This is a genomic window from Spirillospora sp. NPDC127506 (assembly GCF_040302145.1).
In the GTDB taxonomy this organism is placed as follows: domain Bacteria; phylum Actinomycetota; class Actinomycetes; order Streptosporangiales; family Streptosporangiaceae; genus Spirillospora.
In genome coordinates this window covers 57,231-108,112 of sequence record NZ_JBEORG010000030.1, presented here as the reverse complement: position 1 = coordinate 108,112, position 50,882 = coordinate 57,231, and the positions used below count along the sequence as shown (strand labels likewise).

At 72.6% G+C, this 50,882-nt stretch carries 48 protein-coding genes and 2 pseudogenes; 30 read left to right on the top strand and 20 right to left on the bottom strand.

Features of this window, described 5'->3' with window-relative positions; all coding sequences use genetic code 11:
• Window positions 1-289: 289 nt before the first annotated feature.
• Window positions 290-793 (bottom strand): MarR family winged helix-turn-helix transcriptional regulator, encoded by a 504-nt coding sequence (locus tag ABTW95_RS25765; protein WP_500227616.1) that lies wholly within the window; start codon window positions 791-793, stop codon window positions 290-292.
• Window positions 794-1,031: 238 nt separating this feature from the next.
• Here ABTW95_RS25765 and ABTW95_RS25760 point away from each other — a divergent pair, with 238 nt between their 5' ends.
• Entirely contained in the window at window positions 1,032-2,300 is a 1,269-nt protein-coding gene (locus tag ABTW95_RS25760; RefSeq protein WP_500227615.1) for an extracellular catalytic domain type 1 short-chain-length polyhydroxyalkanoate depolymerase, read from the top strand.
• A gap of 103 nt (window positions 2,301-2,403) precedes the next feature.
• Here the strand turns inward: ABTW95_RS25760 and ABTW95_RS25755 are convergent, their stop codons facing one another.
• From ABTW95_RS25755 to ABTW95_RS25745, 3 genes are all read right to left on the bottom strand, one after another.
• Complete coding sequence (locus ABTW95_RS25755) at window positions 2,404-3,669, bottom strand: extracellular catalytic domain type 1 short-chain-length polyhydroxyalkanoate depolymerase (protein WP_500227614.1); 1,266 nt, start codon at window positions 3,667-3,669, stop codon at window positions 2,404-2,406.
• Window positions 3,670-3,771: 102 nt separating this feature from the next.
• Entirely contained in the window at window positions 3,772-5,154 is a 1,383-nt protein-coding gene (locus ABTW95_RS25750) for a glycoside hydrolase family 43 protein (protein ID WP_500227613.1), read from the bottom strand.
• A 689-nt stretch (window positions 5,155-5,843) separates the two neighbouring features.
• The gene (locus tag ABTW95_RS25745; RefSeq protein ID WP_396455187.1) at window positions 5,844-7,301 is read right to left on the bottom strand and encodes an arabinofuranosidase catalytic domain-containing protein; all 1,458 of its coding nucleotides are present in this window, start codon (window positions 7,299-7,301) and stop codon (window positions 5,844-5,846) included.
• 328 nt (window positions 7,302-7,629) lie between these two features.
• Between ABTW95_RS25745 and ABTW95_RS25740 the strand changes: the two genes are divergently transcribed.
• The 4 genes from ABTW95_RS25740 to ABTW95_RS25725 all read left to right on the top strand — a co-directional run bounded on the left by ABTW95_RS25740 (window position 7,630) and on the right by ABTW95_RS25725 (window position 11,548).
• Window positions 7,630-8,736: a glycoside hydrolase family 12 protein gene (locus tag ABTW95_RS25740; protein ID WP_500227612.1), complete on the top strand. Its 1,107-nt coding sequence runs from the start codon at window positions 7,630-7,632 to the stop codon at window positions 8,734-8,736.
• Between the two features lie 156 nt (window positions 8,737-8,892).
• Window positions 8,893-9,210, top strand: a complete 318-nt coding sequence (locus ABTW95_RS25735) for a hypothetical protein (RefSeq protein ID WP_500227611.1) — start codon at window positions 8,893-8,895, stop codon at window positions 9,208-9,210.
• Between the two features lie 206 nt (window positions 9,211-9,416).
• Window positions 9,417-10,250: a tyrosine-protein phosphatase gene (locus ABTW95_RS25730; RefSeq protein WP_396453194.1), complete on the top strand. Its 834-nt coding sequence runs from the start codon at window positions 9,417-9,419 to the stop codon at window positions 10,248-10,250.
• Between the two features lie 101 nt (window positions 10,251-10,351).
• Window positions 10,352-11,548, top strand: coding sequence for an MFS transporter (locus ABTW95_RS25725; protein WP_396453196.1), 1,197 nt, complete (start codon window positions 10,352-10,354; stop codon window positions 11,546-11,548).
• A gap of 18 nt (window positions 11,549-11,566) precedes the next feature.
• Here ABTW95_RS25725 and ABTW95_RS25720 read toward each other — a convergent pair.
• Together ABTW95_RS25720 and ABTW95_RS25715 are read right to left on the bottom strand one after the other, a co-directional pair.
• Window positions 11,567-11,788 (bottom strand): annotated as a pseudogene (locus ABTW95_RS25720) (helix-turn-helix transcriptional regulator); the annotation flags it as partial.
• A gap of 657 nt (window positions 11,789-12,445) precedes the next feature.
• The gene (locus ABTW95_RS25715) at window positions 12,446-12,673 is read right to left on the bottom strand and encodes a hypothetical protein (protein WP_500227610.1); all 228 of its coding nucleotides are present in this window, start codon (window positions 12,671-12,673) and stop codon (window positions 12,446-12,448) included.
• Between the two features lie 85 nt (window positions 12,674-12,758).
• Between ABTW95_RS25715 and ABTW95_RS25710 the strand changes: the two genes are divergently transcribed.
• Genes ABTW95_RS25710 through ABTW95_RS25700 form a run of 3 tightly spaced genes read left to right on the top strand, consistent with a single transcriptional unit; the run spans window position 12,759 to window position 13,777 of the window.
• Entirely contained in the window at window positions 12,759-13,061 is a 303-nt protein-coding gene (locus ABTW95_RS25710) for an ArsR/SmtB family transcription factor (RefSeq protein ID WP_500227609.1), read from the top strand.
• A complete protein-coding gene (locus ABTW95_RS25705; protein WP_500227608.1) occupies window positions 13,051-13,575 on the top strand; it encodes a YbaK/EbsC family protein in 525 nt (174 codons plus the stop codon). The genes ABTW95_RS25710 and ABTW95_RS25705 overlap by 11 nt, the downstream gene beginning before the upstream one ends.
• Window positions 13,576-13,612: 37 nt before the next feature.
• Window positions 13,613-13,777 carry a cupin domain-containing protein gene (locus tag ABTW95_RS25700; RefSeq protein WP_500227619.1) on the top strand — a complete coding sequence of 55 codons (165 nt, stop codon included), beginning with the start codon at window positions 13,613-13,615 and terminating at the stop codon, window positions 13,775-13,777.
• Window positions 13,778-13,810: 33 nt separating this feature from the next.
• On the opposite strand, the gene ABTW95_RS25695 is transcribed toward ABTW95_RS25700, so the two are convergent.
• The gene (locus tag ABTW95_RS25695; protein WP_500227607.1) at window positions 13,811-14,650 is read right to left on the bottom strand and encodes an alpha/beta hydrolase; all 840 of its coding nucleotides are present in this window, start codon (window positions 14,648-14,650) and stop codon (window positions 13,811-13,813) included.
• A gap of 369 nt (window positions 14,651-15,019) precedes the next feature.
• Between ABTW95_RS25695 and ABTW95_RS25690 the strand changes: the two genes are divergently transcribed.
• The gene (locus tag ABTW95_RS25690; protein ID WP_500227606.1) at window positions 15,020-15,406 is read left to right on the top strand and encodes a YkvA family protein; all 387 of its coding nucleotides are present in this window, start codon (window positions 15,020-15,022) and stop codon (window positions 15,404-15,406) included.
• A 7-nt stretch (window positions 15,407-15,413) separates the two neighbouring features.
• Here ABTW95_RS25690 and ABTW95_RS25685 read toward each other — a convergent pair whose 3' ends face one another.
• Window positions 15,414-16,415 (bottom strand): GlxA family transcriptional regulator, encoded by a 1,002-nt coding sequence (locus ABTW95_RS25685; RefSeq protein ID WP_500227605.1) that lies wholly within the window; start codon window positions 16,413-16,415, stop codon window positions 15,414-15,416.
• Window positions 16,416-16,569: 154 nt separating this feature from the next.
• Here ABTW95_RS25685 and ABTW95_RS25680 point away from each other — a divergent pair, with 154 nt between their 5' ends.
• The 6 genes from ABTW95_RS25680 (at window position 16,570) to ABTW95_RS25655 (ending at window position 24,141) form a co-directional block, all read left to right on the top strand.
• Entirely contained in the window at window positions 16,570-17,217 is a 648-nt protein-coding gene (locus ABTW95_RS25680) for a dihydrofolate reductase family protein (RefSeq protein WP_396446536.1), read from the top strand.
• A gap of 22 nt (window positions 17,218-17,239) precedes the next feature.
• A complete protein-coding gene (locus ABTW95_RS25675; protein WP_500227604.1) occupies window positions 17,240-18,220 on the top strand; it encodes a helix-turn-helix domain-containing protein in 981 nt (326 codons plus the stop codon).
• A gap of 179 nt (window positions 18,221-18,399) precedes the next feature.
• On the top strand, window positions 18,400-19,839 hold the full coding sequence (locus ABTW95_RS25670; RefSeq protein WP_500227603.1) for a DJ-1/PfpI family protein: 1,440 nt from the start codon (window positions 18,400-18,402) through the stop codon (window positions 19,837-19,839).
• A gap of 5 nt (window positions 19,840-19,844) precedes the next feature.
• Window positions 19,845-21,068, top strand: coding sequence for a flavin-dependent oxidoreductase (locus tag ABTW95_RS25665; protein ID WP_500227618.1), 1,224 nt, complete (start codon window positions 19,845-19,847; stop codon window positions 21,066-21,068).
• Window positions 21,069-21,396: 328 nt separating this feature from the next.
• Entirely contained in the window at window positions 21,397-23,016 is a 1,620-nt protein-coding gene (locus ABTW95_RS25660; RefSeq protein WP_500227602.1) for a PP2C family protein-serine/threonine phosphatase, read from the top strand.
• Window positions 23,017-23,052: 36 nt separating this feature from the next.
• Window positions 23,053-24,141, top strand: a complete 1,089-nt coding sequence (locus tag ABTW95_RS25655) for a cobalamin B12-binding domain-containing protein (RefSeq protein WP_500227601.1) — start codon at window positions 23,053-23,055, stop codon at window positions 24,139-24,141.
• A gap of 84 nt (window positions 24,142-24,225) precedes the next feature.
• Here ABTW95_RS25655 and ABTW95_RS25650 read toward each other — a convergent pair whose 3' ends face one another.
• Entirely contained in the window at window positions 24,226-24,594 is a 369-nt protein-coding gene (locus ABTW95_RS25650; RefSeq protein ID WP_500227600.1) for a hypothetical protein, read from the bottom strand.
• 17 nt (window positions 24,595-24,611) lie between these two features.
• Complete coding sequence (locus tag ABTW95_RS25645; protein WP_500227599.1) at window positions 24,612-26,984, bottom strand: nitric-oxide reductase large subunit; 2,373 nt, start codon at window positions 26,982-26,984, stop codon at window positions 24,612-24,614.
• 227 nt (window positions 26,985-27,211) lie between these two features.
• On the opposite strand from ABTW95_RS25645, the gene ABTW95_RS25640 reads away from it, so the two are divergent.
• The gene (locus tag ABTW95_RS25640; RefSeq protein ID WP_500227598.1) at window positions 27,212-28,009 is read left to right on the top strand and encodes a class I SAM-dependent methyltransferase; all 798 of its coding nucleotides are present in this window, start codon (window positions 27,212-27,214) and stop codon (window positions 28,007-28,009) included.
• Between the two features lie 36 nt (window positions 28,010-28,045).
• Here ABTW95_RS25640 and ABTW95_RS25635 read toward each other — a convergent pair whose 3' ends face one another.
• The 3 genes and pseudogenes from ABTW95_RS25635 to ABTW95_RS25625 all read right to left on the bottom strand — a co-directional run bounded on the left by ABTW95_RS25635 (window position 28,046) and on the right by ABTW95_RS25625 (window position 29,063).
• Window positions 28,046-28,498, bottom strand: a complete 453-nt coding sequence (locus tag ABTW95_RS25635) for an FAD-dependent oxidoreductase (RefSeq protein WP_500227617.1) — start codon at window positions 28,496-28,498, stop codon at window positions 28,046-28,048.
• Window positions 28,498-28,623, bottom strand: a pseudogene (locus ABTW95_RS25630) (FAD-dependent oxidoreductase); the annotation flags it as partial. The pseudogene ABTW95_RS25630 and the gene ABTW95_RS25635, both read right to left, overlap by 1 nt.
• Window positions 28,624-28,769: 146 nt before the next feature.
• Complete coding sequence (locus tag ABTW95_RS25625) at window positions 28,770-29,063, bottom strand: hypothetical protein (RefSeq protein ID WP_396446527.1); 294 nt, start codon at window positions 29,061-29,063, stop codon at window positions 28,770-28,772.
• A gap of 178 nt (window positions 29,064-29,241) precedes the next feature.
• Between ABTW95_RS25625 and ABTW95_RS25620 the strand changes: the two genes are divergently transcribed.
• The 12 genes from ABTW95_RS25620 (at window position 29,242) to ABTW95_RS25565 (ending at window position 40,590) form a co-directional block, all read left to right on the top strand.
• Entirely contained in the window at window positions 29,242-29,571 is a 330-nt protein-coding gene (locus ABTW95_RS25620) for a DUF3140 domain-containing protein (RefSeq protein ID WP_396446526.1), read from the top strand.
• A gap of 82 nt (window positions 29,572-29,653) precedes the next feature.
• Window positions 29,654-30,598, top strand: a complete 945-nt coding sequence (locus tag ABTW95_RS25615; protein ID WP_396446525.1) for a MerR family transcriptional regulator — start codon at window positions 29,654-29,656, stop codon at window positions 30,596-30,598.
• A 97-nt stretch (window positions 30,599-30,695) separates the two neighbouring features.
• Complete coding sequence (locus ABTW95_RS25610) at window positions 30,696-31,193, top strand: RNA polymerase sigma factor (protein ID WP_396446524.1); 498 nt, start codon at window positions 30,696-30,698, stop codon at window positions 31,191-31,193.
• The gene (locus tag ABTW95_RS25605) at window positions 31,190-31,333 is read left to right on the top strand and encodes a hypothetical protein (protein ID WP_396446523.1); all 144 of its coding nucleotides are present in this window, start codon (window positions 31,190-31,192) and stop codon (window positions 31,331-31,333) included. Before ABTW95_RS25610 ends, ABTW95_RS25605 begins: the two co-directional genes overlap by 4 nt.
• Window positions 31,334-31,441: 108 nt before the next feature.
• A complete protein-coding gene (locus ABTW95_RS25600; protein WP_500227597.1) occupies window positions 31,442-31,882 on the top strand; it encodes a pyridoxamine 5'-phosphate oxidase family protein in 441 nt (146 codons plus the stop codon).
• A gap of 174 nt (window positions 31,883-32,056) precedes the next feature.
• Window positions 32,057-32,590, top strand: coding sequence for a PepSY domain-containing protein (locus ABTW95_RS25595; RefSeq protein ID WP_396446521.1), 534 nt, complete (start codon window positions 32,057-32,059; stop codon window positions 32,588-32,590).
• Window positions 32,591-32,631: 41 nt separating this feature from the next.
• Window positions 32,632-34,539, top strand: coding sequence for a WD40 repeat domain-containing protein (locus ABTW95_RS25590; RefSeq protein WP_396446520.1), 1,908 nt, complete (start codon window positions 32,632-32,634; stop codon window positions 34,537-34,539).
• Window positions 34,527-36,434: a WD40 repeat domain-containing protein gene (locus ABTW95_RS25585; RefSeq protein ID WP_500227596.1), complete on the top strand. Its 1,908-nt coding sequence runs from the start codon at window positions 34,527-34,529 to the stop codon at window positions 36,432-36,434. The genes ABTW95_RS25590 and ABTW95_RS25585 overlap by 13 nt, the downstream gene beginning before the upstream one ends.
• Window positions 36,431-37,411, top strand: coding sequence for a formylglycine-generating enzyme family protein (locus tag ABTW95_RS25580; protein WP_500227595.1), 981 nt, complete (start codon window positions 36,431-36,433; stop codon window positions 37,409-37,411). Before ABTW95_RS25585 ends, ABTW95_RS25580 begins: the two co-directional genes overlap by 4 nt.
• Window positions 37,408-38,202 (top strand): flavin reductase family protein, encoded by a 795-nt coding sequence (locus ABTW95_RS25575; protein WP_396446517.1) that lies wholly within the window; start codon window positions 37,408-37,410, stop codon window positions 38,200-38,202. The genes ABTW95_RS25580 and ABTW95_RS25575 overlap by 4 nt, the downstream gene beginning before the upstream one ends.
• Window positions 38,199-39,170 (top strand): carbon-nitrogen hydrolase family protein, encoded by a 972-nt coding sequence (locus ABTW95_RS25570; RefSeq protein WP_396446515.1) that lies wholly within the window; start codon window positions 38,199-38,201, stop codon window positions 39,168-39,170. Before ABTW95_RS25575 ends, ABTW95_RS25570 begins: the two co-directional genes overlap by 4 nt.
• Window positions 39,109-40,590, top strand: a complete 1,482-nt coding sequence (locus ABTW95_RS25565) for a sensor histidine kinase (protein WP_396446514.1) — start codon at window positions 39,109-39,111, stop codon at window positions 40,588-40,590. Before ABTW95_RS25570 ends, ABTW95_RS25565 begins: the two co-directional genes overlap by 62 nt.
• Before the next feature lie 12 nt (window positions 40,591-40,602).
• Here the strand turns inward: ABTW95_RS25565 and ABTW95_RS25560 are convergent, their stop codons facing one another.
• From ABTW95_RS25560 to ABTW95_RS25540, 5 genes are all read right to left on the bottom strand, one after another.
• The gene (locus ABTW95_RS25560) at window positions 40,603-41,286 is read right to left on the bottom strand and encodes a response regulator transcription factor (RefSeq protein WP_396446513.1); all 684 of its coding nucleotides are present in this window, start codon (window positions 41,284-41,286) and stop codon (window positions 40,603-40,605) included.
• 141 nt (window positions 41,287-41,427) lie between these two features.
• A complete protein-coding gene (locus ABTW95_RS25555) occupies window positions 41,428-43,482 on the bottom strand; it encodes a right-handed parallel beta-helix repeat-containing protein (RefSeq protein WP_396446512.1) in 2,055 nt (684 codons plus the stop codon).
• Window positions 43,483-43,625: 143 nt separating this feature from the next.
• A complete protein-coding gene (locus ABTW95_RS25550; protein ID WP_500227594.1) occupies window positions 43,626-45,788 on the bottom strand; it encodes a DUF6461 domain-containing protein in 2,163 nt (720 codons plus the stop codon).
• A gap of 91 nt (window positions 45,789-45,879) precedes the next feature.
• Window positions 45,880-46,122 (bottom strand): hypothetical protein, encoded by a 243-nt coding sequence (locus tag ABTW95_RS25545; protein WP_396446510.1) that lies wholly within the window; start codon window positions 46,120-46,122, stop codon window positions 45,880-45,882.
• Window positions 46,123-46,263: 141 nt separating this feature from the next.
• On the bottom strand, window positions 46,264-46,932 hold the full coding sequence (locus ABTW95_RS25540; protein WP_396446509.1) for a PaaI family thioesterase: 669 nt from the start codon (window positions 46,930-46,932) through the stop codon (window positions 46,264-46,266).
• Between the two features lie 103 nt (window positions 46,933-47,035).
• Here ABTW95_RS25540 and ABTW95_RS25535 point away from each other — a divergent pair, with 103 nt between their 5' ends.
• Complete coding sequence (locus ABTW95_RS25535; RefSeq protein WP_396446508.1) at window positions 47,036-47,716, top strand: TetR/AcrR family transcriptional regulator; 681 nt, start codon at window positions 47,036-47,038, stop codon at window positions 47,714-47,716.
• Window positions 47,717-47,886: 170 nt separating this feature from the next.
• A complete protein-coding gene (locus tag ABTW95_RS25530; protein ID WP_500227593.1) occupies window positions 47,887-48,729 on the top strand; it encodes an SAM-dependent methyltransferase in 843 nt (280 codons plus the stop codon).
• A gap of 6 nt (window positions 48,730-48,735) precedes the next feature.
• Here ABTW95_RS25530 and ABTW95_RS25525 read toward each other — a convergent pair whose 3' ends face one another.
• Together ABTW95_RS25525 and ABTW95_RS25520 are read right to left on the bottom strand one after the other, a co-directional pair.
• Complete coding sequence (locus ABTW95_RS25525) at window positions 48,736-49,986, bottom strand: hypothetical protein (protein WP_500227592.1); 1,251 nt, start codon at window positions 49,984-49,986, stop codon at window positions 48,736-48,738.
• 30 nt (window positions 49,987-50,016) lie between these two features.
• Window positions 50,017-50,868 carry an LLM class F420-dependent oxidoreductase gene (locus tag ABTW95_RS25520; RefSeq protein WP_500227591.1) on the bottom strand — a complete coding sequence of 284 codons (852 nt, stop codon included), beginning with the start codon at window positions 50,866-50,868 and terminating at the stop codon, window positions 50,017-50,019.
• Window positions 50,869-50,882 lie beyond the last annotated feature (14 nt).

Here is a 50,882-nt window from a genome sequence, read left to right as displayed (position 1 = left end):
TGAACGTCCCCGCCCGGCTGGCGCGCTCGGCCCGCCGCCTGATCCTGCACCTGCCCCGCAACTGGCCCTGGGCCGACGCCTGGCGGCAGTTGTTCGACACCCTCCACGCCCCACCCGACAGCCGCTGACCTGCCGTTATCCACCGCCCGAGCGGGCCCGACCGGAACCGAACACGTGGAAAAGCTGGACAGACCAGCCGATCACCCCTGCCCACAGGCGGCCGATAACTCGACCGTCCTCCCGAAAAGACCGAGAGATCGACCTCGATTCACCATCGGTGGATCGAGGCTTAGCCGGCGGGGTCTTGGAGGGGGTGGCGGGTGGTGTTCGTGTCGGGGCGGAGGGCGTGGGCGCAGGTCAGGAGTTGCTCGGCCAGCGACTTGCGGGCGGCGGTGTCGAGCTCGGCGAACATGACTGCTTCGATCTCGTCCAGTTCCCGGTCGCAGCGGCGCAGGACGTCCAGGCCGGTGCCGGTGACACGGGCGCGCAGTACGCGTCCGCCGTCCGGATGCGGATCGCGGCGGATCAGCCCGCGCCGCTCCAGGTCGCGGATGACCAGGTTCATCGCCTGCGGCGTGACGAAGGCGATGCGGGCCAGTTCCGCCGACGACGGCCCGTCGCGCAGGCGCAGCTCGCTGAGCGCCATGTACTCGGTCGTGGTGAGGCCGTGCCGGGCGAGCGCGTCGTCGAGATGGGCCCGGATGCGTCGCTCCAGCCTGAACACCAGGTAGCTCACGCGCGGGTGCGGTGCACCGGCCTGCCGGGCCGATGGGGGAGTGCGGCGGTCGGTCACCGGAAGACCATACCCCCCGCGCCCCAGGGCGGCCGTGAAAGTTTTCATGAATGCGGAACGCGGATCTTGATATCAAGGGCCTTGATACCTGCGGAAACTCGTTTTCCGTGATTTGATCTGCCGCCCGCCGAAGGCGGAGCGTTGACGATGATCTACGCCCCTCCTATATTTCGGCAATTGATGGCGCGTCCGACAAAAGTCGGGGCGTTATGTATCGTGCCCGAATTGAGGAGGGCGGATGAAACGACTCATGGCCATGCTGGCCGGTGCCTGCGCGGCGATGCTGTGCGCGGTCATGACGGCCGTGCTGCCGGTACAGCACGCGGCCGCGGCCGGCCTGACGCAGGTCACCGGCTTCGGCGACAACCCGGGCAATCTGCAGATGTACGTTTACGTGCCCGACACGGTGCGGGCGTCGCCGGCGATCGTGATGGCGCTGCATCCGTGCGGCGGTTCGGGGCCGGGATTCTATTCGTCCAGCGAGTTCGCGTCCCTGGCCGACCGGTACGGATTCTTGGTGATCTTCCCGTCGGCGTCGAACAAGAAGTTCAACTGCTTCGACAACTGGTCCGACGCGTCGAAGGTGCGCGGCGGACGCACCGACCCGGTCTCGCTCATGTCAATGATCACTTATGCGGAGCAGCGCTACGGCGGCGACCCGGACCGGGTGTTCGTGACCGGCAGTTCCTCGGGCGGCATGATGACCAACGCCATGGCCGCCCTGTACCCGGAGGTGTTCAAGGCGGGCGCGGCGTTCATGGGCGTCCCCTTCGCGTGCTTCCCCAACGAGGACGCCTACCAGCCGGGGGGCAACGCCTCCCCGTGCGTCGGCAAGACCGCGCAGCAGTGGGGCGACATAGTGCGCCAGGCGAACCCCGGATACCAGGGGCCCTGGCCGCGGATGCAGCTCTGGCACGGCACCGACGACAACGTCGTCGCGTACGCCGAACTGGCCGAGGAGGTCAAGCAGTGGACGAACGTGCACGGCCTCAGCACCACGCCCACCTCTACTGACACCCCGCAGTCCGGCTGGACGCGGCAGCGGTTCGCCGACTCGTCCGGCAGCGCTCCGGTCGAGGCGATCACGGTTTCCGGCGCCGGACACAGCCTGCCGATGGCCGGCATGGCGGAGTACGCCGTCGAGTTCTTCGGCCTCGCCTCCGGCGGCCCCACCGAGCCCCCGCCGTCCGACTTCACCTGCCAGGTCGCCTACACCGCCAACACCTGGAACAATGGCTTCACCGCGAACATCGGCATCACCAGCACGACCGCCGTCAACGGCTGGACCCTGACCTGGGACTGGCCAGGAGACCAGCACGTGACCGGCGCCTGGAACGCCGACGTGTCCCAGTCCGGCGCCCGGGTCACCGCCCGTAACGTCTCCTACAACGCCACGATCGCACCCGGAGCCGCCACCACCTTCGGGCTTCAGGGCACCTACAGCGGAACGAACACCGCACCGACCGAGTTCACCCTCAACGGCACCCCCTGCGCGACGAGTCAGTAGCGCGAGCGGGGCCGGCGCCTCGTGACGCGAGAAGCGGGCCCTGCCGCTCGGCAGGGCCCGGAGCCGGGCACCGCGAGACGCGGTGCCCGGCCGTGCCGTTCGTTCAGCTTGAGATGGCCACGGTGCAGGTGCTGCCGTTGAGGGTGAACTCGGTGGGCGCCTGCGCGTTGCCGGTCTGGGTGGCCTGGAACCCGATGCCGGTGGAGGCCCCCGGTGCGAGGGACCCGTTGTAGCTCATATTGGTGGCCGTGACGCGACCGCTGTTCGGGCTGAACGTCGCATTCCACCCTGAGCTGATGGTCTGTCCTGATGGCAGGGTGAACACCAGGGACCATCCGTTGATCGCAGTGTCGCCCGTGTTGGTGATGGTGATGTCCTCGGTCATTCCGCCGGACCAGGCGTTGACCTTCGCGGTGACGCGGCAGGAGGCCGTCTCGGGCGGCGGGGGAGAGGTGTCGCCGCCGTCGTCCAGGCCGAAGAAGCGGATCGCGTAGGCGGCCATTCCGGCATGCGGCAGGTCGTGGCCGGCGCCGGCGACGGTGAACGCCTCGACCTGCGCGGTGCCGGACGGGTCGGCGAACCGCTGCCGCGTCCAGCCGGACTGCGGGGTGTCAGTAGAGGTGGGCGTTGTGCTGAGGCCGTGGACGTTCGTCCACTGGTCGACCTCTTCCTGCAGGTTCGAGTAGTTCAGGACGTTGTCGTTGGTGCCGTGCCAGGCCTGCACGCGCGGCCGGGGGCCGGTGTAGCCCGGGTAGGCGGCGCGGACGAGGTCGCCCCATTGCCCCGGCGTCTTCCCGCCGCACCCGCTGGGCCCGAAGCATCCGTAGGGGACGCCCGAGAAGGGCGCGCCGGCCTTGAACACGTCCGGGTTGACCGCGAGCAGGTTGTTGGTCTCCATCGCGCCGGACGAGAAGCCGGTGGCGAACACCCGCTGCGGATCGCCGCCGTAGTGCTCCTCGACGTAGGTCACCATCGACACGATCGACACCGGGTCGCTGCCGCCTCCGTGGTGCAGCGCCGCGTCCGACCACACGTCGAAGCAGTTCGAAAAGCCGTTGTAGCTGTGCAAAGCCTGCGGATAGACGACGATGAAGCCGTACCGGTCGGCCAGCGACGCGAATTCAGTGCCCTGGTAGAACCCGGTGGCCGTGCCGTTGCAGCCGTGCATCGCCACCAGGATGCCCGGATGTGCCTGCACATTGTCGGGGACGTAGACGTACATCTGCAGGTTTCCGGGGTTGGCCCCGAAGTTGGACACCTGGGTCAGCGCCGCCGCTGAAGCTCGCGGCGCGTGCGCCACCACCACGCACAGCGCGGCCGCGACGACCGCGGCGGCGATGCCGGCGAGCAGCCGAGTGATCCGTGTCACCGTACACTCCTTTCCGAATGCCAGTTCATCTGTCGGCGGGTGGACGCCGTCTGCACACTTATTCGCCGGCGCCGGGCCGCGGGCGCCGGCAGAGGTTTCCCGCTAAGAAGCGGCATTGAATTGCCACCAGTTCACGTTGAACAGATAGCCGCCTCCGCCGGTGAATTTGAGGTACAGATCGTGGGTTCCGGTCGCGCCGCTCACCGGGCAGGACACGCTCGTCCACGACTGCCACCCGCCGGTGACCGGCACGTGGCAACTGCCCACGACCTGGCCGGAGGGGCCGTCGAGACGCAACTCGACGGTGCCGCCGCTACCGGCGGAGGCGACTCGCGCGGTGAAGGACGCGGCGCCGGAGCCGAAGGCGACGCCCTTGACCTTGATCCAGTCCCCGTTCTCGATCCACCCGACGTTCATTCCGCCTTCGCTGGAGGGCTCGGTCTCGATGCCGGACTCCCAGGCGATCGTTTCGGCTTCCTGGCGCACATAGGGATTCAGCGTCCCCACCTGCGGCGCCCCCGCGGCGGTCATGTTGATCGTCGGGAAGCCGCCATCGGCGTTGTAGGTGAACTTCTCCACGGCGACCGAACGGGTGAAACCGCCGCCGCCCGGCAGGGCGCCGTTGTGGTAGAAGAAGTACGAGCCTCCGTTGAAGTCGATGACGCCGGGATGGTTGGTGAAGCTGCCGCCCTGCGTGGGCATGATCGTTCCGCGGTAGGTCCATGGGCCGGTCGGGCCGGGCGCCGTCGAATAGGCGATGAACTCGGAGCAGCATTTCGCCGCGAAGACGAGGTAGTAGAGGCCGTTCCGCTTGTAGACCCAGGGGCCCTCTTCGAAGAGGGTCGGACGATTCGGGTCACCGGTGCGGGTGCCGAACCCGGCGGTGGTGAGAGGGATGCGCGTCGGGCCGCCCGAATAGGAGGTCATGTCGGGGTTGAGCCTCACGTACCACAGGTTCGGGTTCCCCCAGTAGAGATATGCCTGCCCGTCGTCGTCGATGAAGACGGTGGGGTCGATCTCGTTGTTCTCCACCAGGGGATGCCCGAGGGCGTCCCTGAAGGGCCCGGTGGGGCTGTCGGAGACCGCCACCCCGATCGCGTATCTGCCGGTCGCCCTATTCGTGACGGGCACGTACCAGTAGAACTTGCCGTTTCTGGAGACGACCTGCCCCGCCCAGGCGTTGGCGCTGGCCCAGCTGAATGTGGCGAGGCTCAAGGGGGAACCGTGATCGGTCCAGTTCACCATGTCGGCTGACGACCAGACCCGCCAGTCCTTCATGGTGAACCAGGTGGAGCCGTCTTCGTCATGTCCGGTGTAGAGGTAGACGCGGCCGTTGTACACGAGCGGAGCCGGGTCGGCGGTGTAGACATGCTGGACGATCGGGTTGTCCGCCCTGGCCGCGGCCGAAAAGAGTGCTGTGAAGCAGAGCAAGCCGACTATTGCTGCGACGGTGCGCGCCGCTGTGCGGCGGAGTAGGAAGCTCACGGTGGCTCTCTCGGGTAGTAGGAATGGACGTCGCTGGATTTGACCGTCCGTATCGTCGGCCCAGGCCGTTCGGATTGCTGCGGCGGTGAAGTCGAATGTTATCGCTAACATTTTCCGACAAGGTGCCGCCCTGCTTAACGGAACAAGGTGGCCGGCTCCGGAGGCTCGGCGCTCCAACTTCTGGTTTGCTCAGACGATAGAGCGGTCGGCAGCGGCCCAGAGCGCTTCTTTCATGGTTTTCATGAATCGGCGGTCGGTGGTCGCTTCGAAAAGATGTCGCCGCAGATCTGCGGTACCTCAGCGTCAAGGCTCTTGATACGCGCGCCGGTCGATCGCACGTTTTGGAACGCTCTCACGACTTTCCGCCCCGGTCGGCCGGGTCCCTCGCTGTGCCTGCCTTTGGTTGCGCGAACATCCGGGCGCTCCCATGCGGGTGATTGGGTGCGCATCCGCGCGACGGCGTCCCTGGCGGCCGGGCCGCATTCCGCGGCATCGCCGCCGGCTAGCTAGGGCGTCGAGGACGAGTCGCCGCGGAGCTTGGCGTCCGGGCGTCCCGCAACGCGTCGCCGGCGGTGCGGGGGTACGGCCACCGCCCGTCGTCCGCGTCCTGCGGGCGCGCACGGTCGCGGCGGTGGCCGTCTCATGCCCCGGCCTCTAGCGGGCGGGGATTCCCGAGGGTGGCTGGAGTGCTACGGCAGGTGCCACTGCTGGTTGTTTCCGCCGTTGCACGTCCACAGGATGAGCTGGGTTCCGTTGGCGGTGTTGTGGTTGGGGTCGTCCAGGCATTTGCCGGAGGCCGGGTTGACGAGCTGCCCGCTGACCGCCTGCCACTGCTGGTTGGCGCCGTCGTTGCAGGGCCACCACTCGACGAGGGTTCCGTTGCTGTAGTCGGCGCCGGTGATGTCCAGGCAGCCGCCGTCGATGGTCAGGGTTCCGTTGCTGTTGACCGTCCAGTTCTGCGCGGCGGCGTAGCCGTTGCAGTCCCACATCTGCACCTTGTTGCCGGGTGTCGCCGCGGCGTTGTTGTTGTCCATGCACTTGGTGCTGTCGACTCCGGACGTGATCGGCCCGGTCCGCGAGCCTCCGGTGCCGGTGGCGTAGCCGGCGGCGACGATGTTGGCCTGGACGGCGTTCTCCGTGGCCTCCGACGGGTAGCCCGAGGTCATGACGCCCTCGTAGAAGGTGCCCGCCGAGCCGATGCTGTTGTCGCCACCGGTGCCGAGGATGATGGCGCCCTCCTTGCGCATCGGGTTGTAGCCGGGGACGTTGGGCCGAGGCCCGTTGTAGTAGGTGGAGAGGCTTCCCGACTGGGCGTTTCCGGCTCGGATCGACCAGTGGTTCGGCTCACCCTTGATGATGGCGGTGAGGAACCGGTGGTTGACGGTCGGATCGTTGGAGTTGTATCCGGCGTTGACTCCCGAGAAGAGGCCGTTCTCCAGGTCGGCCATGACCCACGGGCCGGGGCCGGTGCCGTAGCCCCACACCTTGATGTTGCCGAAGTAGATGGCCTCCATCGTGCCGTTGCCGTTGTCGCGGCTGTTGGTCTCGGCGTTGCCGTAGTCGAAGCAGCAGCCACCGTTGTAGTGGGTGCCGTCGAAGATGGCGTACATGCCTTCCGGCTGGTCGCCGGTGGCGACCCCGTTGGTGTGGTTGTTCCGGTATCCGGTGCCGGGGGCCACGTACACGCCGTAGGCCTTGTTGCCGTGGATCGTGATCGGCGCCGCCTTCGCGTCCGCCAGGTTGTCGTATCCGCCCGGGGCCGGGCCGGAGAACCCGCCCGGGGGCGCCTGAGTGAGGTGGTTGCCGCGGCCGGACTGGTCGTAGATGACGGTGATGAGGCAGTTGGTGCCGGCGCAGAACGAGTCCTGCGCGGCGGCGTCGGCGTAGCCGCCCGCACTCAGCACGCCGATGTCGCGCGTGGCGTTGTCCGATGAGCGCCGCACCTGGTACAGAGGTCCGTTGTACGCGCCGTACAGTGCCCGGGTCGTGCTGTGCGCGGCCACGCAGGGCGTGCCGCCCGCGGCGTAGATGTCACAGGGCTGCGACGTCGCCGCCGAGGCCCCGGTGACGGCGAAGCCGGTCAGTTGACCCGCGACGAGGACGAGCGCGCCGACCGCGACGAGCAGCGCCTTTCTCCAGTGGATCATGGGGAGCGGGTACCTTTCTCGGTCGATCGGGAAGTGTTAGCGCTAACATTTCGCCGGACTCCAAGGCGGGATCGATCGCCGGTGGTTAGCCGGAGTAAATAACGCGATGGACCCACCGTCAAGAGCCGATTGGCGCCCGGTTCGGCGCGGAGGAAGCTTTCGCAGTTCAGCCGCCGTGCTCTCGGCTTCAGGTGAGCGGACGGCTGGGATCTTCTGCGGTGTGTCCGCGCCCGGACCGCCATGAAAGGCGATGAATCCGGGCTTTCTCGTGGTCCGGACGGGCCGTTAGCGTTCGTCCGGCGCTCCCACGCGACCCGAGGAGGTACGCATGCGGGTGAGAGCCCTCATCGCACTCGCCGCCGTCGTGACCGGGTTGTCCGTCGCGACCCCCGCGCACGCGGCGCAGGTGACGACCTGCAATGGCGACGACACCGTCACGCTGCAGGGCGGTGAGTACATCTACCAGCAGAACGAGTGGAATTCCAGTGCGACGCAGTGCGCCGACGTCGACACGTCGAGCGGTGCCTGGACCATCACGCAGACCGGTTACAGCCTGCCCACCAACGGCGCTCCCGCCACTTATCCGTCCACCTTCAAGGGCTGCCACTGGGGCACCTGCACGGCGAACAGCGGCCTGCCGATCCAGGTCGCCAAGCTGGGCAGCGCCAGGAGCTCGTGGTCGACCACCCAGGTGGCCTCAGGCGCGTACGACGCGGCGTACGACCTCTGGTTCAACTCCACGCCGAGCACCGGCGGGCAGCCGGACGGCACCGAGCTGATGATCTGGATCAACAGCCGCGGCGGCGTCCAGCCGTTCGGCTCCCGGACCGGCACCGTCGACCTCGCCGGTCACTCCTGGGAGGTCTGGACCGGCGACCAGACCTCCTGGAAGATCATTTCGTACGTGCTGCGGGGCGGCGCGACCTCGGTGTCGAACCTGGACGTCAAGGCGCTGATCGACGACTCGGTCGCCCGCGGCTCCCTCAATCGCGACCACTATCTGCTCGATGCCGAGGCCGGCTTCGAGATCTGGCAGGGAGGCCAGGGGCTGGCGACCAACAGCTTCTCCTTCACCGCCGCCGAGGGCACGGATGACGGAGGCGGAGACGACGACGGCGACCCCGGCTCCAGCTCCGGCTGCCAGGCGAGCTACCAGGTCGCCAACGACTGGGGGAGCGGGTTCACCGCCTCGGTGACGGTGACCAACACCGGCACCAGCGCCACCCACGGCTGGAAGGTCACCTGGTCGTACGGCGGCGGGCAGACCGTGTCCAACGCCTGGAACACCGCGCTCACCCAGTCCGGGAGCGCCGTGACCGCGGTCAACATGCCCTACAACGGCACGATCGCCCCGAACTCCTCGACCTCGTTCGGCTTCCAGGGCGCATACTCCGGAAGCAACCCCGCGCCGACGCTCACCTGCACCGCCAGTTGACCGTCATGTTCCGGCCCGGGCCCCGGTTCACCGCCGGCGCCCGGGCGTCGGGTCGGACGGGCCGCAAAACGACCACTCGCCATTTTCCGCCCCCAACGCCGGCGCTTGCCGTGCCCTTGCGAGATGCGGGCCGCTCTTCGGAACTAGGGTCGTGGCATGCGCCAGATGCCGTCGTCGGACATGGTCAGCCTGATCTCCTTTCTCGCCGTTCTGCTGATCTTTTTCAGCATTGATGTGCGTTCGAGGGGCTCGGCGACCTCGAAGCCTTGGCACGCCCATCTCTTCGAATGGGCGTCTCGGATCGGCGGGGTCGCGACGGCTCTGGCGCTGACCCTGGGATGGGTGGACCTGTTCATCCCGGACCAGCGCAATGTGATCCATGTGATGTTCGTGGCCGTCCCCGGCTCGCTCGGGGTGCTGTGCGCCATCGTGCTGGGTCTGGAAATGCTCTGGCAGCGGTGGGAGCCGTCGTAGCCCGCCGCCGCAGCCCTTTCTTCAATGCGCGGGCCTCAATGCGCGGGCCTCAATGCGCGGGATGGCCGGGCCGCGGTCGTTGTCGCCCCGCACAATGATCACCGGAAAGATTTGAGGGCCTGCCAGTTCATCCTCGTCCGCGCGGACAGCATCATGACGGGGGTCACGTCCGTTCCCCCCGCCGGGGCCGTCCGACAAGGATCGTCATGCGCACCCCCCGTACGTCCGCAGTCCTGCTCGGCGCCACCCTGCTGGCCGGCATGCTGACCGCGCCGCCCGCCCTCGCCGACGCCCCGGACCGTGCCCCCGTCACGGCGCCGCTGACCACCACGCCGCGGCTGGCGACGGCCGCCAACTTCCGCGACCTCGGCGGGTACGCGACCGCCGACGGCCGCCACGTGCGCACCGGCGTCGTCTACCGCTCCAACTCCCTGGCCCACCTGTCGGCCGCCGACCAGCAGACGCTGCTCGACCTCGGCATCACCCTCGACGTGGACCTGCGCAACGCCAAGGAACGTTCGGACGACCCCGACCTGCTGCCCGCCGGGATCGCCTACAAGGTCGCCGACGTCGAGGACCTGACCCACGGGATCTCCTTCGCCAACCCGGTGCTGGGCAGCCTGCTGTACGGGCTCCTGATCGGGCTGGTGACCGGGTCGTCCAACCTCGGCCAGTCGATCGCCTACCCGTTCATGGTGGACTTCAGCGGTGCGAGCCGCGCCTACCACGACCTGCTCACCTCCATCGCCGCCAACCCCGGCGCGACGGTCTTCCACTGCACCGCCGGGAAGGACCGGACCGGCTGGGGCGCCGCGGTGCTGCTGACGATCCTGGGCGTCCCGAAGGCGACGGTGTACCAGGACTACATGGCCAGCAACACCTACCTCGGCCGCTCCGACGCGGTGGAGTCCGCTTGGCTGGACGAGGCGTTCCATGAGGTCGACCGGGCCTACGGGAGCTTCGACAACTACGTCCGCAACGGACTGAAGCTGAGCGACGCCACCGTCGCGGCGCTGCGCGCCCGGCTGCTGACCTCCTGACCCCCGCATCGCGGAGCCGCGCCGCGCGGAACCGGTCAGACGATCAACCATGCGCGTCACGCGATCAACTGCGGGGGCGCGGACGCGGCGACGCTGGGCGCATGTCAACACCTCAGTCGTCGCAGTCGTCCACCGGCACTGTGCCGCCCAAGTCCCCGCCGGAGACAGGCCCCCGGGCGAACTGGTCACCGATCGTCGCGCTGGCGGCCGGGATCGCGGTGCTCGTCGCCAGCGAGTTCCTGCCGGCGAGCGTGCTGCCCGTGATGGCCGCCGATCTCGGGATCAGCGAGGGCACCGCCGGCCTCGCGGTCGCGGCGACCGCGGTCGCGGGCGCGGCCACCGCCCCCAGCATCGCGGTCCTGCTGCCGCGGACCGACCGGCGCACGGTCCTGGCCGGGCTGCTGGTCGCCGCGCTCGCCGCGAACCTGGCGGTGGCCGCCGCCCCGGGCTTCGCGGTCCTGCTGCTCGGCCGGCTCGTCCTCGGCGTCGCCATCGCGGGGTACTGGTCGTTCGCGTTCGGCGCCGGCACCCGCGCCGTGCCGGGACGCGACAGCACGGTCTCCACGTCCCTCGCGCTCGGCGTCACCGTCGCGACGATCGGCGGCGTCCCGCTGGCGTCCCTGCTCGGCGACGCGGTCGGCTGGCGCACGGTGTTCGGCATCGCGGCCGCCCTCAGCGCCGCCGCGGCCCTGGCCGTGGCGGTCACGCTGCCGCCGGTGCCCCCGCATCCGGCGGCCGGGGCGGCGATGATGCGGGCCGCGCTCGCCAACCGGTGGCTGATGGCCGGGGTGCTCGGCGTGGTCCTGGTCGCGTTCGGCAACTTCGCCGCCTACCCCTTCATCAGGATCGCGATCGAAAAGGTCGACGCGGGCGCCACGGTGTGGCTGCTGCTCGCCTGGGGCGTGGGCGGGATGGCGGGCAACCTCGCCGCCGGACGGTTCTCCGGGCGGCTGCGGGCGGTGGCCGCCGCGGCCCCGCTACTGCTCGGCGCCGGACTGCTGGTCACGGCGACCGCGCCGTCCCTGCCGGTGCTGGCCGCGGGGATCGTCGTGTGGGGCGTGGCCTTCAACATGGTCCCGGTCGCCACCCAGCTGTGGGTGACGCGCGTCGCGCCGGACCGCGCCGAGTCGGCCCTGTCGTTGCAGGTCACCGCGTTTCAGGTCGCGATCACGCTGGGGTCGGCGACGGGCGGCGCGATCCTGGACGCCCGCGGCGTGCGGACCGCCCTCCTGGTCGGCACGGCATTCGCCGCGGCGGCCGGGCTGCTCTTCGCCGCGCTGCGCGTCCCGCGCGAGTGACACGTCCCGCCAAGCCTGCGGCGCGAGGCCGTGGTGGGACGAGAACGCGCGGCTGAACGCGGCGGTGGAGCCGTACCCGACGGCGGACGCGACGTACTCCACCGGACGCGAGACGTCCCCGAGCAGCCGGCGCGCCTCCCGCATCCGGACGTCCCGGAGCACCTCCGCGGGTCCGCGGCCGAGCGCGCGGCGGAACCGCTCGCCCAGCGCGGAACGCGACAGGTGGACGAGGCGCGCCATCCGCTCGACGGTCCACGGCTCCGCCGGCCGGGCGGTCACCGCGGCCACCACCGCGGCCACGGCCTCGTCCTGCTGCTCCGCGCCGCCGCCCTGGTCGTCCTCCCAGGAGGCGGTCATCGCGGCGCCGACCAGGCTGCCGTAGCCGACGGCGAACAGGGACGAGCGGCACGCGCGCTCGAGCGGGCACTTCGCGACGAGCGCCATGATGCAGGCGTGCCGGTTGCCGAAGCCCCGGACCACCAGCGGGCTCGGCAGCCGGCGGACCGGGACGGCCATGTGCAGGTCCGCGACGACCAGAACGGACTCCTCGTGCCGCTTCGACGCGGTGAGCCGGTGAGCGGTGCGGGCATCGACGAGGACGGCGTCGCCCTCGGCGAGCGACTGCGTCTCGGACGCCGTCTCAAGCACGACCTCACCCGCCAGCACCAGCGCCCACAGCGGGGCGGGGCGGTCGGTGAGCGCTGCGCCCGCCGGCAGCAGGACGTGGTCCATGCCGGACATCTCCCACGCCGGTTCCGGAGAGGAGGTTCCTGCCTCGTCTGCCCGTGAGATATCTACGATGTTCGCCACGTGGGCTTGAAGCACGGACACGACGGCGGCCTATTCCCGCGCGTCCAGGAGGGACGTCCGAGGAGCGACGCATCTTCCGGAGCAGTATCAGCGCCGCACGTCCCGACCCGTTCCGCGCACGACGAACAGCGCCAGGATCGGCAGGACGGCGCCGGTCCACAGCACGCTCGTGGTGACGATGCCGTTGACGGCGAAGCCGCCGATGAGCGCACCGAGCGCTATGGACAGGTTGAACGCGGAGACGTAGAGGGAGTCGGCCGCCTCGGTGGCGTCCGGTGCGGCGTGGAGTATCCAGGTCTGCAAGGTGACCGGCACCGCGCCGTAGCCCAGGCCCCACAGAACCAGGACGGCGCCCGCCGCGGGACTGACTAGTTAATTAGCTAATTGCCATAATCCCTTCGTGATCGACGTGGGCCTGGTCAAGGCGCTGGCCAACGACAAGCGCCTGCTGATCCTGGAGTGGCTGCGCGACCCCGAACGGCATTTCCCGCCGCAGCGCGACGGGGACCTGGTGCGCGACGGGGTCTGCTCGCTGCTGATCGCCGAGAAGCTCGGAGTCAGCCAGCCGACCTGCGGCGCGCATCTGAAGATCCTTCATCAGGCGGGCCTGCTCCGAGCCAAGAAGATCAAGCAATGGGTGTTCTACCAGCGCGATGAGGACCGCATCGCGGAGATCAAGGAGTCGTTGAGCGGTGACTGGTGAGTACGGCGATGTCGCGGTGCCTGCGCCGCCCCTGGCTCTGTACGACCGTCTGATAGCGGACCTGGAGGCCGCGGGGGCGCGCTACCGGCTGATCGACCACGCGCCCGAGGGACGCACCGACCTGGTCAGCGCGCTGCGCGGCAATGCCGTCGCGCACGCGGCGAAGTGCCTGATCGTCATGGTCAAGATCGGCAAGAAGCAGACCCGGTACGTGCTGGCCGTGGTGCCCGGTGATGCCCGCCTGGACCTGCAGGCCGTGCGGGAGCTGCTCGGCGGGACCTATGTGACGTTCGCGGGCAAGGACAAGGCCGAGGAACTGGCCGGCAGCCCGAGTGGCACCGTGCTGCCGTTCAGCTACCACCCCCGCCTGGAACTCGTCGCGGATCCGGCCCTGCTCGACGTGCCGGAGCTGTTCTTCAACGCCGCCCGGCTCGACCGCTCGATGGCGCTGGCCACCGACGACTACGTGCGCGTGGCGGCGCCCCGGACGGCACCCATCACCGTCCCGGCCTGACCGCCCCGAACACGAGCAGGACGAGTTCTTCTTCGTCCTGGACGGCCTGTTCCGCATCGAGCTCAACGGCGCCGACACCGTCGAGCTCGGCCCACGCCAGGCGTTCACCGTCCCGGCGAAGATGCTGCACCGGCCCGTCGTCCCCGTCCGCAGCGCCGTACTGATGATCGAGAAGGCGGGCGTCGTCGCCACCGGCGACTGACCGGCGGAGACGGTGCCGCGGGGGAGATCGGTTTCAGGCGTAGCGCTCGACGAAGTCGAGCGTGGTCTGGGCGACCTCGGGCCAGGCGTGGTCAATGGTGAGGGAATGGCCCCGGTTCGGCATCTTCATGATCTCCGTCACGGCTGGGTTGCGCCTCTGCCGCTTGTAGGCGGCGTTCGCGATCGCCCAGGGCACCGTGTGGTCCTTCTCCCCGTCGATGATCAGGAGGGGGCCGCGGTCGGGGTTCGTCGTGTCCGCCTTCGCCTCGGTCCACGGGTTCAGGTTCGCGTTGCCCATCTGCATGAGAGCGGTCCCGGACCCGGCGACGTGGAAGGTGTCGTAGAGCTCCCGCGCCTCCTCCTCGTCCAGTGCGTTCGCCCAGCCGTAGAGGAACTGGTCGAACGTGAGCGTGATCGCGCGGCCGCGCGTGCGCGGGTCGATCAGGAAGGAGCCCACGCCCTTGAGCACCGACGCCGGCAGCGGCAGGACGCCGCGGAAGATCCCGGGGTCGATGGCGACCGTGGCCGCCGAGAGGCCGTTCCCCGCGAGCATCTCGGCCAGCAGGCCCCCGGTCGAGTGCCCGACGAGGACCGGCTTCCTGTCCAGCGCGTTGACGACCTCGGTGGTGTGATCGGCGATCTGCTTCAAGGTCTTCTTGGCGAGGACGTCGGGATTCGCCCGGGCCTCTTGCACCGTTTCCGGATCGTCCGGCCAGTCGGGCATCAGCGGCGCGTAACCCGCCCGCCTGAAGAAGTCCGCCCACGCGGCCCAGCTGCTCGGCAGCAGCCAGAGGCCGTGGATGAAGACGACCGGGGTGTCACCCGAGGCGTTGGCGGCCTCGATCTCCCGGCTCTCCCTCTCTGAAATAGACATCGTTCTTCGCCTTTCTCCGGGCGGATGAAAACCCGCCTCGATTGCGGTCATTGCGCCCGGCCCGGTCGCCGTCCAGGTCGGTGGAGCCGCGGTCGCCCGGACTATTCCGCTCGTGCGGGACCTGGTGGCCGCGCCGATCAGGTGACACCCCCTCCCCTGGACGGGAAGTGCATAACCTCGGACATGGCAAGGTTTGCCAGATATATGGCGAAATCTGCTTTGCCTCATATGCCGCGCGGTCTGTCACGGGGGGCCACCACGCCGAGGGCGGCGAGCCGGACGAGCGGCTGCGGCGGCCGCCGCGCCGCCGAGGCCGAGTGAAACCGCGCGGGGCGGCAATACCGGAGGTACGTCCCCCCGGAGGTCCGCATGGTCTGGCTCGGAGTCGTCCTCGTCATCGCCGGTGCCGTCCCGGCGCTCGCCATGGACGGTGACCTGGGCGGTGTCGACGCAACCGCGGCGGGGGCGGCCGCGGTGGCCGCCGGTGCGGTCCTGCTGGTCGCGGGCATCCTGCGGCTGCGCGGGCGCCGCGGCGGACCGGCCGGCACGGCCGCGCGGGCCTACTACCGGACGCCCACCGGCAAGATCGTCGCGATGGTGGTCGCGGTGGTCTACATCGTCTCCCCGGTCGACCTGATCCCGGACGTCTTCCTGCCGTTCGGCGTCGTCGACGACGCCACCGCCCTCACCTGGCTGCTGTTCGCGCTCGGCCAGGAGTACACGCGCCGCAACCGCGCGGGCCGCCGCGCCCCCTGACGGCCGCTCAGGACGGTCGGGCGCCGTTCTCCTCCGCCCCGGCCGCCCGCCGTGCGGAGTGATCCGCGCGGTAGCGGGACGGCGCGGTGCCGTACTGGTCGGCGAACGCCCGGCGGAGCGTCTCGGCCGTCCCGAACCCGCAGCGCCGCGCCACGCTCGCGATCGGGTACGCCGTCGTCGCCAGCAGGTGGGCGGCCGCTTCGGTGCGGGCCTTGCGCACGTAGCGGCCCGGGGTGTGCGCGAGGTGCCGGAGGAACAACCGGGTGAGGTGGCGTTCGCTGACCCCCGCCAGCCCGGCCAGGGCGGCGGTGCTCAGGTCGCCGTCGAGGTTGCGGGCGACATGGTCGGTGATCCGCCGGACGAGGCCGTACTCGTGCTGCGGTGCGGCGGCGACGAACATGCTCATCTGGGCCTGGTCGCCGGGCCGCTGCAGGTACGTCACGACCAGCTGCGCCACGCCGCGGGCCAGTTCCGGCCCGTGGTCGTCCTGGATGAACGAGAGCGTCAGGTCGAGCGCGGTGGTGACGCCCGCCGAGGTGGCGACGTCGCCTTCGCGGATGTAGATCGGGTCCGGGTCGAAGGTGACCTCCGGGTACTGCGCGGCGATCTCGCCGGCCCACATCCAGTGGGTGGCGGCCCGCTTGCCGTCCAGCAGGCCGGCCGCGGCCAGCACGGCGGAGCCCGTGCACACGGACGCGATCCGCCGGCTCTCCTTGGCCAGCCGCCGCACATGCCCGACGAGACGGGGGTCGGCGGCGGCCTCGCGGTAGCCGAGCCCGCCCGACACGATCAGCGTGTCCAGGGGGCCCTTGAGCCGTTCGAGCGCTTCCTGACCCTGCAGCGTCATCCCGTCGGTGCAGGTGATGGGCCGCCCTCCGGGGGTGGCCAGGAGCACGCGGTAGGGCGGGGCGGCGCCCCAGTTCGCCTCGTTCAACGTCGACGTCACGCAGGCGATGTCGAGCAATTGCGCCCGGTCGTATCCGACGACCACCATCAGCCGTTCGTCCACCCTCGGGACCCTATGTCGGCGTGACAGGAGTACCAAGTATCCGGACATCATGGTCCTGTTTCATTGCCGCCCGCGGACCGGCCCTAAAGGGTGGAGGCATATCCGGAGGGCATGCGAACGCCTTCCGGGACTCGATCCTCGAAGGAGCACTGCGATGTCCGAACTCCGTGTGCAGAACTTCGCGATCTCGCTCGACGGCTTCGGCACCGGTGCGGGCCAGGCCCCCGACGCCCCGTTCGGGCACGCCGGCGAGCGCCTGCACGAGTGGATGTTCACCACCCGGTTCTGGCACCGGATGGGCGGCGGCACGGGCGGGAGCACCGGCGCCGATCACGCGTTCGCCGCGCAGCACGAGTCCGGGATCGGCGCCGAGATCATGGGGGCCGGCAAGTTCGGCCCGCCCGGCTGGCAGGACGACCCCGGCTACCGGGGCGCGTGGGGCGACGACCCGCCGTTCCACACCCCGGTCTTCGTGCTCACGCACCGGCCGCGGCCGCCGGTCGAGATGGAGGGCGGCACCACGTTCCACTTCCTGGACGCCCCGCCCGCCGAGGCGCTCAAGCTGGCCCGCGAGGCGGCCGGCGGCCGGGACGTGCGGCTGGGCGGCGGGCCCTCGGTGATCCGGGACTTCCTCGCCGAGGGACTGGTCGACCACATGCACGTGGTGCAGGTCCCGATCGTCCTCGGCCGCGGCGTCCGGCTCTGGGACGGCCTGGAGGCGCTGGAGGAGGCGTTCGACATCGAGGCGGTCTCGACGCCCTCGGGCGTCACGCATCTGACGTTCACGGCCAAGAACCGGTGACCGTGGTTCAGTGGGTGGGGCCATGGAAGTGATCAGAACCGCCGACGTCCCGGCGGGAGAGCGATTCGCCTTCTGGCACGAGCTCAATTCCAAATTATGGGCACCCTACGACCTGGGCTGCGACCCGCGGCTGGAACGCCGGTTCCGGGCCCAGGTCGGGATCAGCGACTTCGGCCCCGTCCAGGCGACGCTGATCACGACGATGCCCCATTCGATCCACCGCACGCCCAAGCTCATCCGCCAGTCCGATCCGGAGGTGTTCAAGCTGGGCTGCTTCGTGCGGGGCGCCGGCGTGAAGGACCAGGACGGCAGGCGTGTGGACCTGGGCGTCGGGGATCTGATCCTCTACGACACGTCCCGCCCCTACCTGTGCGAGTTCGCGCCGGACATTCCGGAGAGCCAGGTGCTCCTGCTGCGGTTTCCGCGCACGCTGCTGCCGTTCCCGGAGCACGAGCTGCGGCGGCTGACCGCGGAGCCCATTCCGGGCGGCCGCGGCGTCGGTGCGCTCTCCTCGCAGTTCATGCTGCAGATGGCCCGGCACCTGGACGAGCTCAGCCCGGCCGAGACCGCCCGGCTCTCCTCGCTGGCGATCGACGTGCTGACCGCGGCGCTCGGCAACGCGCTGGACCGGCAGAGCGACGTGCCGCAGCCGACGAGGCGGCGGGCGCTGACGGCGCAGATCCGCGCCTTCATCCAGGCGAACCTGGGCGACGCGGACCTGACACCCGCCGCCATCGCCGCCGCGCACCACATCTCCCTGCGCTACCTGCACAAGCTGTTCCAGCAGGACGGGCAAACGGTCGCCGGCTGGATCCGCGCGCGCCGCCTGGAGCGGTGCCATCGCGACCTGGCCGATCCCAGCCTGGCGTCACGCCCGATCAGCGCGATCGCGGCCCGCTGGGGATTCACCAGCCCCGCGCATTTCAGCCAGGCGTTCCGCAGCGCCTACGGCCTTTCACCGCGCCAGTTCCGCCAGGAGTGCGCGACAGTGCACGCAGGCTGAACAAGAGTGCGCTGACGCCTAACGACACGCTCGGCCGCAGCCTGCACCCTCGTATGCGGCAAGGCTGAGCTGTGATCAGTTCCTAGGAGTGGGTCGATGCGACCTGTCGTCATGCCCCGGCCGGAACCCGGCGGGACCGTACCGCAAGGGGAGACCCGAACCTGTGGAGGGGTGACGCCATGAGGACGGGACGGGGCGCGCGGGTTCTCCGCATCCTCGGCCGTGTACTCGCCGTCCTTGTGGCCTTGCTCCTCGTCCCGGCCGTGGAGTTCCTCATCAGCGCACGGGGTTTCGCGTCCTACCGGTATGCGCCGCCCGACGCCGAGCGCGTCCCCGCGGTGGCTCCGCCCGCGCACGCCCCGGACAAGCCCACCGTGGCGGTCGTCGTCGGCAACGCGGGCGCCAACGTGGCCGACGCGCTCGTCCCCTACGACGTGCTGGCGAGCACGGGGAGGTTCAACGTCTACACGGTCGCGCCCGAACGCCGTCCCGTACCGCTGCTCGGGGGCTTGGACCTGCTCCCGGACCTGGACTTCGCGCAGCTCAGCCGGCGTTTGGGCGGTAAGGCGCCGGACGTCACGGTGGTGCCGGAGCTGCCCTCCGACGAGGACGCCGACCGCCGCGTCGTCGCGTGGCTGCGGGACACCGCGAGCCGCGGGCTGGTGCTCGGCGTGTGCACCGGAGCCCGGCTGGTCGCCGAGGCCGGCCTCCTCGACGGCCGCGAGGCCACCTCGCACTGGTACCGGCTCTCCGGCCTGGAGGACGCGCATCCCGCGGTGCGCTGGCGGCGCGGGGTCCGCTACGTCGACGCGGGCAAGGTGATCACCACGGGCGGGCTGCTGTCCTCGGTGGACGGGACGCTGCGGGTGATCGAGCGGCTGGCCGGCGAGGACACCGCCGCCGCGGCCGCCCGGACCGCCGGCTGGACCCGCTACTCACCCGGCGCGCCCGCGCACATGCCCGAGTCTCGGATCTCACCGTCCGACGCGATCGTGCACGTGCTCAACCTCGGGTACCGCTCGCGGAGCAGCAGGGTCGGGGTGGTGCTCACCGACGGCGTCGGGGAGCTGGAGCTCGCCTCGGCGTTCAGCCCGTTCGCCGAGGTCAAGGCCGTCCGGACGGTCGCGATCGCGTCCACGCCCACCGTGCGCTCCCGGCACGGGCTGACCTTCGTTCCGCGGGTGCGCCTCGCCGACGCCGGAGACGGCATCGACCGCCTGATGGTCCCGGGTACCGCCGCCGCGGCCGCCGCCGACCCCGCGATCGCGGCCGCCGCCCGGCGCGCCGGCGTCCCCCTGGAGTACCCGCACCGGCAGCCGGGCTTCGCGTTCGACCCGGTGCTCGACTCCATGGCCCGCACGCTCGACAGGCCCACGGCCCGGTGGACCCGCAAGATCCTGGAGTACCGCGACGCCGGACCCGCCCCGGCCGGCCCGAGATGGCCGTGGGCGCCCACCCTGCGGCTCTCGCTTCTCGCCCTGGCCGGCGTGGCCGCCCTGTTCATCGTCAGCCTCTTCGTTCGGCTCATCAGGACCGGTTCGCTCCGCCGCAAAGCCGGTGGGTCACCGGGCACGGCCCGCGAAGGCGTCTCGCCGCGGCCGGCCGAGGAGCACCCGTGAAGGTCATGATCGTGGGAGCCGGGATCGGCGGGCTGTTCACCGCGTTGCGCCTGCACGCCGAGGGCATCGGGTGCGCGGTCTACGAGCGCGGCGAGCGGATCCGCGAGCTCGGCGTGGGGATCAACGCGCTGCCGTTCGCGGTCCGGGAACTGGCCGCGCTGGGGCTGCTGGACCGGCTGGACGAGGCCGGGGTGCGCACCGGTGAGCTGATCTACACCCACCGGCTGGGCCAGGAGATCATGCGCCGGCCCTGCGGGCGGGCGGCCGGGTTCGCGCATCCGCAGATCAGCGTGCACCGCGGCCGGCTGCAGGGCCTGCTCTACCGCGCGGTGGTGGAGCGGCTGGGCGCGGACGCGGTGCGCACCGGTCACCGCCTGACCGGCTTCGAGCAGGACGCCGGTGGCGTGACCGCCTGGTTCGCCGACGGCTCGCACGCACGCGGGGACGTCCTCGTCGGGGCCGACGGCATCCACTCGGCCACCCGTTCGATCCTGTTCCCCGACGAGGGCCCGCCGCGCTGGAGCGGCACGATGACCTGGCGCGGAGCCACCGAATGGCCCGCGTTCGGCACCGGACGCACGATGGTGATCCTCGGCGGCAACAGCGTCAAGCTCGTCGTGTACCCGATCGCGGCGGGGACTGCGCCGGGCACCCGGCTGACCAACTGGGCCATGGGCGTCATGATCGGCCGCCCCGGGGACCCGCCGCCCGATGAGCAGGACTGGACGCGTCCCGCCGACCCCGCGGACCTGGCCGCGCACGTCGGGCGCTTCACCTGCCGCCTGTTCGACCACGCCGCCATGATCGAGTCCACCCGGGATCCGTTCGTGTTCCCCATGTGCGACCGCGACCCCTTGCCCTACTGGACGCGCGGCCGGGTCACCCTGCTGGGCGACGCCGCCCACCCGATGTACCCGATGGGCTCCAACGGCGCAGGCCAGGCCATTCTGGACGCGGTCGACCTGAGCACCCGCCTGACGGAGCACGCCGACCCGGCCGAGGCCCTGCTCGCGTACCAGCGGAACCGGCTCCCCGCCACCGCCGAGATCGTCCTCCGCAACCGGCTCGGCGGCCCGGAACAGGTCATCGAGGAGGTCGAACGCCGGGCCCCGGACGGGTTCGACCGCATCGAGGACGTGATCACCCCCGCCGAGATGGAGGCCATCGTGGCCGGGTACACCCGGGTGTCCGGGGGTCACCGCGACCGGGCGGACCGCTCGGGCGGCTGAACCCGGACCTCACGACGCGTCGAGTTCCCGCGCCGGCGACTGAACCGCGCGGGCGATCAGGCACGCGCGGGCCGCGCCGATCGCGGGTGGTGATCGTTGAGGTGCGACCGGATGGGCCGGAGTCCGCACGTCCCTGTACCGTGTACGGACCCGCTGAGCGGGCGCCGCCCGCTCCGCGACCGGCCGGGCACGGGCCGGCCGGCCGCTCTCCCCCGGGGGGCGGAGAACCGGGCCGCTGTGACCAGCGGACCGTCCGGTCCGGCTGGAGAGTACGGCGAGGCCGGTGGGGGCATCGGGGGAAAGAAAACGAACCTTCGGAGGCCACGGCGTGACGGAACCGACCCAGCGCGAAGGCGGCGCGCGGGACGTGCTCGATCCCGTCCTGCGCTCCGCTCCGAGCGCGGTTCTGTTCGCCGACGCCGACGGGGGCGTCGTCCAGGTCAACGACGCGGCGCGCATGCTGCTCGGCATCCCGCCCGGCGGGCCGGCGCCGGCCCTCCCGGACTGGCTGGCCCGCGCCCAGCGGTCCCTCGGCGAACGGACCCGTCCGGGAGGAGCCGGTACCGGACGGGCGAGCACGGGCCCGGCCGCCCGCGGGCCGATCGGTGACCGCGTGGTCGAGGCGTACCCGGTGCCGGACGGCGGGACGCCGGAGCTGACCGCCTGGTGGCTGGTCGACGTCACGGAGCGCGAGCACGCGGCGTTCCTGATCGAGATGGCCGAGGAACTGCCCGAGGTGCTCAACCTGGAGCGCTGCATGGAGGTGACGGCGCGGATGGCCGCCCGGCACCTGGCCGACGCCGCCGTGGTGGTCGTCCCGCGGTCGGAGGGGAGCCGTCCCGTCGCCTGCTCGGGCGCCGGCGGGCGGACCGGCCATGGGGAACTGCCGATCGACCCGGCCGAGGTCGAGGGCCTGGCCGACGCGCTGCGCGGCTTCCCCCCGGTGCCGCCGCGCTGGATCGATCCGCTGACCGCCCCCGCCTGGCTCCTCGGCCTCGCGCCGGGAAGGCCCGCGGCGATCGCGGTCATCTCGCTTCCCGGCCACGGTGTCCCGGCCGGGGCGCTGGTGCTGATGCGCATGTCGGGTCCGGAGGCGTTCTCGGTGGGGGAGGAGCCTGCCGTCCGCCTCTTCGCCGCGCGGGCCGGCGCGATGCTGTCGGCCGCGCGCCTCTACGGCGAGCAGGCGTCCATCAGCGCGACCCTGATGCGCGAGCTGCTGCCGCCCCGCGCCCTGGAACTGGACGGGGTGGAGGTGGCCGCGCGCTACCGGCCGTCCGGTGACGAGGACCTGGTCGGCGGCGACTTCTACGACGTGTTCCCCGCCGCCGAGGGCGGCTCGCGGGCCGGGGCGCTGGCGGCGCTGGGGGACGTGTGCGGCAAGGGCCTGGAGGCCGCGGTGCTGACCGGCAAGATCCGCACCACGCTGCGGGCGCTGCTGCCGATGGCGGACGACCACCGGCGCGTCCTGGAACTGCTCAACGGGGCCCTGCTGCTGGACGGTGCGGGGCGGTTCGTCACCCTGGTGCTGGCCTCGGCCCGCCGGCAGGGCGCGGACGTGCGGCTGCGGCTGACCGGCGCCGGACACCCCGCGCCGCTGATCGTCCGGGCCGGCGGGAAGGTCGAGGCGGCGCCGACCCGCGGCTCGCTGATCGGCGTGCTCGACGAGATCGAGGTGACGACCGTGGAGGAGACGCTCGGTCCCGGGGACACCTGCCTGCTGTACACCGACGGCATCACCGAGGCCGTCGGCGGGCCGCTGGGCGACGAGATGTTCGGCGACGAGCGGCTCCGCGCCGCGCTGGCCGGGTGCGGCGCCATGCCCCCGGAAGCGCTGGTGGAGCGGGTGCACATGCTGGCCGCCGAATGGGTCGGGACGGGCCGGCACGACGACATGGCGGTGATAGCGATCACCGCGCCCGCCCGCGGACCGGAGGGGAGGACCTCATGACACGCTCGACGCGGCCCCCCCGGCGAGAAGGCCGAGGTGCCGGCGGACGCGCTCTGGGCGGCCGTCATGGACGGGGACGAGTACGCCGCGACCGACATCGTGTTGGCGGCCCTCGACGACGGGATGGACCCCGAGGACGTGCTGATGGACGTCATCGCCCCCCTGCAGGAGAGGGTCGGGCGGGAATGGGCGGCCAACCGGATCACCGTCGCGCAGGAGCACACCGCCACCGCCGTCAACGAGCGCGTGATCGGCGCGGTCGCGCATCACCCGGCCGTCCGGCGGCGGGAGGCGGCGGCCGCGGAACGGCACGGCCGCATCGCGGTGGCGTGCATCGACGGCGAGTGGCACGCCCTGCCCGCCCGCCTGCTGGCCGAGGTGCTGCGGCTGCGCGGCTGGCAGGTCGACTACCTCGGCGCCCAGGTGCCGACCCCGCACCTGATCTCCCACCTGCACCGGACCCGCCCCGCCGCGGTGGCGCTGTCGTCCTCGATCGCCACCCGGCTCCCGGACGCGCACGCCGCCATCACCGCATGCCAGGCCACCGGCACCCCGGTCATGGTGGGCGGCGCCGCCTACGGCCCGGACGGCCGCTACGCCGCACTGCTGGGCGCGGACGCGTGGGCGCCCGACGCCCGCGCCGCCGCCGACCGGCTCGCCCGCGGCCCGCTGCCCGAGCCGCTCCGCCGCCGGACCGTCGACGACCTGCCGCACCTGGCGGACCAGACCTACGCCCACGTCACCGGCGCGGCCCCCCGCCTGGTCCGGCACGTACTGGACGGGCTGCAGGCCCGGATCCCGGCGATGGCCGACTACACCGTCGAGCAGCGGGACCGGACGGCCGAGGACGTCTCCCACATCGTGGAGTTCTTCAGCACCGCCCTCTACCTGGACGACCACGAACTGTTCACCGGCTTCATGGCCTGGACCGCCGACATCCTGGCCGCCCGCAACGTCCCCCCGCGGTTCCTGCTGCCCGTGCTGGACCTGCTCGTCGAGCAACTCGCCGACCATCCGCGCGCCGCAGACCTGCTGACACGCGCCCGAACCGTCATCGAGCAGCACCCCCCGACCCCGCCTGCCCCCGGCCCCCCGAACGAAGACCCGGACCCAGCAGCCGAATGACCTGCCAGGAGCCGCCGGGAAGTCGCTGAGCGCTCGGGGTGCAGCGGCCGGGCCCCGAGGCCGGTCGGCCTCGGGGCCCCGGTTTCAGGGAGCGGGGTGGGATCTGTTGGTGAACGCCCGTAGCAGGAGCGCGGTCGTTGTGGCCGCGGCCAGGCCGGCCGTGCCCAGTAGCGCGATCTCGGCGGGGCGGTGGTTGCGGGCCAGTTCGACGATCACGAGGGTGACCGCGGACAGGGCCGTGATCAGCGCGATGAGCGTGTTGAGCCGGCCCGCCTCCGAGTGGGGCCAGTCCGCCCGGCCGGTGGGCGGCGGTCCGGGGGCCTGCCGCCGGTGGGCGGCCAGCGCCCGGCTCCGCCACGGCGAGGTGTCGACCTTCCCGAGCCGGTGGAGGCCGCCCGCCACGCCGACCAGCAGCAGCGCGTAGCAGGCGATGAAGACGGCTTCTGACCGCATGGCGGGCTCCTTCCTGTTCAGCTTTGCCCGCTGGTGGCCTGGGGGCGGTCGATGACCTCGGTGAACAGGGCCAGCTCCGGTTCCGGCGCGGCTCCGCCGGGGTCGGAGGCGGACGCGGGGTCCGTGGCGCTGCCGCCGCTCTCGCCGGGCAGGTGCCGTCCTCGGTGGCGGACGGCCTGCCAGGTCAGCCAGAGCAGGGGCAGGACCCCGCCGACCATGAAGACCACGTCGCCTGGCAGCCGCAGCCATTCGAACAGCGCGTTGGTGGAGTTGCCGATGAACTCCGGGCTGCGCGCGTCGAAGTACCCGGCGTCCACCGAGCGGTAGAGCTGCAGGATGCCGAGGGGCATCAGCGTCGCGAAGGACATCCAGGCCAGTCCGGCGTTCAGCGACCAGAAGCTGACGGAGGCCAGCCGGTCCGACCAGTACTTCGCGGGCACCAGGTAGCGGAGCGCGAAGACCGCGAAGCCGACGGCGAGCATCCCGTAGACGCCCATCATCGCGGCGTGGCTGTGGTTGGCGGTCAGCGCCGTGCCGATCTCGTAGTAGGAGACGATCGGCAGGTTGATCAGGAAGCCGAACACGCCGGCGCCGAGGAAGTTCCAGAAGCCGACCGCGACGAGGAACATGACCGCCCAGCGGTGCGGGAACGGCGTCGGGCTCTTGGACTCCTGCCGCGCGCCGAGCCGGATGAACGTCCACGCCTCGACGGTGAGGAACGTCAGCGGGATGACCTCGAAGGCGGAGAAGAACGCGCCGAGCGCCAGCACTTCGGCGGGCTCGCCGTTGAAGTACCAGTGGTGCGCGGTCCCGATGACGCCGCCGACGCTGTAGAGGATGATGTCGAGGAACACCACGCGCAGCGCGATCTTCTCCCTGACCACGCCGAGCAGCACGAAGATGTAGGCGACCATCACCGTGGTGAACAGCTCCAGGAAGTCCTCCACCCAGAGGTGGACGACCATGAAGCGCCAGAAGTCGGAGATGGCGTAGTTGCTCTCGTTGCTGGTCATCAGGCCGGCCGAGTAGACGATCGGGAGCGCCAGCGCGGCGAAGAAGAACAGCCAGGGCAGGTTGCCGCGGTGCTCTCCGGTGAGCCGGTGCCGCATGCCGCGCCACAGGATCACCACCCAGAACGCCATGCCGACGGTGAGGAGGATCTGCCACAGCTTGCCGAGGTCGAGGTACTCCCACCCCTGCATGCCGATCCACTTCCACAGGTCGCCGAAGGCGCCGTGGATGCCGGCGAGCTCGCCCAGCAGCGACCCCGCGACCACGATGACGAGCGCGCCGAGCAGCAGGTACGACAGCTTCGCCTGGCCGTTGGGGTCCCTGCGGCGGGTGATCATCGGGACGAGGAAGATCCCGGCGGCGAGGAAGCTGGTCGCCACCCACAGCAGCGACAGCTGGACGTGCCAGGACCGCATCACGTTGTAGGGCAGCCAGCGGTCCAGCGGGATGCCGAAGAAGCTCTCCAGGTCGGCCCGGTAGTGCTGTGCGGCGGCCCCGGCGAACGTCTGGACGAGGAACATCCCGGCCATCACGAAGAAGAACCAGGCCATCGCCCGCTGGCTCGGGGTCAGCGGCACCGTCCGGGGCTCCTTGAACCGGAGCTCGCGGTGGTCGCGGCCGTGCCAGCCGAGCCAGTTCCAGCGCCCGAACGCGGCGAACAGCGCGCCGGTCCCGCCGATCAGGGCGATGAGGCTGATCACGCTCCACACCACGGTGGACCCGGTCGGGGAGTTGCCGACCAGCGGCTCGGCGGGCCAGTTGTTGGTGTAGCTGTAGTGCTTGCCGGGACGTTCCGCCGCGGACGCCCACGCGCTCCAGGCGAAGTACGCGGTCAGCTGCCTCACCTGGGCCGGGTCGGTGATCGCCTCGGGGCGCAGCCCGGTCTTGCCCTGCGGCTGGGAGAAGAACTCGGTGTAGTGCCGGGTCAGCTCGGTGAAGGCGTCGGCCTGCGCCGCGGAGATGGTGAGGGTGCCGGACTTCTCGTCGTAGGAGTTCGTCCGGAAGTCCTTGATCGTCTGTTCCAGCGGGGTGTCCGCCCCGCCGTGGGCCCGGTTGACCAAAAGGGCCGCGCGGTGCAGGTAGTCGGCGGTGAAGTCGGGCCCGAGGTAGCCGCCGTGACCGAAGACCGAGCCGTACTCCATCAGGCCGTTCTTGAGGAAGACGTCCTGGCCGGCCATGACGTCGTCATGGGTGTAGACGGTCCCGCCGCCGGCCGCGACGGTGCGTTCGGGGATCGGGGGAGTCGAGCGGTAGCTCTGGAACCCCATCAGCACGAGGACGAAGAAACCGAAAGCGGTGATGAGGGCGGCCGCCTGGACCCAGCCGCGGCCGATGAGCGGGCCGCGTCGCGTGCGGGGGCGTGCCGGTGGCGCTGTCACGCAACCTCCAGTGAGGGGATTTTCATTGCCGGTGCTAGTTTTTACAAGTCAAACTGTGTGAAAAACAAGCCGCTGGAGGCTGTCAGGCGGGAGACCTTCCCCACATGGGTGCGCGGCCGCAGGTGGCGCCCGGTTCTCGCCTCGGGCGATGTCGCCCGTGCCATACTGCGGGCGGGATGCAATTAGGTTAGGCTTGCCTAACTTCCATCGGAATCGAAGGAGTCACGGTGGACCAGCGATCACTCACGGTTCCCGCCTCGGGGCGTTCCAGCGAACAGGTTCAGGGGCACTGGCTCCTCGCGCGGCTGGGCAAGAAGGTGCTCCGCCCGGGAGGCGTCGGGCTGACCCGGCGCATGCTCGACCGAGCGGACGTCCGCGGTCGCGACGTCGTCGAGCTGGCGCCCGGCCTCGGGCGCACCGCGCAGGAGATCCTCGATCGCGGGCCCGCCCGGTACATCGGCGTCGATCGTGACCCGGACGCCGCCGCCGGCGTCCTGGACGTGGTCGGCGGGCGCGGAACGGTGAAGGTCGCGGACGCCTCGGCGACCGGGCTGCCCGATGCGAGCGCCGACGTCGTGGTCGGCGAGGCGATGCTCACGATGCAGGGCGACAAGGCGAAGAAGGCGATCGTCGCCGAGGCCGCGCGGGTCCTGCGTCCCGGCGGGCGGTACGCGATCCACGAGCTCGGCCTCACCCCGGAGGGGATCGGCGACGACGTCAAGACGGAGGTGCGGCACGCGCTGGCGCGCAGCATCAAGGTCAACGCGCGCCCGCAGACGGCCGGGGAGTGGAAGGCCGTCGTCGAGGAGCACGGCCTCGTCGTCGAGTGGGTGGACACCGCGCCGATGGCGCTGCTGCAGTCGCGGCGGCTCGTCTCGGACGAAGGGCTGGCCGGAGCGCTGCGGTTCGGCAAGAACCTGCTCGTGCAGGGGGACGCCCGCCGGCGCGTCCTCGACATGCGCCGGGTCTTCCAGGAGCACCGCGAGTCGCTCATCGCGGTGGCGCTCGTCGCGAGGAAGAAGTAGGCCCGTCAGTGCTTCGGGCAGCCCGTCGACGAGGCGCTACGTCGCGTCCTGGGGCCGTCCCCGCCAGTCGCCCGCCGCCTCGGGCAGCAGGCCCCGGTGGGCCTGCGCCAGGTCGCAGGCGACCACGACCGCCCCGGCGGGGAGCCGCTCGCCGCCCTCCAGCCGCACCGCCGCGACCCCGCGGGAGTCCGTCTCGACCCGTTCGGCGCGGACGCCGTACCGGATCACGGCGCCGGCCTTCCCGGCCGCGGCGGCCAGGGCCCGCGGGACGGCGTGCATGCCGCCGGACGCCGGGAAGTACACCCCGCCGACGGTGTCCATGTGCGCGACGACCGCGTAGACGGCCAGCGCCTTGGCGGGCGGCAGCCCGACGTACAGCGCCTGGAACGTGTGCGCCCCGCGCCGAACGTGTCGGCCAGCACCTGCGGCATGGTCAGCACCGAGGGGCCCGTGTCGAACCGGTAGCCGCCGGCGCACGCCGATCCGCAGCATCCGCCCGGCTCCTCACGGGCCTCGACCACCACGACGTCGCGGCCCCGCGCGGCGAGATGGACCGCCGCCGACAGCCCGGACAGGCCGGCCCCGATCACGACGACCGGCCCGCTCGCCGCCATCAGCGGCCGCCGCGCGGACCGCGCCAACGATGTCGGGAGTGCACTCTTCCTCCATCATTGTCCGAAAGGTTCTGCACCGTTCTTCGGAACCGGGCGGCCGATCGGTTGCGCGGCGCGCGGCGGCGCGGCCGCAATCGCCCCCCGGATCAGCGCATGGCCGCGGACTGGGACGCGGAGACCCGCTCGTCCATCGAGCGGTGCCCCGGTGTCTCGAGCATGGCCTGGTCCCGCGTCTCCTCCATGCGGAGGGCGATGCCCATGGCGAAGAAGGTCGGGGCCCATTCGCCGACGAAGATGCCCCAGCGGTCGGCGCGTTCCAGGCCCGCGTCCTCCAGTTGCTTGGACGCGGCCCAAGAGGCGAACGACAGGCCGATCGAGACGAGGCCCGCCGTGTACATGAGATTGGACTTGATGCCCATCTTGTGCAGTGAGTTGATCATTTCTCCCCCTTGATCGGTCCGCCCGTACCCCTCTCTGACCTGCACAAGCGCTCCTGTGCTGGATTTTGCCCGCCACGCACGTGCCGATGGCGGCGACGCCGGGCGTCCCGCCGGACCGGGCGATGACCAGGCCGTTCGCGGTGACTATCCGCGTCCGGGGGCGGGTACCGCGATGCGCATGGGAGACAAGGACGAGGAGGCGGCGGCCGAGTTCGGCGAGGCCGTGAACATGACGGCCGGGGAACTGGAGCGGTGGCTGGACACCGAGGAGTCGCGGTCGAGCGGCCAGAAGGACGGCGGCGGGGAGTCGACGGGGCACGCGTCCGGGCGCCGGATCGTCGAGCTGCTCCGCAAGAAGAAGGCGGACCTGAGCGCGGACGACTACGCGCACATGCGGAAGGTGACCGGGTACGTCCACCGGCACCTCGCCCAGCGTCCGTCCGGGGACGTCACCGAGACCAAGTGGCGCTACTCGCTGATGAACTGGGGCCACGACCCGCTCAAGTGAGGCCGAAACTGCAACCGGCGTCTGGAGTTCCGGCGAAGACCTGGCAGGTCGTAGGCTCGGCGGGACGAAGGGGAGCGGGCACATGGGCGGGCCGGCGGAGCGGGAGGCGGGCCTCGGCGTCGGCGCGGTCGCGCAGCGCCTCGGGGTGGCGCCGTCCACCCTGCGGACCTGGGACCGCCGGTACGGCATCGGCCCGAGTGGGCGCAGCCCGGGCGGTCACCGCCGCTACACGTCCGCGGACCTGGCGCGGCTGGAGGTCATGCAGCGGCGCATCCTCGCCGGGGCGCCGCCGGGCGAGGCCGCCCGCGTCGCGCTGGGCACGCCGCCGGGCGCGCCGCCGCCGCCCCGCGCGCACGGCGCCGGCGGCAACCGCGTGCCCGTGACCTACCCAGGAGGGGACGAGGGGCGGGCCGCGGCGGTGCGGGGCCTGGCCCGGGCGGCGATGGCGCTGGACCGTCCCGCGATGGCCGGCACCGTGCGGGCCGCGCTGCGCCGGGACGGGGTCGTGCGGGCATGGGACGGCCTCATCGCGCCCGTGCTGGTCGGCATCGGACGCAAGCACGAGGCGACGGGCGACTGCGTGGAGGCCGAGCACCTGCTGTCCACGGTCCTGCTCGGGTGCCTGGCGGAGACCGCGCCGCCGCTCCGGCCGCGCAACGCCCGCCCCGTGCTGCTCGCCTGCGCGCCGGAGGAGCAGCACAGCCTGCCGGTGCACGCGCTGGCCGCCGCGCTGGCCGAGGCGGGCGTGGACGCGCTGGTCCTGGGAGCGCGCGTGCCGCCCCCGGCGCTGGCCGCCGCGATCCGGCGCACCGGGCCGAACGCCGTCTTCGTGTGGTCGCAGACCGCCGAGACCGGCGATCCCGCGTGGCTGGCGGCGCTGCCCGCCTCGCGTCCGCCGTACCGGCTGGCGGTCGGCGGACCCGGCTGGGAACGCGACCGGCTTCCGGCGCACGCCGCGCCGGTGGCGGCCCTCCAGGACGCCGTCACCGAACTGACGTCCGCCCTCGGAACCGGAACTCGTCCTTGATGTCGGGCTCGTTCCCTTTGCGGTGTCCTGCCGACGGCTTCACCTCGCCTTAACTATGAACAAGTTTTGAAGCGATTTTGCCGGGCACCGGGTCCGCATGACCCTGGAACAGCGGCTCGCCCAAGGCGACGAGGCGGCACTGAGCGAGTGCTACGCCGCACTCGGCCCCCTCGTCCGCCGCCACGCGGGAAGGCTCGTGCCCGCCCACGCCGTGGACGACGTGGTGCAGGTGGTCTTCCTGGAGGTCTGGCGGTCACGCGCACGCTTCGACCCGGCCCGCGGCCTGGAGCCGTGGATCCTGGCCATCGCCCGCAGGCGGGCCATCGACCAGCTGCGGGCCGAGGCGCGGCACAGCCGCCGCTCGGCGCCGCTGGACGACACCGTCGGCGTGCCCGACGCCACCTCGGCCGTGGACGCCGCGTGCGACGTCCGCAGGGCATTGGCCGGGCTGCCGCCCGCGCAGCGGCAGGCGATCGTCCTCGCCCACTACGGGCAGCTGACCCAGCGGGAGATCGCCGACCGGCTCGCGGTGCCGCTCGGCACCGTCAAGGCGCGCACCGCCCGCGGGCTGCGCAGGCTGAAGGACCTGCTGTGACCCCGCCCAGGCCGCCGCCCGCCCCGCCGCCCGGGGAGCCGCCGCGTCCTCGGCTCGCGGTGTCCGACCTCGCCTACCTGGCTCAGCAGACCTACCTCGACCCCTATCCGGCCGATCTCCTCCTCCGCCACCGCATCTGAGCCCGCGCCCGCATCGCCGGGGCCCGCGTCCGCATCGCCGGGGCCCGCGTCCGCATCGCCGGGGCCGCGGCCGGGCATGCTGGGGGTGATCGGCGGAGAGGAGCCGGGATGAGCCTGACGATGAGCGCGGCCGAGCGGGAGGCGTTTCTCGCCGGCCCGCACGTGGGCATCTTGAGCGTGGCGGACGACGCGGGCCGGGCGCCGCTGGCGATGCCCGTCTGGTACGCCTACGAGCCGGGTGGCGAGATCACCTTCATCACCGGCCGGGACAGCCGCAAGATGGCCCTGATCCGGGCGGCGGGGCGGGTGAGCCTGGTGGCCCAGGAGGCCGCGCTGCCCTACCGGTACGTCTCGGTGGAGGGACCGGTCGTCGGGTTCGAGGACCCGGCCCGTCCCGAGGACCGCCGCGCGATGGCCGAGCGCTACCTCGGCGCCGAGGGCGGTGCCGAGTACCTGGAGGCCACGAAGGACGCCGCCGACACGATGGTCCTGACGCGGGTGCGTCCGGAGCGCTGGTACACCCGCGACTACACCAAGCAGCCCCGCTGACGGTCCTGGTGGCCTGAACGCCAAGCGAGATCGGGCCGGCCTTCGCCCGAGTAAGGCAGTGCTAGGAAACGGCCAGGGGGCGGTTAAGAGTCTGACAGCGGCCCGGCCGGCGGCCGCGGGCGCCTCGTACAGCCCGTTCGAGAGCGCACGCATCCGATCAGCTGGAGGTTTCCCATGCGCAAATCCGTCGCCGCCGCCATCGCCGCCAGCGGGCTGGCCATCGGCGGAGCGGGCGTGATGATCGCGGGTCAGGGGCCGGCCGCCGGCACCGGCTCCGGCGACTCGGTCCAGGCCGGGACGGTCGCGGGCGAGAAGTCGCTGCAGCGGAACGACCGGGGCGGCACGCGGCAGTCGCCGGCGGCGCCGAAGGTGACGAACGCCGCGCAGGCCGCCGACCTGGTGCTGCGCAAGGCCGGGGGCGGCCGGGTCACCGGCGTCAAGCTGACCGAGGAGAACGGCCGGGCCGTCTGGAAGGTCACCTACCTCGTCGGGTCCGGACGGCGCGGCGCGCAGGTCGATGCCCTGACCCAGGCCGTCCGCAAGGCCGCGCCCGATCCGAGCGCCACCGGCCCGGGCGGTACGGCGGCCGGCGGCGTCCAGTGCGACGACGACGATGACGACGAAGCCGATGACGATGACGACGCCGACGACGACGATGACGATGACGACGACGACGGCGACCGGCGCGGCGTCGAGCCCAGCAAGTGACCGGGGTCATCGTGGATCTGGTAGACCGCATCGTTCGCATCGTGTACGTGCCAGGCACGGGGCTTCTCGCCTCGGACGTCTACGGACGCGTCCACCTGCTCGACGCTGACTTCAAGGTCGTCAGATCGTCGCCTTTCGTGCGTCAGGGCCGGCCGCTGTACGGACTGGAGGTCGCCGGCGGATGGGTCATCGGAAAGGACCGGATGGGGGCCGTGTTCCGGTGGTCCCTGGAGACGCTGGAACTGGTGGACCGCCTCGACCCGGCCACCGTCTGCGACCCGTCGATGCTCATCCCGAACGAGCGGCCCTCCCCGATGAGCTCTCGGGGGATCTGCGCATGGGACGGACGGGTCTTCGTGACCAGCGGCTACCACCACCAGATGCTCGTGGTGGATCTGCACACCTTCGAAGTGCTCGACATCCGCCCCAACATCTGCGGCGACAGCCCGATGGAATGGGCGTGCACCGACCATCCGACCCGGCACGCCGTGTCCGACAAGAAGGGGAACCTGCGCTTCGGCTCGTTCGCCGACGGCGAGTTCCCGGAGTCGGTGAAACTGGACGACGGCAACATCCACCGGGTCCGCTACGACGCCCGGCACGACCGCTTCTGGGCCACCCAGGACTTCGGCGCCGGAGAGAACGCCGACATCGCCAACGGGATCGTCGTCGTCGGCATGTCCGGGGAGAAGGCCGGCGAGTGCCTCTTCGCCCGCGACGACGTCGAGTTCGTCGGCTTCTCCCCCGACCACCTGCGCGCCTACGCGGGCGGCTTCGACGGTGAGCTGCACATCTTCGACAACTCCGGTCCGCAGCTGCGGATCGTCCGCACGGTGACCGGCTTCCCGCACCAGCTGTCCGATCTGACCGTGAGCCCGGACGGTGACGTCTACGTGCTGTGCCAGGACGGAGAGATCGTCCGCCTGGACGCCGAGGGGGAGTTCCGGGGCGCGGCGGGCTTCCGGCGGCAGGCCGTGTGGGACGTCCAGCCGGCGCCGGACGATCCCCGCACGCTCTACTGCGCCACCGACACCGGCGTGGCGGTCGTCGCCGTCCGGGACTCGGCGGCGGGGCCGATGCTGCGCGTGGAGGCCGAGCACGCGACCGGCTTCGGGTTCACCCGCCGAGTGGCGCCCCTGCCGGACGGATGGCTGGGCATCACGCGCGACCGACGGGTCTTCCGCGCGGGCCGCGACGGCGTCCTCCGGTGGAGCGGTGAGCTGCCCGCCCTGCCGCACACGATCGCCGCCTCGCCGGACGGGACGCGGGCGCTGGCCGCGACCAACGCGGGCGCCGTCGAGCTGGACGCCGCCGACGGGCGGCGGCTGGAGGCGTTCGATGTGGACGGCCTCCCGGTGTGGGCCGCGACCTACCTCCCGGACGGCGACCGGCTCCTGGTCACCCGCAACGGCGTGATCGTCCTGCTGGACGCGGCGGACGGCGGCGTGCGGTGGCGGTTCGACCAGGGCGAGTACCCCAAGCGCCTGTGGTTCCAGGACGGGCGGGCCTTCATCACCGGGGACGGAGGCGTGAAGGAGGTGGTGGTCGGCCAGGGCGTGGTGTGCCGGTGGTCGAAGCTGCTGTCCAACACCGTCGAGAACGCCGCCGTGGACGACGACCTGGTCTGCGCCGGCTCCTACGGGATGCAGCTGGCGGGCTACGACCGGGAGACCGGGGAACTCCTCGGGCTGCTGGAGGAACTGCCCGACTACCCGAAGGCGCTGTCGATGGTCCACGACGCCGCCGGCGTCCCGTACCTGCTGGTGGGCTGCCGCACCGGGCTGCTGTCGCTGTACCGGCTCGACCGGCGGCGCGGGAAGCTGCGCTTCCGCAAGCTGCGCGACCACTGGCTGCCCCGGCGGCCGGCCGCGTTCACCCTCGTCCACCACGACCACGCCGCCGCCGGACGGACCGCCGTGGCGGACGGGGAGGCGGCATGCGTCCGATAGACCTCCGGCCGGGTCCCGCCGGCCACCGGGCCCCCGTCACCCATGTGGCCTTCCGGGCGGACGGCGGACGGCTCGCGAGCTGCTCCTATGACGGGACCGTGCTGGTGTGGGACACCGGCGACCCGTCCCGCCCGGTGCCGCTGGCCCGGCTCCGCCACCGGCGCCTGGTCAACGGCGCGGCGTGGAACCCGGCCGACCCGGCCGTGCTGGCGACGGCGTCGGCGGACAAGACGGCGGCCGTGTGGCGGATCCCCGAGCGCGGCCCGCACAGCCTCGTGACCGTGCTGGCCCGGCACACCGACGACGTCAACGCCGTGGCCTGGATGCCGGACGGGCGCCGCCTGGCGTGCGTCTCCGAGGACGGCCGGGCGACGCTGTGGGACACCCGCACCGGCGCGCTGATCGCCGAGATCGGCGGCCACGCCGCGCACTGCATGACGGTCGCGGTCAGCCGCGACGGGCTGGTCGCCACGGTGGGCGAGGACGGGATGGTCGCGGTCGGCGAGCCGGGGAGCCCGGCCTCCGCCGAGGTCCTGCACTACGCGACGTCGGTCGAGGGCTGCGCCTGGTCGCACTCCGGGAAGGTCCTCGCCGTGGCCCGCGACGACGGCGTGGTCGACCTGCTGACCCCGCGGCTGGAATGCCTGCGCACGGTCCGGGTCTCGACGTCGGCGGCGCGCGGCGTCGCCTGGCTGGACGACGACTCCTCGTTCGTGGTGGGCGCCTACGACGGCTCGCTGCACCATTTCGACGTCACGGGGGAGCCGATCCGCCGGATGCGCGATCCCAGGATGTGGCCGAGGTCGGTGGCGGTGTCGCAGGGGGTGGTCGCGGCCGGGAGCTTCTGGGACGGCCCGCACCTGCTCGACGCCGCGACGGGGCGGGAGATCGCCGGCCCGAGCGGGCCGGGGCACGGCCCGAACGCGCTCGCGGTGCTCGGCCGCGAACTCCTCATCGGCTGCGACTCGGGCGCCGTCGTCGCCGTCGGCGCGGACGACGCCAACGGCTCGCGCGGCGGCCGCCCGCCCGTCCGCGCGCTGGACATGTCGGACAGCCCCGTCCTGTCCCTCGCCGCGCGGGACGGGACCGTGTACTGCGGGACCTACGCCGGGCAGGTGGTGCGCCGCGGCGGCGGATCGCGTGAGACGACCGATTCGCTGGGTGCTCCGGTGTCGTCGCTCTGCCTGGCCGGGAACGACCTGGTCGCCGGAACCTACAACGGCGACCTGATCACGCTGGACCCCCGGACGCTCCGCACAACGGGCCGGGGCGTCCCGCACGCGGGATCGGTGAAGTCGCTCGCGCCGCTCAGCGGCGAAGGTCGGTTCCTGTCCGCTTCGACCGACCGGCGGGTGGCGGCCGGGCCCCTGCACGACCGGGTCACGCTCTGGCAGCACGGCAACCTCGTCAACGCCGTGGCCTGCCTGGACGGCCGGGTCGTCGCGTCCGCGTCGCGCGACCACACCGTCAAGGTCGGCCTGCTGGCACCCGAGGAGCGGACGCCCGCGGTGGAGCGGGCGCAGACCCTCATCGGCGCCGACGAGTCGGTGAAGTGCGTGGGCCTGCTCGGCACCCCGGCGGCCCCGGTCGTCCTCGCGGGCTCCTACGACTTCGGCCTCTACTGCTGGGAGGTGGACTGGGACGACGGCGCGGGCACGCTGGCCTCCGGCCGCCTCGTGACCGAGTTCCGCCAGGGCGTGTCGTGCATGGCCCGGCTGGACGGGCGGCGCATGGCGGTGGCCGGCTGGGACGGGCGGGTGCTGATCGTGGGCCCCGGCCGGGACGGCGCGGTCCGCGAACTGGCGGCCTGGGACATCGGTGACCTCGTCGAGCGGTCCGGCGCGCGTCCGACGGGGGACGCCCCGGTTCCCGACCCGCAGGAGGCGCGGACATGAACCCCGTGGACACGGCGGCGTCGCCGCACTTCGAAGAGCACGCCGACCTCACCGATCCCGAGCTGCTCCGGCTCCCGCACGGTGCCGCCGCCCGGCTGCGCGGCTCCTCCCCGGCGGACCTGGCCGTCACCGTCGAGGACCCGGCCGCCCCGCTCGCCGTGCGCCTCGCGGCGGGCGGGCTGCTGGCCCACCTCGGCGACCCCCGCATCACACCGGTGCCCGCCACCTGCGCGGTCCCGGGCGGCAGCGTCCGCATCGGGCTGCCGCCGGGCGACGTCGAAGCGGTCGCCGCCGCGTGGGCGCATGTGGGGGTGGAGGCCGAGTGGATCGCCAAGGAGACCCCGGAGCACATCGTCGAACTGGCCGGCTACCAGATCGCCGCCTACCCGGTCACCAACGCCGAGTACCGCGACTTCCTGGACGACACCGGCCGCCCCGAGCGGCCGTCCACCTGGTACCTGGGCGCCTACCCTTACGACCGCGCCAACCACCCGGTCGCAGGGGTCCGGCCCGAGGACGCCGACGCCTACGCCGCCTGGCTGTCGGAACGCACCGGCCGGGCGTGGCGGCTGCCCACCGAGGCCGAATGGGAGTACGCGGCGAAAGGCCCGCGAGGACTGGAGTTCCCCTGGGGGGACCGGTTCGACCCGGCCGCCGCCAACACCAGGGAGACCGGCGTCCACACCACCACGCCGGTGGGCGCGTTCCCCGCCGGACGCTCCCCGTTCGGCGCCTACGACATGGGCGGCAACGTCGAGGAGTACGTCGCCGACGACTACCGCCCCTACCCCGGAGGCCCCTACGTCGCCGACGACCTCGCCGCGTCCCGCGGGCGCTACCGGGTGGCGCGCGGCGGCGGCTTCGCCCGCTTCGGCGACCTCGCCCGCACCCGGCGCAGGCACGGCGGCTTCCCCAGCCCGCTCTACCCGATCGGCTTCCGGCTCGCCGCCGGCACACCGAAGGCAGGTTCCCCATGACCGCCCCGACCGTCCCCGACGACCTGTGGAAGCGGCTGACCAGCACCGTCGGCCTGGTCAGCGTCCGCTGCGGCGCCATCACGAACGTGATGGCGGCCGAGTGGTCCTACTTCGTCAACAAGGCCCCGCTGTACGCCGCCGTGGTGCTCGGCCCGCGCGCCGCGACCGGCGCGCTGATCGCCGAGGCCGGGGAGTTCGCCCTGACGCTCTGCAGTGAGGACCAGGCCGAACTGGCCGACTTCGCCGGCGCCTTCTCCGTCGCCGACGTCGACAAGACCGGCAGCGAGCTGATCGAGTTCGGCGCGCCCCGGGCCATCGGGTCGCCGTGGGTGGCCGGCGGGCTGCTCGCGGCCGAGTGCGTCGTCCGCGAGACCGTCCGCTTCCCCGGGCACACCATGTACGCGGGCGAGGTCGTCGCGGCGCACCTGCCGGAGGGTTCGCCCCGCCCCCTGGTCAAGCACGGGGCGATGTACGGGCTCGGCGAACCGGTGCGGCGCGCCGCGGTCGCCGCCACCGCGCAGCTGCTGCCCGGCGGGGTGCTGCGGGTCGCCGCCACCGGACCCGCCGGCGACGGCGACGCGCGCTGGCGGATCGGCCTGGTGAGCGAGGACGGCGCGGTCGAACCGCTGGGCGAGCACGCCTCGACGGCGCACGGCGACGTCCTCGTCGACCTGCCGGTCCCGTCCCGCCCGGCCCTGGAGCGGCCGGCCGGCCGGCGGGTGGTGGTCGAGCGGGACGGCGCCAAGCCCGGATACGCGCGCATCACCCGCCCGTCCCGGAGCCCGCGGTGAACCGGCCCGCCCGCGAGCTGCCCGCGTCCCCGCTGCGGGTGGCGTCCGTCCAGGCCGAGGCGGTGCCCGGCGACGTGGCGGGCAACGCGCGCCGTGCGGCGGCGCTGGCGGCGCACGCCGCCCGCCGGGGCGCGCAAGTGATCGTCTTCCCGGAGCTGCACCTGTGCGGGTACGACCTGGAGACCATCGCCTCCGCGCCGGACCGCGCCGAGCTGCCCGCCGACGCCGGCGGGCGGATCGCCGACGGCCGGCTGGGCCCGCTCGCCGCCGCGGCGGCCGACCACGGCGTGACGGTCCTGGCCGGCGCCGCGGTACGCCGCGCGGACGGCGCCCGCGCCAATTCGGTGCTGGCGTTCGACCCGGCCGGCGCGGCCACCGCCGTGTACGACAAGCAGCACCTGTGGCACGCCGGGGAACGCGGCCTGTTCGCCCCCGGCGCCTCCGGGACGGTCCTGGACGCCGGCGGCTGGAGGCTGGGACTCGGGATCTGCTACGACATGTCCTTCCCCGAGCACGGCCGGGCCGCGGCCCTGGCCGGGGCCGACGCCTACGTGTGCCCGTCCGCCTACGCCGCCGGGAACGAGTACCGCGCGGCCGTCTACCTGGCCGCCCGCGCGCTGGAGAACACCGTCTACGCGTTCTTCGTCAACGCCGTCGGAGGGCCCCGGCGGCGCCCGTGCGGCGGAGGCACCGCCGTCTACGGGCCGGACGGCGCCGCGGCCGCCCGTGCCGCCGGCGCGGGGGAGGAGGTCGTCCTGGCCGACCTCGATCCCCGGGTGCTCGGCCAGGTGCGCGCGTACCTCCACATGCTGGACGAATGCCGAACCTCGCCCGTCGCACCCGCCGTACCCGACTGTGACGCGGTCCGGGTACCGGACCGGCCCGCCCCGCGAAGGATGCCGTGCGATGACCCGACGACTGCTGCTCAGCTACCTGTCGCTGACCCTGGTGGTGCTCCTCGGACTTGAGATCACGCTCGGCACCGTGTTCGCGCGCCGGCAGTCGTCCGACTTCTCCGCCTCGGTCCAGCGGGACGCGGTCATGGTGGCGGAGCTGATCGAGGAGGAGCTGAGCGCGGGGAACGCGGCCGGCGTGGCCGAGATCGTCAAGCACTACACCGACTGCATGGGCGGCCGGGTCGTGGTCTTCGACCGCGGCGGCCGGATCGTCACCGACTCCGCGGCGGGCCGTCCCGCCGTCCCCGCCGCGGCCGCCCGCAACGGGCCCCGCGGGGCGGACGGCGAGCGGCAGGTCGGCCGCGCGGTGTCCGAGGCGCTGCGCAACCGCCCCTCCGCCGGGACGATCCGCGACCGCGCCGGGGGAGGGGAGCTGATGTCGGCCGCCCAGCCCGTGACCGTGGCGTCCAAGGTGCGGGGAGCGGTGTGGCTCACCTCGGCGACCGAGAACACCCGCACCAGGATCCGGATCGCCTGGATCGCTCTGGCCTGCATCGGCGTCGGCGTGCTCCTGGTCGTGACCGTGGTCGCCTTCGCGCTGGCGCGCTGGATCATCCGGCCGCTGAACGCCCTGGAGCAGGCCACCGAGCAGCTGGCCGGCGGTTCCCTCACCGACCCTCCCGCCGCCGACCTGGGGCCGCCGGAGCTGCGCCGCCTGGCCACGTCCTTCAACCGCACCGCCACCCGGCTGCAGCACCTCCTGCGCGCCCAGCGCGCGTTCGCGGCCGAGGCGTCGCACCAGCTCAAGAGCCCGCTCACCGCGCTGCGGCTCCGGCTGGAGACCCTCGAATTCGACCTCGCGCCGCGGGCGCGCGGCACCCTCGACGCGGCCATCGCCGAGATCGACAGGCTCAGCGACATGGTCCGCGGCCTGCTCGCCCTGGCCCGCCTGGAGGACTCGGCCACCGTCCCCGAACCGGTCGACCTCGACGACGTCCTGCGGGACCGCGCCGCGACCTGGGCGCCCCTCGCCGCGGAGCAGTCCGTGACGATCGCCGTCACCGGACCGCCGGCCGGGCGGGTCCAGGCCGTGCCGGACGCGCTGGAGCAGATCGTCGACAACCTCCTCGCCAACGCCCTGCAGATCGCGCCGCCCGGCAGCACCATCACGCTGCGGACCGAGACCCGCCCGCGATCCGGCGCGCCGGGCGACGACGGGACCGTCGGCCTCCACGTCATCGACGAGGGGCCCGGGATGAAGGAGGAGCACCGCCGCCGGGCCTTCGACCGGTTCTGGCGGGCGCCGGACGCGACCCACGAGGGCTCCGGGCTCGGCCTGGCCATCGTGCAGCGGCTCGTCCACGTGAGCGGGGGCGACATCACCCTGGAAGAGGCGCCCGGGGGCGGCCTCGACGCCGTCGTCCGGCTCCGCCCCGCCGCGGACCCGCCGGTCGCCCGGCGCTTCGCCGCCCAGCCGGCGGTCCAGGCGTGACCGGACGCCCGCTCAGCCCTCCGGCGCCTCGACGAGCCGGAACCCCACCCCGCGCAGCGTCTCGATGCGGCCGGGGTCGCCGAGCTTGCGCCGCAGCCCCGCGATGTGGACGTCCAGCGTCTTGGACAGCCCGAAGAAGTCCGGACCCCACACCGAACTGAGGATCCGCTGCCGCGGGCACACCGCGCCCGGATCCTCCGCCAGCAGCACCAGGAGGTCGAACTCCTTCGGCGTCAGCGTCACGGCCTTCCCGGCGACCCGGACCTGCCGGGTGCGCCGGTCGATCCGCAGATCGCCGACCGTCTGCGGCGACTCCTCCGCGGCCGCCGCGCCCGCGCGCTCCCGCCCCCTGGTGCGCCGGCCCACCGCGCGCATCCGGGCGACCAGCTCGCGCAGGCTGAACGGCTTCGCCAGGTAGTCGTCGGCGCCGAGTTCGAGCCCGACGACCCGGTCCGTCTCCGTCCCGCGCGCCGTGAGCATGATGATCGGCACGTCGGAGACCTCCCGCAGGCGCCGGCACACGTCGATGCCGTCCATGTCGGGCAGCCCCAGATCGAGCAGCACCATCTCGCCGTGCGCGGCGTCCAGCGCGGCCGCTCCCGTGCCGACCCGCTCCACCGTGAACCCGTACCGCACCAGGCCGTCCGCCAGCGGTTCGGCGATGGACGCGTCGTCCTCGACGAGCAGCACCCGCATGCCGTGACCCCTTTCCCGCTCGGCCGTGCGACGCGCCGTGCCCGGACGCGCCGCGGCTTCCGCAGGGCAGTACGCACGGCACCGGCCGCGGCGGCGGGCGCCCGCCATGATCATCGCCGGCGGGCGCCGGTTCTCCGCTCGTTACGGGAGCTGCAGCGGGAAGGCCGCCGCGCGGGCGTAGAGCTTGTACAGCTTGAACGGGCCCGCGAAGGACAGCCCGCAGGCGTTGTCGAGCATCTTGGTCGCGTTCTGCTCGCTCAGCGTCGTGCCGCGCGCTCCCGGATGGTCGATCTGGCCGCCCATGAACACCGCCATCTTGCCCAGCATGTGGTCGCGCTGCTCGGTCGTCATCTCGTGCCAGGAATGGCAGGTCATCGCGGCGAGCCTCGCGTCGTTCAGCTCACTGCTCTCCGGGTGGTCGTGGTCGCCGGCGGGCGCCGTCCTGGTCGCGGCCTTGGCGGTCGTCGCCTTGGGGGTCGTGAACCAGGGGCACGGCCCGCCGGGCTTCAGGTTGGCCATGCAGGTGAGCAGCTCGATCTCGTTGCCCAGGTTGCCGAACCCGAAGCTGAGGAACGGCGCCTTGCCGTTCAGGCAGTCCGGCAGGTCGGCGGGCGAGGTGGTCACGGTCCCGTTGCCGTACCAGCAGTTGCCGGTGTTGCCGGGGAAGGCGTCCCACCAGAAGTCCAGGCCGTTTCCGGTCATGCGGTTGCCGTAGAACTGGTTGCGGTGCGAGGTGGACAGCTTGAACGGGTCGCAGCCCGTCATGGGCTCGTCGGCGCAGACGAACGCGTCCGGGACGGCGAACAGCATGGCCCCGCGCCGCCAGTTGTCGCGGAAGGTGTTGTTCCGGATGACGTTGTCGTCGCCGCCGGCGATCCACATCCCCGTCCCCACCGGGACGGGAACGGTCGGCACCACGTCGCTGTCCGCCAGGTAGGGGTTGAAGTTGTTGGAGAAGAAGTCGTTGTTCTCGATGAGGTCGCCCTGCTGCGGGAAACCGGGGTGCCCGGCGGCGGTGAACACGTCGGTGGTGAAGCCGAGGGCGTTGTCGTAGAAGTTGTTGTGGTGCACCCAGGTGGCGCTGCCGTCGGTGCCCGAGTAGCCGCTGGCGTTGTGGTGCGAGTCGCAGTAGCGGATCTCCTGGCTGTAGCGCGCCGTGGGGTAGACCTTCTCGTCGCGTCCGGCCCCGGTCTTCGCGCCCGACCCGGGATACAGCCCGGAGTCGCCGTTGCCTGCCGCCTCGCAGTTCTGGATCAGTCCGTGGTCCTCGACGAAGGTGAGCACGCCGTACTCGCCCGCGTAGAAGGTCTTGAAGGCGTCCAGCAGGTACCCGTTGCTCTCCAGCACGTAGATGTCGTGCTCCTCGGCGTGCCGGACGGTCAGGTTCCGCAGCACGAACCCGTCGGCCCGGTCGGCGCGGATGCCGACGTCCTTCGCCGAGTTGCGCGGGCCGCCGTTGCCGGACGACGGGTCACCGGCGTCCACGACCACGTCGTCGGCGCTCACGCCCGACCCTTCGAGCTGGAGGTTGCAGCGCACGCACGGGCCCCGGTTGGGGATGCCGTGCCGGTCGACGAGCGGCGGGTCCGGGTCCTGGCCGGGGCCGGGGGCCCGGCCGAGCACGGCGATCAGGTTGGCGTCGTTCTGGCACATGTACTCGCCGAGGTAGGAGTACGCGCCCGTGCTCAGCTTGTACTTGTCGCACGCGGGGTCGTGGGTCGGCTTCTGGCGCGCCGTGGGCTCGGTGTAGAGGCCCGGCATCACCACGACCCGGTCGTTGTTCCGCGAGTCGGTCACCGCGGGCTGGATCTCGTCGTACCGGCACCGGTCGAACAGCGCCCGGTTGATCTGCCTGAGGCTCCGCGCCTCGGCGGCGCTGAGCGTCCGGTGGTCGTGCGGGCGGACGTCGTAGCCCGACTTCAGCGCCCGCTTGATGGAGGCGTCCAGCCGCTCCAGCGAATCGGGCCGGCACACGACGCGGGTCGTGCTCCCGGGGACGTCCTCGACGGCGGAGGCCAGGCTCCGCGGCGTCGGCACCTTCCCGCCCGCGCACGGGTCGACGGAGCAGTCGGGGCCGGGGGACGGCCAGTACGACGGCCGCTCGATGTGCGCCAGCGCCGCCGGCGCCATGCCGAGGACCAACACCGCCGCGGCCGCCGCAGGCAGCCACGACCTCCTGAGAAACCGCGGGCCCATGCGGTACTCCCTCGCTCAGCGTTCCATGCCGATCCCCCGAACGCTTGCTCGGTACGTATGGAACCACGATCTTCAAATCCGAGGAAGTCTCACAACCAGACTGTTATCGATCTTCACGGCGGAGCCCGCGGTGCCGGGGGCGGTCATGGCGCGCCGGATCCGGTGATCCTCGCCTGGACGCCGGCGACCAGGTCCGCCGCGTGCGGACCGGCGGCGTAGCGCGCCGCTTCGATGCCGTCGGCGGCCGCGGCGAGCGGGTCGGGGTTGGTGGCGCGGTGCAGTGCGAGCCAGACCCAGCGGTGTTCGCCGTCGTGGAGCTGGGAGCGGCGGGCGCGCCGGTGCGCGTCGGGGGTCAGTTCGCGGGCCGCGATGCTGGCGGTGATGTCGGGATCGTCGCCGAGGCCCGCGTAGCGGGCGGCCTGCGCGGCGGCCCACCAGGCCAGGTCCCGCAGAGCGGATTCGGGCAGCCCGGCCAGCGCGTGGGGGCCGAGCGGGTCGCCGGGCCTGGGACGGCTGGGGAGCAGCGGCGGCAGGTCCGGCACGATCCGGAAGGCGATGTCGGCGGCCTCGATGCGGGCGAGGTGCTCGGCGGTGATGCCGTGGCCGGTGAAACGCTGGACCGCCGTCAGGCCCATCATCGTCTTGCCCCGGTGGAAGTCGGCGAAGTCGAGACCGGCGAGCACCGCGTCGAGCCGGGGCGGCGCGTCCAGGGGGCCGAAGGGTTCCTCCGACAGCAGCACTTCGCCGTGCTCGGCGAACGACAACCGGGTCAGCGCGTTGACGTTCCAGTACATGCTCGCGGCCCGCCCGCCGGACGACGCGCGGGTCAGCACGGGCCCGGTGGAGCCCTGCCAGCCGTTGTACTCCACGGCGAGCACGGCGCCGCCGATGTCCAGCACCGCCACCCAGGGATCGATCGACTCCCGGTCCAGCATGTCCTCGGCGATGGCCCGCAGAGACTCCGGCCGGGCGGGGTCCGCGCCGAAGGCGCGCAGCACGCCGGCCGCGTCCGCCCCGGTCACCACCGTCACCGTCGCGGCCTCCGACAGGGAGCTGCGGCGCACCCACCGGTAGGCGCTCTCCGGCGGCTCGGGACGCACCGGCTCCGGCTCGCCGCGCAGCCGGTGGCCGAGCCGGTCGGTACGGGCGTGCACGATCTCGGGCGCGGCGGGCGCCTCCCACACCACCAGCTCGTAGGACTCGGTTCCGTCTTCGTCGTCCCGGCCGCGGGCGTGCACCCGCAGCCGGTACTCGCCCGGCCAGGGCGGGGTGACCCGGCGCAGCTGCGGCTCGACCGGCCGGGCGCCGACCACCGAGGCGCCGCCGGCGGCCGCCCGCCAGCTGACCTCGACGACCTCGTCCCAGCCCTCGGCGACCTCCGGCGGCGGACTGTCCGACACCTGCAGCACCACCCGGACGTTCCCGGTCTCGACGCCGGTGCGGATCACCGCGCCGCCCGCGACGACCGCGACCAGCCCGTTGCCGCTGAAGCCGACGTCCGGGATGTCGCCGTCCTCCAGGAGCGCGAACCGGTGCCCCGACACCTGGACCGCCCCGGCGCACCCCAGCGGCAGCAGGTATTCCTCCCGCGCCTTGGCGAGCACTGCGGCGGCGTAGCCGGGCGGCATCGGCGCCTCCCGCAGCAGCAGCGCCGCAGTGCCGATCGCGACGCCGATCACCCCCGGCGGTTCGAGGGCCCAGGGCCGGACGCCCGCCCGGTGCAGGACGGCGGCGGCGGTGGACACGGCCAGCGCGAGCCGCGCCGCGCCGTGCGCCGCTGCCGCCTCCCGCTCGTCGGTGACCTCCGGGGACACCTCCAGCAGGGCGGCCACCCGCGGGTGGACGGCCAGCCGCCGGGCCAGCGCGGCGACCAGCGGCACCGCGCCCGGCCGGACCCGGTCCAGCACGGCCGCCCCGTGGACCGCCTCGCTCGTCCCGGCGACGGTCGCCATGCCGAAGCCGCCGGTGAGCGGCTCCCCGAGGAGCCCGGTCAAGTCGGGGGCGCCGGCCAGGTCCAGTTCCGGGACGGTCAGCTCCAGCGCGCCGAGCAGGCGTTCGACCAGCAGGGGCGGCAGCGAGCCGAGCGCGTCCAGCACCGGCGAGTCGCCGGCCCCGGGCCGGCCCGCGATGTGGAACCGGGGCCCGCCATGGGGCCCGCCATGGGGCCCGGCCGCCGCCCCCCGGATCGGCCATGTGCCGTCGGCGGCCGCCCGCAACCGACCCAACTCCGCCGCCGGTGCCTTCGGAACACGGGCGCCGACCAGCCGCATCGCCGCGGCGACCGGCCCGGCCAGCTCTTCGACCACCTCATCGGGAACCTCGACCACAGCACCCCCGCGACCGCCGGCACTTGCAAGACGGACAAGACCCTAGCCGCCGGCCGGGACATGTTCTCCGCTATCCGACGTCCTCGGAGGCTTCGCCGGGGCCGTGGAGGTCGGCGAGCGCGACGTGTTCGGCCACCTCTTCGATGTCGCGGCAGTACGCGACGAGCCGTCCCCGCCGAGTCACCACGAACCATGCCTCGCCTTGCCGTGCGTCGCGATGCTGGGCTTGAGCGAGGGTCAGGTCTCCGTCGTCGAGGGCGACCACTTCGACGCGTATCCCGTCCGGCCCTACCAGGTGCCGCGGATTGGCCATGGCTCGCAGTGTGCACCTGTCGAGGGGCGGGGTCCATAGGTCGCCGTGTGCCGGCGGCAACTGATGGGACGCGGGCGGACCAGGCGGCCGTGAACGTGGGGCATAGCGGGTTCTATGCGATTTTCGGCGCCCGCCGGAGTGTCAGATCTCGGCCGCCGGCGCGCCCGCCGGCTGGATGAACACCCCGTCCGCCTCCACGGTCACGCCTTCGGCGTCGGAGATCGACGCGACCACGAAGACCTTGCGGCCCTCTTCGCGGACGATGCTCGCCTCCAGGTGCAGCGGCCCGAGGGGAGTGCCGCGCCGGTAGCGCATGGTGAGCGTCCCGGTGAAGGTCGTGCGGCGCATCGCGGACGCCGTCACGCCCATGATGTGGTCGAGGAGCATCGCCGACACCCCGCCGTGCACCAGACCCGGCGGCCCCTCGTACGCCGCGCCCAGGACCACGTCGGCGTGGCACCCCGACGAGTCGTGGACGACGTTCAGGGGCGGGGCGATCGCGTTCGCCGCGCCCACGACGGCGTTGCCCCAGTTCCAGGCCCGCAGCTCGCCGTTGTACCTGACGCCGGCGGGGCCGGGCAGCTGGGAGGCCCGCAGCCGGCCGACGAGCGCGGCGACCTCCTCGCGGACCCGGTGGACCTCGTCGTCGTCGACCGTCGTGCGGATCGCCGCGTCGACCAGTTCGCGGACGGTTCCGGCCAGCGACGCCAGCACCGCCTCCCGGCGGTCGACCTCGGGGGTCGGCGTGTCGTCGCGGACGAACCCGCCCACGCCCACCGCGCCTGCATCGGGGAAACGGCCGCTCGTCATGCGCAGACCGTATACCGCGCGGACGCCGGCCGACAAACTTCACATAGATGTTTCTATGTGTCGATCGGGGGCTCGCCGGGCCGCCCCGACCTACAATCGGCCCGTGACTGAGCCCTCGTCCGCCCGGGGCGCGGAGCCGGAGGACCCGGCCGGCGCCGGCCCCCGGCTGAACGCGCGGGGCGCCCGGCTCAACCGGCGCGGCCTGGAGACCCGCGCCCGCGTCATCGGGACCGCGATCGACATGCTCGCCGACAGCGAGCACGGCGGCGGGGTCAGCGCCAACCTCGTCGCGAAGCGCGCCGGGGTCACCTGGGGCACGGTCCAGCACCAGTTCGGCGGCGTCGACGGGCTCTGGGCCGCCGTCCTCGAAGAGCTGGGGGACCAGGGCGACATGCTGCCGTGGACGGAGGCGGACGACGGCTCCGTCCACGAGCGGATGAGCCGCATCGTCGACGCCCTCTGGTCGGGCCTCGACTCGCCGGCCGGCCGGGCGGTGGCGGCGCTGCGGAGCCTGCTGCCCCGCAACACGGCCGAGTTCACCGAGGCGTACCCGCGGACGGCCGAGCAGCTCGGCCGCTGGGAGCGCCGCTGGCGGCGCGCCTACGCGCGGGCGTTCCGCGGGCTCGTCGTCGACGCGTACCGGCTGGAGCGCGTCCGCCACCTCCTGCCGGCCGCCGTCCACGGCCTCTATCTGGAGCAGCGCCTGAGCACCTGGACCGACATCGACGACGCGCGCGCCGTGCTGGCCGAGTCGATCGCGGGCTACCTCGACCGCCGGGACTGACGGGCCGGGGGCGCCGGGCACACCACCGCCCGCGGCCGCCCCGGTTCGAGGCGCGCCGAAATATGGAGCTTCTTCACGAATTGGTATTGCCGGAGAGTGGAACGGGATAATCTAATGATCTTCGATCCCGCACGATTCGATCCCGCACGATGTCCGGAGACAGGGGCACCATGACCGAACAGCATCCTCCCGTCCAGATCCCGACGGACGTTCCCGCCTCCGCGCGCATCTACGGATGGACGCTCGGCGGCAAGGACAACTACGAGATCGACCGGCAGTTCGCGCTCCAGCACCTCCCCGCGTTCCCCGAGATCCTGGACATCGCGCGGGAGAACCGCCTGTTCCTCTACCGGGCGGTGCGCTACCTGGCCGAGGAGGCCGGCGTCCGGCAGTTCATCGACATGGGCTGCGGGCTGCCGACGGAGAACAACGTCCACCAGGTCGCCCAGCGGTTCGCGGACGACCCGCGGGTCGTCTACGTCGACATCGACCCGATCGTCCTGGTGCACGGGCGGGCGCTGCTGGCCGACAACGGGACCACGACCGTGATCAACGCGGACATGTGCGACCCCGAGGCGGTGCTCACCCACCCCGACACCCGGCGGCTGATCGACTTCTCCGAGCCGCTCGCGGTGCTCTACCTGTCGGTCGGGCACCACCTGTTCGACCAGGACGACCCGCGCAAGGTGGTGCACAGCGTCTTCGACCGCGCGGTCCCCGGCAGCCATCTGGTCTTCACCCAGATCGTCTCGGACGACCCCGAGCGCAGGGCGGCGATCGACGCCGCCGCGAACGGCGCGGGCATGCCGTGGCGGACCCGCAGCCGCGCGGAGGTCGGCGCGCTGCTGGCCGGCCCGACCCCCGTCGAGCCCGGCCTGGTCGACATCCGGCGGTGGCGGCCCGACCCCGACCAGCCGCCGCTGGCCCCGGTTCCCGCCGAGCTCGCCCAGTTCGTCGGCGCCTCCGAGAAGCACGGCGACCTCTGCGAGTACGGGGGCGTCCTGGTCAAGTGACGCCGGTCAGACGGGCGTGATCGGCAGCGCGCGGCGGGGCTCGAACGCGAAGCCGGCGCCCGTGCTGAACCGCACGACCGCGACCTCGCCGGCCTCCGGGGCCGGCCGGTCGCGGCGGACGACGGCCAGCCGCCATCCCTCGGCGGTGCCCGCGGCCTCGACGTCCAGATGGGCGTCGGCGGCGCGGACGATCGCCTGGAGCGGGGCCGTCCAGCCGGGGCCGCACAGCGAGATCCAGGCGCCGTCCTCGTGCGCGGGGGACGGCCGGACGACGATCTCCGCGCCGTCGGCCTCGGCGTCGACGTAGGCCGCGGGATTGAGGAGCGGGTGGAGCGCCAGCAGCCGGGCCGCCCCCTCCGCGTCGCCGGGCAGGTCCAGCGCGCGGGCGAGCCGTTCGGCGGCGATGCCGGCGATGCCCACCAGCTGCTTGCGGCGGATCCGGAGCAGTTCGTCGGCGCCGGCGGCCCGTTCCGCCACGGCGAGGGCGAAGGCGTGGTCGAGCAGGTGCATCTGCAGGCACACCTCGTCGGCGATCCGGGCCAGCGCGGAGCGGGAGAAGGCGGCGAAGTCCAGATCGGACAGCAGCGGGCCCGAGTAGTCGGCGAGGCCCTCGTCCGCCGGGTCGATCGGGGCCAGGTCGAGGTTCGCGGCCCGGGAGCGCTCGTTGACCGCGAGCAGGGGGATGCCCTTCGCCTCCGGGTGGGACTCGTCGATGGTGACCGTCCAGGCGCAGTGGGGGCGCCGGTCGGCGGGCGTGCGCGGCGGCCGGTGGATCGGCCGCACCCGGGCCTTCGGGTTGGTGGCGACGGCGGTCGCGTCGAAGGTGGGGTCCTCGATGTTGTGGCACATGGACCGGACGTAGTCCTCACCCATCGGCTCGACGTCCATGAGCGCGCCGCAGTGGTCGAGGTGGAACTCGCCGTGCCGCCGGTCGTGGACGGTGTAGCGGAAGTCCATGAACTGGGGCGGCGCCCCGATGTCGAGCTGGAGTCCCTTGAAGATGGTCGGGACGTCGCCCTTGCCCGGCGCCTCGGGGGCGTAGCCGAGCGCCCGCTGCATCCGCCGGGTGTAGATCGGGCTCGACGCCGCCCACTCCTGGATCGCGATCCGCGCCATCTCCTCGCGGCCGAACGCGGAGATGCACCACGCCATCCCGGAGCGGTCGATGAGCTGCCCGATCAGCAGCAGTTCGGGCACGAGGACCGCGAGCCGCTCCCGGGGCAGGTCGGCGTAGCGGCTCGGGCGCGGCTGGGGCATCTGCCGGTCTCCTCGGTCGCGGGGGTGCGGTCAGCGGGGGGCCAGGCCGAGCCGTGCGGCCGTCCTGTCGAGGTACTTGAGCACCGTGGCCTCGTCGGCGTCCGGCACCCCCCAGATCAGCTCGGAGGCGCCCGCGGCCTCCCATTCGGCCCGGGCCTCGGGGGTGGGTTTCCTGGTGACCAGGATCCGCACGTCGGGCTCGCCCGCCCGCCCGGCCTCGGACCACTCCTTGCGCAGCAGGTCGGCCCGCGCGGCGATGTCGGTCTCGATCGGGGTGGTCATCCAGCCGTCGGCGTTGCGGGCGATCCACTTCATGGTCTGCGGGCCGCCGCCCGCCCCGATGATCACCGGGATCCGGCCCTGCGGCGGCTTGGGGTAGGCCCAGCTCGGCCCGAACGACACGAACTCGCCGTCGTAGGACGCCTCCTCCTGCGTCCACAGGGCGCGCATGGCCTCCAGGTACTCCTTGAGGACGGTGCGGCGCCGGTCGCCGGGGACGTGGTGGTCGGCCAGCTCGTCGGTGTTCCAACCGAAGCCCGCGCCGACCGTCACCCGGCCGCCCGACAGATGGTCCAGGGTCGCGAGCGTCTTGGCGAGGGTGATCGGGTCGGACTCCACCGGCAGCGCGACCGCGGTGGCCAGGCCGATCCGCCGGGTCACCGCGGCGGCGGTCGCCAGCGACACCCACGGGTCGAGGGTGCGCAGGTAGCGGTCGTCGGGCAGGTCCTTGCCGCCGGTGGGGTGCGAGGCGTCCCGGCGGACCGGGATGTGGGTGTGCTCGGGGACGTAGAAGGTGTCGAAGCCGCGCTCTTCGGCGGCCTTGGCGAGGGCGGCGGGGGCGATGCCCCGGTCGGAGGTGAAGAGCACGATTCCGTTGCGCATGGCGCCATAGTAGA

Bases quoted from the DNA above. Each gene is read 5' to 3' on its own strand.
- ABTW95_RS25760 (WP_500227615.1), top strand. From the start codon at position 1,032: ATGAAACGACTCATGGCCATGCTGGCCGGTGCCTGCGCGGCGATGCTG.
- ABTW95_RS25745 (WP_396455187.1), bottom strand. From the start codon at position 7,301: ATGATCCACTGGAGAAAGGCGCTGCTCGTCGCGGTCGGCGCGCTCGTC.
- ABTW95_RS25740 (WP_500227612.1), top strand. From the start codon at position 7,630: ATGCGGGTGAGAGCCCTCATCGCACTCGCCGCCGTCGTGACCGGGTTG.
- ABTW95_RS25735 (WP_500227611.1), top strand. From the start codon at position 8,893: ATGCGCCAGATGCCGTCGTCGGACATGGTCAGCCTGATCTCCTTTCTC.
- ABTW95_RS25730 (WP_396453194.1), top strand. From the start codon at position 9,417: ATGCGCACCCCCCGTACGTCCGCAGTCCTGCTCGGCGCCACCCTGCTG.
- ABTW95_RS25725 (WP_396453196.1), top strand. From the start codon at position 10,352: ATGTCAACACCTCAGTCGTCGCAGTCGTCCACCGGCACTGTGCCGCCC.
- ABTW95_RS25695 (WP_500227607.1), bottom strand. From the start codon at position 14,650: ATGTCTATTTCAGAGAGGGAGAGCCGGGAGATCGAGGCCGCCAACGCC.
- ABTW95_RS25690 (WP_500227606.1), top strand. From the start codon at position 15,020: ATGGTCTGGCTCGGAGTCGTCCTCGTCATCGCCGGTGCCGTCCCGGCG.
- ABTW95_RS25680 (WP_396446536.1), top strand. From the start codon at position 16,570: ATGTCCGAACTCCGTGTGCAGAACTTCGCGATCTCGCTCGACGGCTTC.
- ABTW95_RS25675 (WP_500227604.1), top strand. From the start codon at position 17,240: ATGGAAGTGATCAGAACCGCCGACGTCCCGGCGGGAGAGCGATTCGCC.
- ABTW95_RS25670 (WP_500227603.1), top strand. From the start codon at position 18,400: ATGAGGACGGGACGGGGCGCGCGGGTTCTCCGCATCCTCGGCCGTGTA.
- ABTW95_RS25665 (WP_500227618.1), top strand. From the start codon at position 19,845: ATGATCGTGGGAGCCGGGATCGGCGGGCTGTTCACCGCGTTGCGCCTG.
- ABTW95_RS25650 (WP_500227600.1), bottom strand. From the start codon at position 24,594: ATGCGGTCAGAAGCCGTCTTCATCGCCTGCTACGCGCTGCTGCTGGTC.
- ABTW95_RS25625 (WP_396446527.1), bottom strand. From the start codon at position 29,063: ATGATCAACTCACTGCACAAGATGGGCATCAAGTCCAATCTCATGTAC.
- ABTW95_RS25620 (WP_396446526.1), top strand. From the start codon at position 29,242: ATGGGAGACAAGGACGAGGAGGCGGCGGCCGAGTTCGGCGAGGCCGTG.
- ABTW95_RS25615 (WP_396446525.1), top strand. From the start codon at position 29,654: ATGGGCGGGCCGGCGGAGCGGGAGGCGGGCCTCGGCGTCGGCGCGGTC.
- ABTW95_RS25610 (WP_396446524.1), top strand. From the start codon at position 30,696: ATGACCCTGGAACAGCGGCTCGCCCAAGGCGACGAGGCGGCACTGAGC.
- ABTW95_RS25600 (WP_500227597.1), top strand. From the start codon at position 31,442: ATGAGCCTGACGATGAGCGCGGCCGAGCGGGAGGCGTTTCTCGCCGGC.
- ABTW95_RS25595 (WP_396446521.1), top strand. From the start codon at position 32,057: ATGCGCAAATCCGTCGCCGCCGCCATCGCCGCCAGCGGGCTGGCCATC.
- ABTW95_RS25585 (WP_500227596.1), top strand. From the start codon at position 34,527: ATGCGTCCGATAGACCTCCGGCCGGGTCCCGCCGGCCACCGGGCCCCC.
- ABTW95_RS25580 (WP_500227595.1), top strand. From the start codon at position 36,431: ATGAACCCCGTGGACACGGCGGCGTCGCCGCACTTCGAAGAGCACGCC.
- ABTW95_RS25575 (WP_396446517.1), top strand. From the start codon at position 37,408: ATGACCGCCCCGACCGTCCCCGACGACCTGTGGAAGCGGCTGACCAGC.
- ABTW95_RS25565 (WP_396446514.1), top strand. From the start codon at position 39,109: ATGACCCGACGACTGCTGCTCAGCTACCTGTCGCTGACCCTGGTGGTG.
- ABTW95_RS25560 (WP_396446513.1), bottom strand. From the start codon at position 41,286: ATGCGGGTGCTGCTCGTCGAGGACGACGCGTCCATCGCCGAACCGCTG.
- ABTW95_RS25555 (WP_396446512.1), bottom strand. From the start codon at position 43,482: ATGGGCCCGCGGTTTCTCAGGAGGTCGTGGCTGCCTGCGGCGGCCGCG.
- ABTW95_RS25545 (WP_396446510.1), bottom strand. From the start codon at position 46,122: ATGGCCAATCCGCGGCACCTGGTAGGGCCGGACGGGATACGCGTCGAA.
- ABTW95_RS25540 (WP_396446509.1), bottom strand. From the start codon at position 46,932: ATGACGAGCGGCCGTTTCCCCGATGCAGGCGCGGTGGGCGTGGGCGGG.
- ABTW95_RS25530 (WP_500227593.1), top strand. From the start codon at position 47,887: ATGACCGAACAGCATCCTCCCGTCCAGATCCCGACGGACGTTCCCGCC.
- ABTW95_RS25525 (WP_500227592.1), bottom strand. From the start codon at position 49,986: ATGCCCCAGCCGCGCCCGAGCCGCTACGCCGACCTGCCCCGGGAGCGG.
- ABTW95_RS25520 (WP_500227591.1), bottom strand. From the start codon at position 50,868: ATGCGCAACGGAATCGTGCTCTTCACCTCCGACCGGGGCATCGCCCCC.